The organism is Epibacterium sp. HA2-3 (genome assembly GCF_055693725.2).
Genome location: NZ_JBVFUL020000002.1, coordinates 649,214 through 704,995 on the forward strand (window position 1 = coordinate 649,214; position 55,782 = coordinate 704,995).

At 58.7% G+C, this 55,782-nt stretch carries 51 protein-coding genes (2 of these 51 only partly in view); 26 read left to right on the plus strand and 25 right to left on the minus strand.

The genetic code is table 11. The features are described 5' to 3' along the window. On the minus strand, nt 1–927 hold the 5' portion of the coding sequence (locus tag ACZ1HH_RS17565) for a sarcosine oxidase subunit beta family protein (RefSeq protein WP_472635522.1). It extends 324 nt beyond the left edge of the window; 927 of the gene's 1,251 nt are visible here — the first part of the coding sequence; it begins with the start codon at nt 925–927; its stop codon lies off the left edge, out of view. A gap of 450 nt (nt 928–1,377) precedes the next feature. On the opposite strand from ACZ1HH_RS17565, the gene ACZ1HH_RS17570 reads away from it, so the two are divergent. Then, nucleotides 1,378–2,853 (plus strand): calcium-binding protein, encoded by a 1,476-nt coding sequence (locus ACZ1HH_RS17570; RefSeq protein ID WP_472635523.1) that lies wholly within the window; start codon nt 1,378–1,380, stop codon nt 2,851–2,853. Nucleotides 2,854–2,956: 103 nt separating this feature from the next. On the opposite strand, the gene ACZ1HH_RS17575 is transcribed toward ACZ1HH_RS17570, so the two are convergent. Further along, the gene (locus ACZ1HH_RS17575) at nt 2,957–3,673 is read right to left on the minus strand and encodes a response regulator (RefSeq protein ID WP_416369785.1); all 717 of its coding nucleotides are present in this window, start codon (nt 3,671–3,673) and stop codon (nt 2,957–2,959) included. Continuing rightward, nucleotides 3,670–6,678, minus strand: coding sequence for a PAS-domain containing protein (locus ACZ1HH_RS17580; protein WP_472635524.1), 3,009 nt, complete (start codon nt 6,676–6,678; stop codon nt 3,670–3,672). Before ACZ1HH_RS17580 ends, ACZ1HH_RS17575 begins: the two co-directional genes overlap by 4 nt. A 248-nt stretch (nt 6,679–6,926) precedes the next feature. Here ACZ1HH_RS17580 and ACZ1HH_RS17585 point away from each other — a divergent pair, with 248 nt between their 5' ends. Together ACZ1HH_RS17585 and ACZ1HH_RS17590 are read left to right on the plus strand one after the other, a co-directional pair. Beyond that, a complete protein-coding gene (locus tag ACZ1HH_RS17585) occupies nt 6,927–8,159 on the plus strand; it encodes an FAD-binding domain-containing protein (RefSeq protein ID WP_487320463.1) in 1,233 nt (410 codons plus the stop codon). Further along, entirely contained in the window at nt 8,156–9,529 is a 1,374-nt protein-coding gene (locus tag ACZ1HH_RS17590; protein WP_487320464.1) for an ABC1 kinase family protein, read from the plus strand. The genes ACZ1HH_RS17585 and ACZ1HH_RS17590 overlap by 4 nt, the downstream gene beginning before the upstream one ends. 86 nt (nt 9,530–9,615) lie before the next feature. Here the strand turns inward: ACZ1HH_RS17590 and ACZ1HH_RS17595 are convergent, their stop codons facing one another. Continuing rightward, on the minus strand, nt 9,616–10,827 hold the full coding sequence (locus tag ACZ1HH_RS17595) for a fumarylacetoacetate hydrolase family protein (protein ID WP_472635527.1): 1,212 nt from the start codon (nt 10,825–10,827) through the stop codon (nt 9,616–9,618). Nucleotides 10,828–10,837: 10 nt separating this feature from the next. Continuing rightward, nucleotides 10,838–11,614: a MipA/OmpV family protein gene (locus tag ACZ1HH_RS17600; RefSeq protein WP_472635528.1), complete on the minus strand. Its 777-nt coding sequence runs from the start codon at nt 11,612–11,614 to the stop codon at nt 10,838–10,840. A 245-nt stretch (nt 11,615–11,859) separates the two neighbouring features. Here ACZ1HH_RS17600 and ACZ1HH_RS17605 point away from each other — a divergent pair, with 245 nt between their 5' ends. Together ACZ1HH_RS17605 and ACZ1HH_RS17610 are read left to right on the plus strand one after the other, a co-directional pair. Then, nucleotides 11,860–12,705 carry a LytTR family DNA-binding domain-containing protein gene (locus ACZ1HH_RS17605; RefSeq protein WP_472635529.1) on the plus strand — a complete coding sequence of 282 codons (846 nt, stop codon included), beginning with the start codon at nt 11,860–11,862 and terminating at the stop codon, nt 12,703–12,705. Between the two features lie 190 nt (nt 12,706–12,895). Next, a complete protein-coding gene (locus ACZ1HH_RS17610; RefSeq protein ID WP_472635530.1) occupies nt 12,896–13,600 on the plus strand; it encodes a VIT1/CCC1 transporter family protein in 705 nt (234 codons plus the stop codon). A gap of 101 nt (nt 13,601–13,701) precedes the next feature. Here the strand turns inward: ACZ1HH_RS17610 and ACZ1HH_RS17615 are convergent, their stop codons facing one another. Next, nucleotides 13,702–14,808: a Gfo/Idh/MocA family protein gene (locus tag ACZ1HH_RS17615; protein ID WP_472635531.1), complete on the minus strand. Its 1,107-nt coding sequence runs from the start codon at nt 14,806–14,808 to the stop codon at nt 13,702–13,704. An 8-nt stretch (nt 14,809–14,816) separates the two neighbouring features. Continuing rightward, nucleotides 14,817–15,527 (minus strand): GntR family transcriptional regulator, encoded by a 711-nt coding sequence (locus tag ACZ1HH_RS17620; RefSeq protein ID WP_472635532.1) that lies wholly within the window; start codon nt 15,525–15,527, stop codon nt 14,817–14,819. 102 nt (nt 15,528–15,629) lie between these two features. Here ACZ1HH_RS17620 and ACZ1HH_RS17625 point away from each other — a divergent pair, with 102 nt between their 5' ends. The 7 genes from ACZ1HH_RS17625 (at nt 15,630) to ACZ1HH_RS17655 (ending at nt 21,813) form a co-directional block, all read left to right on the plus strand. Next, nucleotides 15,630–16,784, plus strand: a complete 1,155-nt coding sequence (locus ACZ1HH_RS17625; RefSeq protein WP_472635533.1) for an LLM class flavin-dependent oxidoreductase — start codon at nt 15,630–15,632, stop codon at nt 16,782–16,784. Further along, nucleotides 16,784–17,674, plus strand: coding sequence for an aldo/keto reductase (locus ACZ1HH_RS17630; protein ID WP_472635534.1), 891 nt, complete (start codon nt 16,784–16,786; stop codon nt 17,672–17,674). The genes ACZ1HH_RS17625 and ACZ1HH_RS17630 overlap by 1 nt, the downstream gene beginning before the upstream one ends. Beyond that, nucleotides 17,674–18,192, plus strand: coding sequence for a flavin reductase family protein (locus tag ACZ1HH_RS17635; protein WP_011536975.1), 519 nt, complete (start codon nt 17,674–17,676; stop codon nt 18,190–18,192). The genes ACZ1HH_RS17630 and ACZ1HH_RS17635 overlap by 1 nt, the downstream gene beginning before the upstream one ends. Nucleotides 18,193–18,249: 57 nt before the next feature. Continuing rightward, a complete protein-coding gene (locus ACZ1HH_RS17640; RefSeq protein WP_472635535.1) occupies nt 18,250–18,840 on the plus strand; it encodes a TRAP transporter small permease in 591 nt (196 codons plus the stop codon). Further along, nucleotides 18,840–20,315 (plus strand): TRAP transporter large permease, encoded by a 1,476-nt coding sequence (locus ACZ1HH_RS17645; protein ID WP_011536973.1) that lies wholly within the window; start codon nt 18,840–18,842, stop codon nt 20,313–20,315. The genes ACZ1HH_RS17640 and ACZ1HH_RS17645 overlap by 1 nt, the downstream gene beginning before the upstream one ends. A 36-nt stretch (nt 20,316–20,351) precedes the next feature. Beyond that, entirely contained in the window at nt 20,352–21,410 is a 1,059-nt protein-coding gene (locus tag ACZ1HH_RS17650; RefSeq protein ID WP_011536972.1) for a TRAP transporter substrate-binding protein, read from the plus strand. An 88-nt stretch (nt 21,411–21,498) separates the two neighbouring features. Beyond that, a complete protein-coding gene (locus ACZ1HH_RS17655) occupies nt 21,499–21,813 on the plus strand; it encodes a Dabb family protein (protein WP_472635536.1) in 315 nt (104 codons plus the stop codon). Nucleotides 21,814–21,880: 67 nt separating this feature from the next. Here ACZ1HH_RS17655 and ACZ1HH_RS17660 read toward each other — a convergent pair whose 3' ends face one another. Next, the gene (locus ACZ1HH_RS17660) at nt 21,881–22,324 is read right to left on the minus strand and encodes a tetratricopeptide repeat protein (protein ID WP_487320525.1); all 444 of its coding nucleotides are present in this window, start codon (nt 22,322–22,324) and stop codon (nt 21,881–21,883) included. Between the two features lie 147 nt (nt 22,325–22,471). On the opposite strand from ACZ1HH_RS17660, the gene ACZ1HH_RS17665 reads away from it, so the two are divergent. Further along, nucleotides 22,472–23,701 (plus strand): cytochrome-c peroxidase, encoded by a 1,230-nt coding sequence (locus ACZ1HH_RS17665; protein WP_487320465.1) that lies wholly within the window; start codon nt 22,472–22,474, stop codon nt 23,699–23,701. A 6-nt stretch (nt 23,702–23,707) separates the two neighbouring features. Next, entirely contained in the window at nt 23,708–24,733 is a 1,026-nt protein-coding gene (locus ACZ1HH_RS17670; protein ID WP_487320466.1) for a YeiH family protein, read from the plus strand. Nucleotides 24,734–24,876: 143 nt separating this feature from the next. On the opposite strand, the gene iolG is transcribed toward ACZ1HH_RS17670, so the two are convergent. The 5 genes from iolG to iolD form a co-directional block, all read right to left on the minus strand. Then, nucleotides 24,877–25,866: an inositol 2-dehydrogenase gene (iolG, locus tag ACZ1HH_RS17675; protein ID WP_472635541.1), complete on the minus strand. Its 990-nt coding sequence runs from the start codon at nt 25,864–25,866 to the stop codon at nt 24,877–24,879. A 1-nt stretch (nt 25,867) separates the two neighbouring features. Next, entirely contained in the window at nt 25,868–26,698 is an 831-nt protein-coding gene (locus ACZ1HH_RS17680) for a class II fructose-bisphosphate aldolase (RefSeq protein ID WP_472635542.1), read from the minus strand. Continuing rightward, on the minus strand, nt 26,695–27,537 hold the full coding sequence (locus ACZ1HH_RS17685) for a 5-deoxy-glucuronate isomerase (protein WP_011536965.1): 843 nt from the start codon (nt 27,535–27,537) through the stop codon (nt 26,695–26,697). Before ACZ1HH_RS17685 ends, ACZ1HH_RS17680 begins: the two co-directional genes overlap by 4 nt. A gap of 12 nt (nt 27,538–27,549) precedes the next feature. Next, on the minus strand, nt 27,550–28,524 hold the full coding sequence (gene iolC / locus ACZ1HH_RS17690; protein ID WP_472635543.1) for a 5-dehydro-2-deoxygluconokinase: 975 nt from the start codon (nt 28,522–28,524) through the stop codon (nt 27,550–27,552). A 100-nt stretch (nt 28,525–28,624) separates the two neighbouring features. Further along, nucleotides 28,625–30,493 (minus strand): 3D-(3,5/4)-trihydroxycyclohexane-1,2-dione acylhydrolase (decyclizing), encoded by a 1,869-nt coding sequence (gene iolD, locus ACZ1HH_RS17695; protein WP_472635544.1) that lies wholly within the window; start codon nt 30,491–30,493, stop codon nt 28,625–28,627. A 123-nt stretch (nt 30,494–30,616) separates the two neighbouring features. On the opposite strand from iolD, the gene ACZ1HH_RS17700 reads away from it, so the two are divergent. Genes ACZ1HH_RS17700 through ACZ1HH_RS17710 form a run of 3 tightly spaced genes read left to right on the plus strand, consistent with a single transcriptional unit; the run spans nt 30,617 to nt 33,779 of the window. Continuing rightward, entirely contained in the window at nt 30,617–31,720 is a 1,104-nt protein-coding gene (locus ACZ1HH_RS17700) for a Gfo/Idh/MocA family protein (RefSeq protein WP_472635545.1), read from the plus strand. Nucleotides 31,721–31,739: 19 nt separating this feature from the next. After that, nucleotides 31,740–32,633 (plus strand): TIM barrel protein, encoded by an 894-nt coding sequence (locus ACZ1HH_RS17705; RefSeq protein ID WP_011536961.1) that lies wholly within the window; start codon nt 31,740–31,742, stop codon nt 32,631–32,633. A gap of 12 nt (nt 32,634–32,645) precedes the next feature. After that, nucleotides 32,646–33,779 (plus strand): Gfo/Idh/MocA family protein, encoded by a 1,134-nt coding sequence (locus ACZ1HH_RS17710; protein WP_011536960.1) that lies wholly within the window; start codon nt 32,646–32,648, stop codon nt 33,777–33,779. On the opposite strand, the gene ACZ1HH_RS17715 is transcribed toward ACZ1HH_RS17710, so the two are convergent. Further along, complete coding sequence (locus tag ACZ1HH_RS17715; protein ID WP_011536959.1) at nt 33,776–34,780, minus strand: LacI family DNA-binding transcriptional regulator; 1,005 nt, start codon at nt 34,778–34,780, stop codon at nt 33,776–33,778. The genes ACZ1HH_RS17710 and ACZ1HH_RS17715 overlap by 4 nt on opposite strands. Nucleotides 34,781–34,966: 186 nt before the next feature. Between ACZ1HH_RS17715 and ACZ1HH_RS17720 the strand changes: the two genes are divergently transcribed. The 3 genes from ACZ1HH_RS17720 (at nt 34,967) to ACZ1HH_RS17730 (ending at nt 37,902) form a co-directional block, all read left to right on the plus strand. Beyond that, on the plus strand, nt 34,967–35,917 hold the full coding sequence (locus ACZ1HH_RS17720; RefSeq protein WP_472635546.1) for a sugar ABC transporter substrate-binding protein: 951 nt from the start codon (nt 34,967–34,969) through the stop codon (nt 35,915–35,917). Between the two features lie 73 nt (nt 35,918–35,990). Beyond that, the gene (locus tag ACZ1HH_RS17725; RefSeq protein WP_011536957.1) at nt 35,991–37,112 is read left to right on the plus strand and encodes an ABC transporter permease; all 1,122 of its coding nucleotides are present in this window, start codon (nt 35,991–35,993) and stop codon (nt 37,110–37,112) included. Between the two features lies 1 nt (nt 37,113). After that, entirely contained in the window at nt 37,114–37,902 is a 789-nt protein-coding gene (locus ACZ1HH_RS17730) for an ATP-binding cassette domain-containing protein (protein ID WP_011536956.1), read from the plus strand. Nucleotides 37,903–38,054: 152 nt separating this feature from the next. Here ACZ1HH_RS17730 and ACZ1HH_RS17735 read toward each other — a convergent pair whose 3' ends face one another. Beyond that, on the minus strand, nt 38,055–38,897 hold the full coding sequence (locus ACZ1HH_RS17735) for an HTD2 family dehydratase (protein WP_472635547.1): 843 nt from the start codon (nt 38,895–38,897) through the stop codon (nt 38,055–38,057). 107 nt (nt 38,898–39,004) lie between these two features. Here ACZ1HH_RS17735 and ACZ1HH_RS17740 point away from each other — a divergent pair, with 107 nt between their 5' ends. Continuing rightward, on the plus strand, nt 39,005–39,901 hold the full coding sequence (locus tag ACZ1HH_RS17740) for a LysR substrate-binding domain-containing protein (RefSeq protein ID WP_472635548.1): 897 nt from the start codon (nt 39,005–39,007) through the stop codon (nt 39,899–39,901). Between the two features lie 74 nt (nt 39,902–39,975). On the opposite strand, the gene ACZ1HH_RS17745 is transcribed toward ACZ1HH_RS17740, so the two are convergent. Continuing rightward, a complete protein-coding gene (locus ACZ1HH_RS17745) occupies nt 39,976–40,875 on the minus strand; it encodes a LysR family transcriptional regulator (RefSeq protein WP_472635549.1) in 900 nt (299 codons plus the stop codon). A 120-nt stretch (nt 40,876–40,995) separates the two neighbouring features. On the opposite strand from ACZ1HH_RS17745, the gene ACZ1HH_RS17750 reads away from it, so the two are divergent. Continuing rightward, nucleotides 40,996–42,096 carry an alkene reductase gene (locus ACZ1HH_RS17750; protein ID WP_472635550.1) on the plus strand — a complete coding sequence of 367 codons (1,101 nt, stop codon included), beginning with the start codon at nt 40,996–40,998 and terminating at the stop codon, nt 42,094–42,096. On the opposite strand, the gene ACZ1HH_RS17755 is transcribed toward ACZ1HH_RS17750, so the two are convergent. From ACZ1HH_RS17755 to ACZ1HH_RS17765, 3 genes are read right to left on the minus strand one after another with little or no spacing between them, the layout of a single operon-like run. Next, complete coding sequence (locus tag ACZ1HH_RS17755) at nt 42,078–43,652, minus strand: sensor histidine kinase (protein ID WP_472635551.1); 1,575 nt, start codon at nt 43,650–43,652, stop codon at nt 42,078–42,080. The genes ACZ1HH_RS17750 and ACZ1HH_RS17755 overlap by 19 nt on opposite strands. Then, nucleotides 43,637–44,329 carry a response regulator transcription factor gene (locus ACZ1HH_RS17760; protein WP_011536950.1) on the minus strand — a complete coding sequence of 231 codons (693 nt, stop codon included), beginning with the start codon at nt 44,327–44,329 and terminating at the stop codon, nt 43,637–43,639. The genes ACZ1HH_RS17755 and ACZ1HH_RS17760 overlap by 16 nt, the downstream gene beginning before the upstream one ends. A gap of 14 nt (nt 44,330–44,343) precedes the next feature. Next, a complete protein-coding gene (locus ACZ1HH_RS17765; protein ID WP_472635552.1) occupies nt 44,344–45,870 on the minus strand; it encodes a DUF4153 domain-containing protein in 1,527 nt (508 codons plus the stop codon). Nucleotides 45,871–46,212: 342 nt separating this feature from the next. Here ACZ1HH_RS17765 and cysP point away from each other — a divergent pair, with 342 nt between their 5' ends. The 4 genes from cysP to ACZ1HH_RS17785 are packed head-to-tail and all read left to right on the plus strand — an operon-like array spanning nt 46,213 to nt 49,688. Next, nucleotides 46,213–47,250 carry a thiosulfate ABC transporter substrate-binding protein CysP gene (gene cysP, locus ACZ1HH_RS17770; RefSeq protein ID WP_472635553.1) on the plus strand — a complete coding sequence of 346 codons (1,038 nt, stop codon included), beginning with the start codon at nt 46,213–46,215 and terminating at the stop codon, nt 47,248–47,250. A gap of 18 nt (nt 47,251–47,268) precedes the next feature. Further along, on the plus strand, nt 47,269–48,159 hold the full coding sequence (gene cysT, locus ACZ1HH_RS17775; RefSeq protein ID WP_487320467.1) for a sulfate ABC transporter permease subunit CysT: 891 nt from the start codon (nt 47,269–47,271) through the stop codon (nt 48,157–48,159). A gap of 3 nt (nt 48,160–48,162) precedes the next feature. Then, nucleotides 48,163–48,966 (plus strand): sulfate ABC transporter permease subunit CysW, encoded by an 804-nt coding sequence (gene cysW / locus ACZ1HH_RS17780; protein ID WP_472635555.1) that lies wholly within the window; start codon nt 48,163–48,165, stop codon nt 48,964–48,966. Next, the gene (locus ACZ1HH_RS17785) at nt 48,963–49,688 is read left to right on the plus strand and encodes an ABC transporter ATP-binding protein (RefSeq protein ID WP_472635556.1); all 726 of its coding nucleotides are present in this window, start codon (nt 48,963–48,965) and stop codon (nt 49,686–49,688) included. Before cysW ends, ACZ1HH_RS17785 begins: the two co-directional genes overlap by 4 nt. 28 nt (nt 49,689–49,716) lie before the next feature. Here ACZ1HH_RS17785 and ACZ1HH_RS17790 read toward each other — a convergent pair whose 3' ends face one another. The 6 genes from ACZ1HH_RS17790 to ACZ1HH_RS17815 form a co-directional block, all read right to left on the minus strand. Beyond that, nucleotides 49,717–50,274: a PqiC family protein gene (locus ACZ1HH_RS17790; protein WP_472635557.1), complete on the minus strand. Its 558-nt coding sequence runs from the start codon at nt 50,272–50,274 to the stop codon at nt 49,717–49,719. Nucleotide 50,275: 1 nt separating this feature from the next. Then, complete coding sequence (locus ACZ1HH_RS17795) at nt 50,276–52,360, minus strand: MlaD family protein (RefSeq protein WP_487320468.1); 2,085 nt, start codon at nt 52,358–52,360, stop codon at nt 50,276–50,278. Further along, complete coding sequence (locus ACZ1HH_RS17800) at nt 52,357–52,992, minus strand: paraquat-inducible protein A (protein ID WP_472635558.1); 636 nt, start codon at nt 52,990–52,992, stop codon at nt 52,357–52,359. Before ACZ1HH_RS17800 ends, ACZ1HH_RS17795 begins: the two co-directional genes overlap by 4 nt. Further along, a complete protein-coding gene (locus ACZ1HH_RS17805; protein ID WP_472635559.1) occupies nt 52,959–53,576 on the minus strand; it encodes a paraquat-inducible protein A in 618 nt (205 codons plus the stop codon). Before ACZ1HH_RS17805 ends, ACZ1HH_RS17800 begins: the two co-directional genes overlap by 34 nt. A 220-nt stretch (nt 53,577–53,796) precedes the next feature. Further along, nucleotides 53,797–54,111, minus strand: a complete 315-nt coding sequence (locus ACZ1HH_RS17810) for a polysaccharide transporter (RefSeq protein ID WP_472635560.1) — start codon at nt 54,109–54,111, stop codon at nt 53,797–53,799. 170 nt (nt 54,112–54,281) lie between these two features. Next, nucleotides 54,282–55,782: the 3' portion of an aldehyde dehydrogenase (NADP(+)) gene (locus tag ACZ1HH_RS17815; RefSeq protein WP_472635561.1), read on the minus strand. The gene runs 20 nt beyond the window's last position; 1,501 of the gene's 1,521 nt are visible here — the last part of the coding sequence; its start codon lies off the right edge, out of view; it ends in the stop codon at nt 54,282–54,284.

The following is a 55,782-nucleotide window of genomic DNA, read 5'->3' on the forward strand; positions in this document are numbered from 1 at the left end:
CGGAAGGTTGCCGCGTTGTGCATATGAATTGTAGCCGTCTATATCGCCGCCAAACACCAGCCCGCCCTTGTCGGATTGGCTGCAATAGAAATGTCCCGCGCCATAAGTGATGACCCCCCGAATGAAGGGTTTGAGTCCCTCGGACACAAAGGCCTGCAGCACGTGGCTTTCGATTGGCAAGCGCATTCCGGCCATCGCCATCACGCGGCTCGAGCTGCCCGCGACGGATACGCCGACTTTTGCAGCGCCAATCAGTCCGCGTGATGTTTCAACGCCTGTTACGCGGCCGTTTTCCACCCTGAAGCCGTTGACTTCGCAGTTCTGGATGATGTCCACGCCCAGCTGATCTGCGCCGCGGGCGTAGCCCCAGGCAACAGCGTCATGCCGCACGGTCCCACCGCGCCGGTGCAGGAGGCCACCCTTGATCGGGAAGCGGGCATTTTCGAAATTCAGGAACGGATAGAGCGCGCGGACGCCATCAGTGTCGAGGAGTTCCGCATCCGATCCGTTCAGGATCATCGCATTCCCGCGCCGCCGCGCGGCATCGCGCTGGGCATCGGTGTGCACAAGGTTGAGAATGCCACGCTGGCTTACCATGGCATTATAGTTCAGGTCCTGCTCCAACCCTTCCCAAAGCTTCAGCGAGAACTCGTAGAACGGCTCGTTGCCGTCCAGAAGGTAGTTGGAGCGAATGATCGTCGTGTTGCGCCCAACGTTGCCACCGCCAATCCAGCCCTTTTCCAGAACCGCAATCCGGCGGCCCTGAAACTCTTTTGCCAGATAGTAAGCGGTGGCCAATCCGTGTCCCCCGCCCCCGATGATGACGTAATCATAGGACGCTTGTGGGTCAGGGTCGCGCCATTGAGGCCCCCAGCCCCTGTGTCCGGTCAGGCTTTCCTTGATCAGTCTCAAAGCAGAGTAACGCATGCGGGCTCCTGTGTGCATGCTCGCATTAACAGGAGATCTGGTCTCAAATACCCGTTCGGTTTTGGACAAGATTGATTTCAGATTCGACATCTGGCGCGCTCAGCAGCGTTATGGCCGCTCAGCGTAGCGGGCGCCACGAGGCAGGCGAGGGCCGATCAAGCGCGCACCGAGCTCTCGAACGCTCCGTCACGGTACAGGCGATTCACGCCTGAGCAGGCCATGGCAGATCAGCGATCACGTCCTTCTGTTCCACGCGCGATTTGGAACATGTCAATTGTATCAGAACGCCGTCTCTTGGCGGGATTGCTGACACAACACTTACAAATCTCTGCGCTGGTGAACGTCTGCCGATACACAAAAACAGCAGAATGCCGGTCATGTCCGGTGGCACATCTTGTCGAAAAGTCGCTGTCTCCGCCGGGTCCGTATTTGGGTGAAAGGACGAACCAGATGACGATTAAACTGTTGAAACCATTTTCGAATGTATTGGGGTGGAATGCTAAGAAGGGCCTCGTGGAGCCGAGCGACTCCAGCGACCCCTCGCGCGGGGACGCCGAAACGCAGCGCGATCCGGTTGAAGAGACCGATCCTATTTCGCGTGGTGACACCCAGCCCGACACCGAGACAAATGATGGGCGTGACACAGGCGGGTCTGACACGCCGGATCGCGGGGACGACCGGGACCCAGGTCGTGGCGGCAATGATGGGCCTCCGTCGATGTCGGTCAGCGCCAATATTTTTACGCGCTTTGATGCCAACCTGGCTGAGCCCGGCTTTCTAACGCCCGGTCTGGCCAATGGCTTGAACATAACGCCCGGCAACATCTGGATCGATTGGAATGGCGAGAACGCATTCGAAGGCACGCATGGAGTCGACAAGGCCTGGGGCCTTTGGGGTGACGATGACATCTACCTCTACGATGGCAACGATGTCGCCTATGGAGGTGCGGGGAATGACCTGCTTCATGGTGGCCGCGGCAATGATGCGCTCTACGGCGGGATTGGCAATGACTTCATCATCGGCGATGTCGGCAGTGACACGATCGACGGTGGCAGTGGCAATGACAGGCTTCAAGGTGGCCGTGGCAATGACATGATCAACGGCGGCGACGGCAATGACCGGATCCTCGGAGAAGAAGGTCGCGACGTCGTGCGTGCCGGAGACGGTGACGATTTCATCGAGGGCGGTGACGACAATGACCTTATGTGGGGCGATGAGGGCCGCGACACCATGTTGGGCGGCGATGGGGATGACCAAGTTTTTGGCGGCATAGGCAATGATCTGCTGCAAGGTGGGCTTGGCAACGATCATATGGAAGGCGGTGGTGGAGCCGATGTGCTGGTTGGTGATCAGGGGAACGACCTCATCAACGGCGGCAGCGGCAACGACATGATGACTGGCGACCTTGGCAATGACGAGCTGAATGGCGGGACCGGCAATGACACTATGGAGGGTGGCGCCGGCAACGACATCATGCGCGGTGGCGAAGGCAGCGATTTCATCTACGGTGACGGTGGCAACGACTACATTCAGGGCGGTGGTGGCAATGACCATATTTATGGTGGGACCAACTCTGCCGGTGACATCGGCGACTATCTGTTCGGCGGCGAGGGGTATGACCTGTTCTACTTCGACTTCGGGGACAGTGGTGCCAACGGTGGTCCTCGCGATGTAATTCAGGACTTTTCGGCTGGTGGCGGGGATCTCATGGTCTTTCAAGGGTTTGGCGCGACGACCTGGCGTGGAGACGATGGTTTCTCGGGTGGAGTTGGAGCCGAAGCCTACTTCGAGCAGACGGTGAGCGACGAGTTCGGCGCGGTCACGCATGTTTACCTGCGTGACGACATCGGACATGAAGCAGATCTTTCACTGACCTTGCTGGGTCACATTGATCTCACCGAGAGCGACGTCTTTGTGATCGCCTAAACGATCACTCGAAAGATGGGGCGGTTCTTTGGGCCGCCCCTGGCATCAAAAAAAACGGCGTGCAGGATCCTTCTGCGCGCCGCCGCTTTTCGAACTGACCGTGTCAGTCAAAGATATAGCCGATCCCGCGCACGGTTCGGATGGTTTCGGGCTTCGTGGGGTTTTGCTCGATCTTGCGCCTCAGGCGTGAGATCCGCAGATCGATTGAGCGGTCAAAATGTTCCCACCCGCGGTCATGCGCCTGTTCAAGCAATTGATCCCTATTCAGCACACGTCCCCGGTTCTGAGCAAAAACACGAAGCAGGCTGAACTCCATGGATGTTATGGCGATCTCTTCGCCGCTCTCTCCAAAAAGCTTGGCGCCGTCGAGGTCTAGACGACACATGCCAAAGGGAACGGTGCCCGTCATTCGATCCCTTTGCGCGCTTTCCTCCCCGGCAAAACCCTGGCGCCGCAACGCCGCCTTGATGCGCGCCTCAAGCTCGCGCAGGTCAACCGGCTTTGCCAGATAATCATCCGCGCCCATTTCCAACCCGACGATCCGATCAACCACCTCTCCTGCGGCGGAGAGCATGATCACCGGGATCGTCGAGTTGACCCTCAACGTACGCAGCGCCGTCAGCCCATCCGTTCCGGGCATATTGATGTCCAGAACCACCACATCGGGGGTGTCGTCGTTGAAGACAGCAAGCATGGCATCGGCGTTTTCCGCTTCCATCACCTCGTAACCTCTTTCGCAGAGGTACTCCGACAACATCTCTCGCAGGTGATGTTCATCGTCACAGACCAGAATTCTCTTTGCTTTGGCTGCGTGCGTCATCCGTTCACTCCTTTGCACGTCAGGCGCTCAAGGAGCTCAGAGAGGTCATCGCGCAGGATTGGCTTTTCGATATGGGGTCGTCCGACTTTGGACAGAAAGCGAAAGATGTCCTCGCTGAGTGCATCGCCGGTCACGAATCCGACCCTGTCCGCATACTGTGGATGCCGGTTGAGAAGGGCATCGTAGAACTCGGCACCATTCATGCCTGGCATCTTGAAATCACTCACGATCATATCAAACCCGTCCCTCTCCAACACCCCGAGTGCGGCACGGGCGTCGGTCGCGAGCGTAGGCACACATCGCAGGTCTTCGAGCATTTCGCAGATCAGCTCTCCGACGGTTTCTTCGTCATCGACAACCAGTACGCGTCTGAGCGCTTCTGGGGTTGTGTCGTCTTCGGGATCATTTTTCAGCGGTCTGCCTGTGTCATGAACACCAAGGCGCACAAAGAAGCGCGTGCCTTCCCCCTCGGTCGTCTCAAGATCCAGCTGGCCGCCATGGGCATCGACGATCCGGTGGCTGAAGGCGAGGCCGATCCCGGTGCCTTTTCCGACATCCTTGGTTGTGAAGAAGGGCTCGAATATCCGCGCCCTGATCGCGGCGGGTATGCCGGGGCCATTGTCACGAATTTCCACGACCGATTGGTTCTGCGCCGGGTCAAAGGACGACCGGATCGTCAGGCGGCCGGCCTGTCCAAGGGGCGCCAGCGCTTGTTCAGCGTTGATGATGAGGTTGGAGAACACCTGCACAAGCTGGTCGGCGTCCCCCGAAACCAAGGGCAGGTCGTCATCAAGTTCAGAAAGGATCTCGGTCCCGCTGCTGCGCATTCCGTATCCAGCAACATCGAGTGCGGCGAGTACGATGTCGTTGAGCGAGCACGGTTCGATCTTGGTTGGGCGTTGCCGCGCCATGGCAAGGAACGCGCGCACGATCCGCGCACTGCGGTCCGCCGCTTCGGCGATCCGGTCCACGCGTTTGGAGAGCACCTTGTCCTGAAGGCGGCCCTCTAGCATTTGTGCATATCCCACAATAATGGACAGTGGATTGTTCAGCTCATGGGCAACCCCAGCGAGCAGCTCCCCCAGCGCTGATAGCTTTTCGGCTTGATGCGCGGCATCACGCTGTTGCTGCAGCTCTTCCTGCATCGCAAGCAGATCAGAGATGTCCCGCGTAGAGGAGACGATCACTTGCTCGCCCTTGTATTCGGTGACCCGCGCAGCCGTGATGCCCTGCATGATCGAGCCATCGGCGCGGCGAAACTGGACGCGGTAATCATCAAGCGCGCCAGTGGGCAACAAAGCATCAAGATATGTCTGGCGGTCTTCTGCGTTCAGGAAAAAGCTGAGGGTCGAGGTGATATTGCCAAAGCGTTCGCGCGACGGCGGAGGGCAATAGATGATCTTGCCATCGTCGACCCGCGAGACAAGAAAGTTGGCAGGGCATGCATCGACGATCTTGCGCAGCAATAGGTCCGCTTCGCGCTGCTCCGCTTCGGCGCGTCTTTGTTCGGTGACATCCACGAAGGTGAGCAAAAAGCCCTGCTGCTCGGTCCTATGTGCTGAAACAAGAAGAGTTTTCCCGTCGCGCAGAAACAGAGTTTCGTTCTGCCCCAGTGATTGAGTGAACTGGTCGAGTTGCTGGGCGTAGGCCTCGGGTGTGGTGCCTGCGGGTGTGCAGATCACACCGGCGGATACCAGGCGTTGCCAGAGCATCGAGACCCGCTCGCCGGGGGCGGGCTCGGAAGTATCGCCAAAGAACAGATCCCGCCAGCGCCGGTTGCCGAGCAAGAACCCCGCATCGCTGTCAAAGACGACAAGCCCCTCCTCCAAGGACTGGATCGTATCGGTCAGGGTCTCGAGACTCCGTCGTTCTGCTTCTTTCAATGCCGTGGTTTCCGTGACTACGACCACGCGACCGTCGCCCTCGGTTATCGCGCGCTCCACGAGGAAATGGCGCCCGTTTTTAAAACAGACCTCCATCGGCTGCAGGGTGTCTCTCTGCTTTTGAATCGCGGAGCCAAAGATCTCGACTCCGCGCGTGCCAACATCCTGTCCCGCGATGGATTGGATCATAGGCGCAAGGGACAAGAAACGCTCGGTATCGCTGAGTTTCATCAAGTCTTCTGCGGAATGTCCGAAAGGTTCGGCAAAGGCGTTGTTGCAGTGGGACAGCTTCCCCGATGCTTCCTCAATGGCGACGCCAACCGGCAGCCGCCCAACCGCATCCGTGTAAAGCCGTTCGGCCCGCAACTGATCGGTCACATCTTCCAACGTCAGCAGCTTACCTCCGAGGTCAGTCTCGTAGATGTTGCCGACGATCTCGCGTCCGGTAGAACTGGTGAGTGAAAATCCCTTCGCCGCACTTCCAATCAGGTCTTGCAGCTCTGACAGGATCTCAGCCGCAGTGCTACCTTCGGGCAGTTGGAAAACGCCGGTCTCGATGGCCTGTGAATAGGCCTCGACGATGTGCCTACCAGGTTCAAGGAGGGCGCCATCGGGATCTGCGACTTCGCGATACTTCTGGTTGGCAAAGACAAGCCTGTCGTTTTCGTCGGTGAGTGCGATCCCAAAATCAACCGCGTCGATCGCCTTGTTCAGAAGCGTGCGTGCGCGCGCCTCTGCCGTGCGCTGCTCGGTCACGTCTTTGACCTTGGCGACAAGGTGGCCATCGTCCAGACGGGTCAGGTTGATCTCGCGCTGGGTGCCGTCTTTGACCGAAATCTCGATCGTGGCGCTATCTAGTGTTTCGAGCGCGGCGATGAATGCTGGCATGCCCTGTTCTGCGCCGCGCAGGATCCTGATATGGCCACTTGCGACTGCCTGACTGATGATTTCCTGCATGGCGCGGCCTGGTTCCAGAAGATGTGCATGCGGGCCGAGCATCGCGGCGTAGCTCTTGTTGGCAAACACCAGCTTGCGGTCGCGATCAAAGAGCACAAAGCCTTCATCGAGGATGTCGAGGGCGTTGTATAAAACGGGGCCCGGTCTCTCCCGGGTGACACTCACGTCTGGGGTTTCCTTGCTCGTCCTGTGGGCGTGCATGGCAGTATCCTCGGCATAAGGCGTTTTTGTCGGACTTCTCCTACTCTTAACGACTTTGGTTTTCAGATCATCCCCATGTTCTGTATCAATTGTGTCAGGCACCGCTGGCGGAGCGCACGAAATCAAGACCACCTGATGCCGCGACCGCTGCGCCCGCATGTCAAAATGTGACGCGCCATTGACTGCGCCGCTGCGCAGAACATTTCTCGGATATGGCAACACAAGAACCGCAAATAGGCCCTGCGACACGCGCCGAAGCTCTGCTGCGAATGGAGGCATTCACGCCGCGCATGGGGCTCAACTACGCGACATTTCGCAACCATGACTATGGGCCTCAACGTCAAAGCGCCGTGTCGATGTTATCGCCCTATCTTCGCCGTCGCCTCCTGACCGAGCCGGAAGTGATTGCGGCAGCCTTGGCGGCACACGGACCTCAGGAGGCAGGCAAATTCATCCAAGAAGTTCTGTGGCGCAGCTATTTCAAGGGATGGCTGGAGCGGCGACCGGAGGTCTGGGCAAACTATATCACCGGGCGTGATGCGGACCTCGTCGCCCTTGGAGAGGATCCGGGTTTGGCAGCTCGCGTGAATGCTGCAGAAACGGGTGAGACCGGTCTTGCCTGTTTCGATACCTGGGCCAAGGAACTGGTGTGCACAGGGTATCTGCACAATCATGCGCGGATGTGGTTTGCGTCGATTTGGATCTTCACGCTCAAGCTGCCGTGGCGGTTGGGAGCAGATTTCTTCCTTCGACACTTGCTGGACGGCGACCCGGCGTCGAACACCTGTTCATGGCGCTGGGTGGCAGGGCTTCATACGCGGGGCAAGCCCTACGTGGCGCAAGCCTCGAATATCGCGCGGTTCAGTGGTGGGCGATTTGCGCCCCAGGAGAGAGAACTCGCAACAGAAGTGACTGGCCTGATGGACGAAGAACCAGATGGGCTTCCGCACGTGAAGCCCTTGCGATCTGTCCTCTCCCCTGAAGCCGCAAAACCCTCAGCGGTTCTTTTGACCGAAGAAGACTGTATGCCTGCGTCAGCGGATCTTGCGTCACTGGATATTCGGGGGGCGGCACGCCTATATTGCAGTCACCTGCGATCGCCACGCAGGGTGGCCGCCGCCGTGTCAACATTCGAGGAGGATGCTCTGGCAGATACCGTTGCACGCATAGGTCTGGATGCACAGCCCTGGGCGGCGTCGGAGCCAGAGGCGCTGGCTGATTGGGTGCAGTGGATTGGGGCGCAGCAGATCGTCATGCCCTATACAACGGTCGGCCCGCTGGGAGACTGGATTGCGCGGGCGCTGCCTTTGTTGCGGGCTCGGGGGGTCGCGGTAGCGGAATGGCAACGGGATTGGGACGGGCTGGTGTGGCCACACGCAACGGCCGGGTTTTTCAAGGTCAAAAAACGCTTGCCTGACATCCTGACCAAGGCCGGGTTGACATGAGCCGCCGCGATGAAGGGAACATAGACGCAGACGCCGGGGCCATGATCCCGAACGGCGACATGGCGTCCACAGACGCCATCAAGGTGCCTGCTGGCCGAGTCAACCGATTTATGCGGCTCGGCGGACTGGCGGCCGGGATCGCAGGGGGCGCTACGCTTCAGGCCATTGCCGGCATCGCGCGTGGCACCAGACCTGACGCACGCAGCCTTTTGGCCTCACCTGCGAATGTCCGGCGCGTTGCGGATGAACTGGCTCGCTTGCGCGGGGCGGCGATGAAAATCGGCCAGCTTCTGTCGATGGATGCCGGGGAGGTCCTGCCTCCGGAGCTTGCACAAATTCTGGCTCGGTTGCGGGATCGGGCACATATTATGCCCCCCTCCCAGCTTGGCCAAGTGTTGGAACGCGAATGGGGGGCAGGGTGGCGCCGCCAGTTCAAACGGTTCGACGTCCGCCCGATTGCGGCGGCAAGCATCGGACAGGTCCACCGCGCACGGACGCGGGACGGTCGAGATCTGGCGATCAAAGTTCAATATCCCGGAGTCGCACGCAGCATCGACAGCGATGTGAGCAACGTCGGGGCCTTATTGCGTCTTTCGGGCATGCTTCCAAAGGGGTTTGATATATCGCCCTACCTTGCTGAGGCGCGCCGACAGCTGCATGAGGAGACGGATTACGCGCGCGAGGGCGCGCAGCTCAAACGTTTCGCAGAGTGGCTCACGGACTCCGACACGTTTGTCGTGCCACAGTATCATGCGGATCTGAGCACGGCGCAGATCCTTGCCATGTCATATGTCGCCGGTCAGCCGATTGAAACCTTGGCTGACGCGGATGCGGCAACGCGCAACCGTGTAATGACTACACTTATTGATCTCAGCCTGCGCGAAGTCTTTCACTTCGGTGCCATGCAGAGCGATCCCAACTTTGCCAATTATCGCTACGTGCCGCAGAGTGGACGTATCGTGTTGCTCGACTTTGGGGCCGCGCGTAATCTCCACCCGCTGGTGACAAAATCCTATGCTGACATGCTCCGATCTGGCCTTGTCGGTGACGATCACGGGATCCGGGATGCGGCGCGTGCCTTGGGTCTCATTTCCGATGGGCCAGACATTGGCTCGTCCGAAGCGCGCCTACTTGCATTGATAGCGGGTGTGTTTGAGGTGCTGAGAGCGCAAGAGTTCGATTTTGCCGACCAGACCTTGATCCGGGCGCTGAACGAAGAGGGCATGGCCTTGGCTCAAAGCGGCTACCTTCCGCCCTCTTTGCCGATGGATGTTCTCTATCTGCAGCGCAAATTTGGCGGCCTTTTTCTGCTTGGCAATCGGCTTCGTACCAAGCTTTGCCTGCGGGATATTATTGATCCTTACCTCTAGCCCTGTGAGCGCGCGCAAGACCACAGAAGGTCTCGCGCGTGCTCTCTTCAGTTTGAGTCTGTTGCGGACGAAAAGCGCAAGCCCTGTCAGCGTTCGCCTTCGACGACCTGCGTAGAAATCAGTCCCATATGGGAGGACAAATGGGTCACCCGGTCATCTGGCTGGAGATAGCGCCCGGAGGCGAGCTCTTCTTCGATAAATGATGCCACCACCGATGTGTAGGGAGAGGTCCCTTTGAACACATCGCCTTCGGTCACATATTTCAGAGCACCGCGCAGAATTTGTCGCAGCGTGGGCGGCATAAAGATAACGCCCTCTGCAGTGCCAGACATCAGTACTTGGCCCCGTCCGATCGTGCCATCGTTGACCAGGTGCCAGTAGCGATTGCGATAGAGGAACCTTTGCTGCTGCGTATCCGCCAACACGTTTTCGATCAAATCGCGAAAGGACAAGATCATATCGCCTGCGCGGGTATCCTGCCTTAGCTCCTCGTTGACCCAAGTTACCAGGCGTTCTTCTGCGACAAAGTCCTGCCAGGTGTTTGGCACGACAAAAAACCCACCGGATGGAAACTGACCTGGTCCGCTCTTGGCGTCGCTAAAGCCCGTTCCTGAGTCCAGGTTATCGGGATCCACCAGACGCGAGAGGACTGCCCGATCGGTAAAGTCGCCACAGAGGAAAAAGCCTTTGCGTGCGGCGTCAAAATCCTCAACGGTTTTGATGTCGCGGTCGAACCGCGCGCAGATTTCAACTTCGTAGTCCAAAAGTGTCTGGGGGCTTGTTTCAACTGAGGTCACGGGAGGTGTCGCTGCGCCAAACTTGGGGAAATTGAATACTCCTTGCGCATTGGTTTCTTCTTGGTGCTCGGGGAAATTTGTCCCGCTGGCGACGTGACGTGTCGCAGAGCCAGCGGCCGGAAGCAGACGGTCATACTCAAATCTCTCGGTTGACAGCTCACCTCTGTTTGCACGCAGCGCTATCTTGGCAAGGTTCCCAGCGCCGATTTCGTCGAGAACCTCAAAGAAGTCTATTGCGCCGGTCCAGTTTCCCGCCGTCAAGTCTATCGCAGTAATGCCCTCTCTGTTTGCCTCGGTTATGAGGAGCATGTGAGGCGTGTCCCCTGAGGCGGTCCGGGTCAGCGCCAGCGTGATGCCATCCTCCGGAGCGAGCACGCCCATCTTGAGGGTCGTGCTTTCGGCGTTGAAGTGGTTCCGGCGTTTGGGATCCTCGTCAAGCGTGAGCCAGATCGTGGCCGCCAATGACAGGCCTGCACAGAGAAGCAGAACGGAATATCGCATCAGATCCCCCTCAAAACCGGAACATTACGCCGGCAGACAGGCTTGCTGCGTTGTCGTCAAAGCTGACACTACTGTCTGCGGCGTCTCCCAAGAGGGTGGCGTAGTCCAAGCTTGCAAAAACGATCACCTGCTCGCGCAGTGCGTAGCTTGCAGTGAGATTCAAACCGGCCTGAGACATCCCCGCGTTGGCGTCATAGGCCGCCAACCCCGAAGTAACCGACTGCGCGTTGGAAACCGAGAAGAAGGAATCCATCCAGTTGTCATCGGCCCAGATCAGGTAGGGCGACACCGAGAGCCCCGCGCGTTCGCTGAGCTGAATGTCATATCCGCCAGAGAGTTTGGCGCGGGTTCCTTCGTGACCATCGCTATTCAATCCGCGCATCACTTCGAGTCCGTAGCTGAATGGCCCAGTCTGATACTCGAGGAACAGTGACGCCATTGCCCCCGCGTCCACGTCCGACAGCCCCGCGAGTCGCGGATCATCTTCGACGCTGCGAGAGGTGAAGTCATATCCCACCCCAAGGCCATAGCTGAGTTCACCGCGCCCCAGTGAGCGGCTGTGCTCGAGCCCCAGCCCGCGCTGGTTCACCACGACATACTGGCCGATCTTGAGATCAACGACGGGGAAGAGGCCGCTGTCATTCTCGTCCGCTCCGGGAAACGTCGGTCCAGTGCCAAACCCCAGGCCAACAGCGCCACTGACTAGCTTATTCTCGGCATGGGCCGGGGTAGACAGGAGAACACAGAGGGCTGCTCCGAGTGCTGCCAGGTTCGATTTGCTTTGCATTTTTTGAGACCTTTCAAAGCCAAAATTCCCACCGCGGCGAACACATCGGCGCGGTGGGCAAAAACTTGTCCGAGACGTTGGGGCAGGACAGCGAAAGCACTTGAAACAACGAGGATTTTTCGCGGGCGGTTCAGGTCAGTACGCGAACGGTCGATATCGACCACTGGCGTAAAACCGGTGTCCATGGACCGAGCACCGGTCTAGAGTGGCGGCGATTTGATCGCGGATTTGGACAGGCGCATTCGATGAAGACAGAACTCACCACCCGACAGGTTTTCTCCTATGTATTCAGAGATGCCACACCAAGAAAAACGCTAGTGATCTGCCTGGGTGGTACTCTGGCTTGTGCAGTTCTGTTGGCGCTTTTTGAGCCTCGTGCGAGTCGGGATCTGCCGTTTTTATGGGCCCTGTTTCACTGGGCCGCACATCTTGCCGGAGGGCTGGGGGTCCTGATCGCAGTCTACCTAACCGCTCAGCGTGCGGGGTTATCGGATCGCTGGCGGGTCACGTTGGCGGTTGCAGCTCTACCTTTTGGGGTGGCATTTCTTTCAGTAGGGATCGAGACACTCATTGCCGCTGCAATCGGGGAGCCGCAGTTTCGAGCGGATGGCTATTGGGAAGAGCTGCAACATGTTGCCTTGCCCGCTATAAGTTTGACCTCTGTCGCGCTTCTTGCGGTTTTCAAGGCGGTGGAGATGGCCTTTGCGCGCCAATCGGAGATCCTGTCGCGTTTTGCAAAGAAGCCTTCGCTCAGGACTATGTTTCCAGAACTTCCCGCCGCGCTGGGCGAGGATCTGGTCAGCGCAAGCGCGAATGATCACTACGTCCATCTGCGAACGACTGAGGGCAGCGCCATGCTCAGTCGGCGATTTTCGGATTGTGTCGAGCAATTGTCCGCGTTTGACGGGGTGCAGGTGCACCGTTCACATTGGGTCCACCTCGCGCATGTGTCGCATGTGCGCACCAACGGGAGCAGCTATCTCTGCTCCATGCTGGACGGAACGGAGATCCCTGTAAGTCGCCGCAAATACGCGGACCTAAAGCTAAGCCTCCAACACTTCACAAAAATAGCGCGCCGCGACACGATCTGAAACGCTGGGGGCAGTTGTTGCGTCTCCATCTAAGCAAGGGGGAACCAATGCGGTGTCGAAGAGCGGGTCTGCAAGGATAGGCGACGGGCCAATGGGTCTTTATTCTAGATCAAAGATCTGAAGGCGGCTGCGGACTATATATCTGACGAGCAGCAGCTTCGGCCCGCCACATTTACCTCGGAGGATCCACATGAACGACGCCAGCGCGCATCCAGACGACCCGCATTATGTAAACAGGAGCGGTTGGCTCCGCGCGGCGGTTCTTGGGGCCAACGATGGGATCGTCTCTGTCTCTTCGCTGGTTGTCGGCGTTGCGGCGGCAGATCCCGGCCCGCGTCCGGTCTTGATCGCAGGTATCGCCGGTCTGGTGGCGGGCGCGATGTCGATGGCGGCGGGTGAATACGTTTCGGTGTCGTCGCAGTCGGATGTGGAACAGGCTGACATCGAACGCGAGCGTCGCGCGCTGAGTGAGACGCCCGAGGCTGAGCTGGAAGAGCTCATCGAGATCTATGAGGGGCGCGGGCTGAGCAGACCCACCGCCGAGGCGGTTGCAAAGGAGTTGACCGAAAGGGATGCCCTTGAGGCTCATATTCGGGATGAGTTGGGCTTGTCTGAAGTCCACACCGCAAATCCTCTGCAGGCTGCTTTGGCGTCGGGGGCGACCTTTAGCGTTGCAGCAGCCATTCCGGTGCTGGCTGCGATCTTGGCACCTGGGTCGGCCATCATTCCCGTGGTGCTGATCGTGACCATTTTTGCGTTGGCCATTCTCGGAGCGCTTGGCGCAATAGCTGGAGCGGCCCCTATCGCGCCTGCGGTCATCCGCGTTGTGGGATGGGGTGTCTTCGCGATGGTCGTCACAGCCGTCATCGGCTGGTTGTTTGGTGTGAGCGTATAGGCTCGGATTGGCGCGAGCAGCGGGGTGCAACAGGCGGAGGCGTCCGTTGCGTAAGCGCGCGGGGCAGGGCGCGTCGATTCACGCGCCCCTTGCATGCGCGCCTACAGCAATTCGGACATCTCCACGGTGCGGTTCTCGGCAATCGACATCTGTGCGGCCAGTCCCATCAAGACGGCCATTTTGCCGTCATTCAGGCTGACTTCGGGGGTGCTACGCTCCCCGCGCACCAGTTCGAGAAATTTCTGGTGCTGGTAGAAGGTCGATCCATTGTGATCCCCTGCATCAAGGATCGTGGGATCGACGGGAATATCGCGCTCTTCTGGCCCTTTGGGATTGCGCGGCGAAAGCACAAGCTTGGGCACAGGGGCGTCACCCAGATGGGACGGCCAGAAGCGGCCGGGACCGGGCACAAAAGCCTCGACCTTTCCGTTGGGGCCGACGGCAGAGACGTCTTCCTGGTATTTCGATCCTTCTGCGAACATACACAACTCCAGCATGGCGCGCGCGCCAGACTCGAATTCGACGATCACATAGCCATTGTCGAGAATATCCGGGACGGCCCCATCGTAACGCTCGTCGAGATGATTCACGTCCTGTCTGCCCGAGGCCATGATGCGCACGGGCTCGGATTTGAGCGCCAGACGCATCAGGTCAAAGAAGTGGCAGCATTTTTCCACGAAGGTGCCACCCGATTGGGCGTTGAAGCGGTTCCAATCGTCGACCTTGCTAAGGAAAGGGAACCGATGTTCTCGCACCGTCAACATCTTGATGCCGCCCGTCGCGGTATCGGCCTCGTTCAGGAATGCTGTGATCGGCGGCATGTAGCGATATTCCATCGCAACCCAGACCGGAGCGGGGTAATGCGCAGCGAACTCCTCAATCCGGTTGAGATCGTCGAGGGTTGTGAACAATGGCTTTTCAACGAGAACCGGCAGCGGGTTCTGCGCGGCCAATGTTTCGAGCTGTTCAACGTGCCTGAAGTTGGGACTGGCAATCATAATGCAGTCCAGCTCTGCAATGGCCAAAAGCGCTTCGACACTGTCGACGAATTGCGCGTCGGGAGCGAATTTTGCCGCCTCTGCCTGCATCAGAGCGTTTGGCTCAAAGATTGCGGCGACCCTGGCGTCGGAAAGCAGAGCGATATTGCGAAGGTGTTCCTGACCCATCATGCCGCAGCCGATGATACCATATTGCGTGGGTTTTGACATCTTTCCTCCTACGTCAGACGCTGCACATAAAGTGCCTTGTCCGTGTCAAACCATGTTCGGGAAAACTCGACCGCATCGGGCGTCTGTGCCCAAGAAAAGCGTTCAATATATCCGACTACTTCGCCCGCAGGCTTGGTGAAACTCTCCGGTGTCCACTCTGGAACCCGCGCGATTGAGACGCGATCTTCGGCGCGGGTGATCCAGAACCCGAGGTTCAGCCGGTAGTAGCGATAGAGAGAATCAGACATTTGCGTGGGGTCGACGCGACCCGAGTCTCCGTCCAGCCAGATTTCCTCGATCGCGATTTTGACGCCATCCAGATACCGAAGCCGGCGCATTCGATTGCCGTGGGCAGAGGTGCCAAACGCCGGCAGATCATCCGGTTTTTTGACATAGTCCACGCTGAGAATATCCGCGTGTGGTAGGCCGCCGCCTTGGTGTAGCTCAAGGCGAAACATCGAGTAGATACTCTGTGCGCTCTGGCTTGATCTGACGTAATTTCCGGACCCTTGAACGCGCTCGAGAAGGCTCTGTTTTTCCAGTTCTAACAAGGCTTTGCGTAGCGTCCGCACCGTTGTGCCATACTGGGTGGCCAGCTGCCGCTCTGGCGGCAGGCGCTCTCCGTTTACAAGCCGTCCCGCTGCAATTTCCCGGATCAGGGACTCGCTGATTTGGAGGTAGAGCGGGATCGACGTGGCGGAAATAGGCGCATCTGTCATGGGAAGGAGCTTGCCTTGCAGAAAAAATTGATACACCATTGATGTACATTAACGCGCAGGCTATGCAAGTCAAAATTGAGATCGAAGACTTGGGAGAAATCGATGACCGTTGTCCCCGTGACATCCGCCGATCTGGACGCCGTGGAAGTGTCCTGGTTCGCCGCGCTTTGCTCAGACGATTACCAGTTTCTGGGCGTGCCTGACGGCAATCTGCGTTCGTCCTGGGCACATTGTTCAAACATTGTGAAAGAGGCGGAAAAACAGGGGTTTCGGAACATCCTTTGCCCTTCTTCCTATCAGGTCGGGCAGGACACGCTTAGCTTTGTTGCGGGCTGTGCGCCGATCACCGACAAGATCAATCTTCTGGCCGCTGTCCGCTGTGGAGAAATGCAGCCGATCATGTTGGCGCGCACGATTGCAACGCTCGATCACATGCTCGAGGGGCGCTTGACGGTCAATATCATCTCTTCCGACTTCCCGGGCGAAAAAGCGGATAGCGATTATCGCTACCAGCGCTCACGCGAGGTCGTTGAAATCCTGAAGCAGGCCTGGACCCGCGATGAGATCAACTATCAGGGTGAGGTTTACAATTTCAGCGGTCTCACCACGGATCCGGCCCGGCCGTATCAGACCGGTGGCCCTCTCCTGTACTTTGGCGGGTACTCTCCAGCGGCATTGGAACTCTGCGGTCAGCATTGCGATGTTTACCTCATGTGGCCGGAGAAGATGGAAGAGCTCCAAGGGCGTATGCAGGCTGTCAACGCTGTGGCGGAAAAATACAATCGCACATTGGATTATGGGCTGCGTGTTCATACCATCGTGCGCGACACCGAGGCTGAAGCCCGTGAATATGCGGACTATATCGTCTCCAAGCTGGAAGACGAGCGGGGCAGCGCCATCCGCGAGCGTGCCCTGGACGCCAAATCACTCGGCGTGAGCCATCAGGCGAAGAACCGAGAAATTGCAGATAGCCATGGCTTTATCGAACCGAACCTCTGGACTGGTGTCGGGCGCGCCCGCTCCGGCTGTGGCGCCGCGCTGGTCGGCTCGACCGATCAGGTCATGAGCAAGCTCGAAGACTACCAGAAGATGGGCATTCGCGCGTTTATCTTCTCGGGCTACCCGCACCTCGAAGAAGCCAAGCATTTTGGTGCGCGGATCATGCCGCATTTGAAAACCTGTTCGTTGCCCGAGGCGCATGGCCGTGTTCCGTCCACAGCCCCGGCGACACCTCTTGCCGTAGGAGAACGCCGCTAATGGATCGCGTAAACCTGACATCTGATCTGTCGTTCAGCCGCCTTGTTTATGGGATGTGGCGCATCGGAGATGTAAAAGACACCTCCCCCGCCCACGTCGAAGCCAAGATCGCAGCCTGTCTCGAGCAAGGCATCACCACCTTTGATCAGGCCGACATCTATGGGGATTATGGCGCGGAGGCTATCTTGGGTGGAGCCTTGAAGGCGAACCCTTCTCTGCGCGACCAGATGGAGATCGTGACCAAGTGCGACATCGTCGCCCCGATTGGTCGATACGCCGACAAATCGGTGAAATACTACGACACATCGCGCGCGCACATCATGCACTCGGTTGAAACCTCACTGTCCGAGATGGGCATCGAGCAGATCGACCTTTTGCTGATCCACCGTCCCGACCCGCTGATGGATCACAATGAGACCGGCGCGGCGCTCGATGAACTGGTGACCTCCGGCAAGGTGCGCGCCGTCGGCGTGTCCAACTTCCGTCCATGGGATTGGTCGCTGTTGCAGTCGGCGATGAAGACACCACTTTCGACCAACCAGATCGAAATCTCTTTGGGAGAGGTTTCCCCCTTCACAAATGGCGATCTGGCTTTCCATCAGCAGCACAATCTCCCCGTTATGGCCTGGTCGCCGCTGGGCGGTGGCGGGCTGATGACCGCTACAAGTGAGCTTACCAAACGGATGGATGCAATTGCGGCTGCGCAGGACGTGGATCGCGCTGCTGTCGCGGTTGCCTTTCTGCTACGCCACCCGGCGCAGATCCTGCCAGTTTTGGGGACCAATAACCTCGACCGTATCAAAACGATCTCAGACGCAACCAAAGTCGAGCTGGATCGTGAAACCTGGTTCAAACTCTATGAGGCCGCATTGGGCAAAGAGGTGCCATGATGTCGATTGATGGACCTACTCTGACGCAGAGCTTCGAGCCGGATCCGTCCAATACCCGCCTGTTGCGGGATGCCTTCGGCCGGTTCGCAACTGGCGTGACTATCGTGACTGCTGCCACCGAAGAAGGCCCGGTCGCTATCACGGCAAACAGTTTTTCCTCAGTGTCGCTGACGCCCCCCTTGGTGCTCTGGTCGCCCGATCGCAACTCGCGCCGGTTCCCCTATTTCGAGAGAGCCGAACACTACGCCATTCACGTCCTCGCCGCAGAACAAGGCGACCTGTGTTGGCATGTGGCAAAAGATGCATTTGGCCTGAAGGAAATGGACCTTGCCGTAAATGACGAAGGGGTGCCGGTGCTGGAGGGATGCCTGGCCCGCTTTGAGTGCCGTCGCACGGCGATCTACGATGGAGGAGATCATGCGATTGTGCTCGGCGAGGTGCGCCGCGCCACTATGCGGGAGGATGGCGAGGCACTGACGTTCTTCAAAGGGCAGATGGGGCAGTTCGCAGCACGTTGAGGCACGGTATCGTTCTGGCCCCATGGGCCAGGGCGGTCTAAGGGAGGATGACAACAAATGAAGCCAATCCTGGCTCTACTGGCTGTATTACGCCCGCTCAACAGCGGGCTTTTGGCGGTTGGACGCTGGATCGGGGTGTGCGCCGTTGCCGCAATGGTGATTGCGATCCTGATTCAGGTTTTCTTTCGCTATGTGCTTGGAAATGCGCTGCCTTGGCCGGACGAGGCAGCGCGTTTCTGCATGCTGTGGATGACTGGCCTGATGGCGCCGACCGCGTTTCGGCGCGGTGGGTTTGTCGCCATTGATGTCTTCGAAGTCCTCTTGCGCGGGGTGGCAGTTCACCTGTTGCAACTGGTGCTTCTGGGCATCGCCATGAGCGTGCTGATCCTCGCCTTTCAGATCGGATACAAAGAAGTTGGCGGGATTGGCGGCCGCTTCGCCACCGCGTCTCTCTATGTCCCGACATCCTTTGCGTTTGATGAGTGGTACCGCGTCCCGCGCAGCTGGATGATGATGTCGCTTTTGGTCGGGGTCGGACTTTTGATCCTCGTGTGCATCGAGCTCATGCTCGAGCGCGTTGTGCATATCTTCGGGCAGGGCGACCTGTTGCCCGCACGCGACAAGTTCACCATGGGAGGTGCGGAGTAATGCTGATTTGGTTCCTCCCGGTATTTCTGGTCCTTTTGATGATCGGCCTACCGGTGTTCTTCAGCCTACTGGCGGCCCCCGGTGCGTTGCTGATTTTGAACGGTCAAGAACGCGACCTGACACTTCTTTATCGTAACCTTTACAATGGTATGGACAGCTTCCCGCTGATGGCGATCCCCTTCTTCATGTTGGCAGGGGAGTTGATGAACCGTGGCGGCATCACGCAGCGACTGGTGGAGTTCTCTCAGGCCTTGATGGGGCATCTGCGCGGGGGCTTGGCACAGGTGAACATCCTGTCTTCGATCCTCTTTGCTGGCCTGTCTGGCTCTGCGGTCGCAGACACTTCGGCCCTTGGGTCCATGCTGATCCCAGCGATGGAAAAAGAAGGCTATTCGCGTCGGTTCGCCGCTGCCATCACTGCCGCAAGTTCGGTCATCGGCCCGATTATCCCCCCTTCGGGCATCATGATCATCTACGCCTATGTTATGGGGGAAAGCGTCGCGGCGCTCTTCCTTGCCGGGATCGTTCCGGGTGTTCTGGTGGGGGTTGGGCTGATGGTCGCAGTGCGTCTGATGGCCAATCGGTACCAGTTGCCAGAAGCAAAACGCGTTGTTTTTGAAAAGGTTGAAATTGGCCGGATGGAATCCGTGGTGTCCTTTCTTCTGGTGCGCCTCAACCTCGGCCTGATCCTGTCGCAGTTCGTACCCAGCGGGGCAGACGCCACTGCGACAACTCATTGGTTGATCTTCCTCGCGAGTCTCCTTGCGGCGCATGGGCTGATGCTTGGCCTGAGACGCCAGGTCAGCCATGAGTTTCGCTTGATCTGCAAACGGGCTGTTGTCCCATTGCAGACCCCTGTGCTGATCCTTGGCGGTATCCTAGCCGGTGTGTTCACCCCGACAGAGGCCGCAGCCGTAGCGGTTGCTTATGCGATTTTCATCGGGTTTGGCGTGCTGCGGACCATGACGCTGGCAGATCTGCCGGATGTGCTGACTCGTGCGGGCATCACCTCTTCGGTTGTGCTCTTGCTGGTGGGGGCGGCGATGTCGTTCAAAACCGTTGTCAGCCTCAGCCATGCGCCGGAGCAGCTTGCCTCTTTCATTCTGACCCTGTCCGAGAACCCGCTGATCCTGTTGTTCCTGATCAACCTCTTGCTCTTCATCGTAGGGATGTTCCTCGATGCGGGGCCGGCGATCATCATTCTCGGTCCCATTCTCGGCCCCGTCTTTGCGGATCTCGGGGTGGAGTCGGTGCATTTTGCAATCATCATGTGCGTCAACCTGACGGTTGGCCTGGCGACGCCACCGATGGGGCTCGTGTTGTTTGTCGCGGCAGCGGTGTCTCACGAGAGGGTGACCACGATCGCGCGGGCGATCCTGCCTTTCCTGGCGATCGAGATCGCAGTGATCTTTCTGATCACTTTCGTACCCGCGATTTCCCTTACAGTTCCAAGGCTTACTGGGTTCTTGAACTAGTAGACAAAAAGAAGAGCATAACAGGAGGAGATATAAATGCTCAAAACTTTGGTTAAGACAGCTGCGCTGTCGGTGCTTTTGGCAGGCACCGCCCTGACAGCAAGTGCTGCCGATTACACACTGCGTGCAACGGCAAACTCAAACGAAAACGACGAAGACTACGATGGCCTCGTGGTTTTCAAAAACTACGTCGAAGCCGCATCCAATGGCGCCATCGAAGTGGAGCTGTTCATCGGTACACAGCTGTGCTCGAACGGGGCGGAATGCCTTCAGGGCGTCGCGGATGGTTCGATTGACATCTATATCTCGACCTCGGGCGGTGCCTCCGGCCTGTTCCCCTATGTGCAGGTTCTGGACCTCCCCTATCTGATGGCGGACGACCGGATTGCGGAGCATGTCCTGTCCGGTGATTTCACCCGCACCATGCGGGACATGGCTCTGGAAGATTCCGGCGACACCATTCGTCTAATGACCATCGGCAACACCGGCGGCTGGCGCAACTTTGCCAACACCAAACGCCGCATCGCAGAGCCTGCGGACATGGAAGGTTTGAAGATCCGCACCGTGGTTGCGGACCTGCCGCAAGAACTGGTCAAAGCCCTGGGTGCATCCCCGACCCCGATCCCGTGGCCGGAACTGTTCACCTCCTTTCAGACCGGAGTTGTTGAAGGGTCGAAGAACGGTATCACCGACATCATGGGCATGAAGTTCCCCGATGCTGGTTTGCAGTATGTCACCCTGGATGGCCACGCCTACATGGGGGCCTTGTGGTGGATGTCGAACCAAAGCTTCCAGGCGATGCCGGAAGACATGCGCCGCGTGGTTGTGGACGGCTTCTACGCGCTGCAGCAGGCGACCTTCGCATCTCCGAAGCGTAAATCCATCGCGGCTTACGAAGAATTCGTAGCAGGTGGTGGCGACCTCTACGTACCGACCCCGGACCAGAAAGCCGCCTTCAAAGAAGCCGCTTCCCCGGTCTACGACTGGTTCAAGTCCAACGTGACCCGTGGTGACGAAATCTTCACCGCGCTGACCGACGCCGTGGCAGCTGCCGAGGCCGAGATCGACGCGGATCGCGCCAAAGACCTGAAATAAGGCTGTAAACAAAGGGGCCGTCTCATTGCGCGGCGGCCCTTATCCGATACGCTCAGGGAAAGAACGTTTGGGAAGGGAAGGGGCACGCATGATCCTGCATTGTGTATTCTGCAATTTTTCCGACGAAGCTCGCGCAGTCGAGCAGCATGCTGTGTTGTCAGAATTGCGCGATTTTGCCCTGTCGATCCGCCGCTGCATGAGCGCGGAATTCGGGCCCAATCGGGATTTCGAACAGAAGACACAAGACTACAGTCATGGGTTTGTGTTGCAGTTTAAGGACAAAGACGCCTTGGATGAATACGCCAAACACCCGATCCATCTGGCTCTGGCCGCGCGGCTGGTCAATCTTTGCGTCGGTGGGGCGGATGGTATTCTGGTCTATGATCTCGAGGTTGAAGACTGACGCGCGCGCCAGGCCGTGCGCCAGTTCTCATCTGTGAATGTCCCGGGACGTCTTTTTAGTGGCCCCGTTAATGGAACGGGTACATCCAGACCTTGTAATCGGAGACAAGGATATGCGCTTTTTCAATCTGCGCTGGGGTCATCTTTTTGACCACCTCCTCAAGACTGATCGCAGCGTCGGGGTCTCCACCGATGGCCGACAGGGTGTACCACATGTAGGCGCGCACAAGGTCCGGGGCGGGCATGCCGCGCCCAACCTCATAGTACCAGCCAATGCCGGACTGCGCGCCGGGATGTCCTTTCATGGCGCTGCGCAGGTACCATTCAAAGGCGCGGGTGTCGTCGCGTTCAACGCCCAGACCCATGGCATACATGACGCCGATCAATTCCTCGGCATCAGCGTTGCCGGATCGCGCAGCTGGCCAAAGTTCCTGCTTGGCGTCCTCAAAGTCGCCCGCCTCCATCAGGTCCCGCGCCTTTTCGATTTCAGCAAAACCGGTGGTTGCGATCATCCCAGCCAGCGTGGCTGCAATGATCCTGTGCGTTGCAAACTTCATCATCTTGTTTCACTCCTGTTGACGGTATTTATCGCCGTCAGCGCTCCTCATTGGGCCGCAGCTGCACCTGATGTCCCACCGGCTTTGACACCCGATGATTTCATGGCGACCGATCCCGCCAAAGCCGAACTCGGTCGCCTGCTATTTTATGACAAAATACTGTCAGGGAACAGAAATATCAGCTGCGGCACCTGTCATCATCCGCGTCACGGAACCTCTGATGGGCTCTCTTTGGGACTGGGCGAGGGGGGGCATGGATTGGGGCCGGAACGCCAAAGCGATACGGGACAAAACCGGGTGCAAAAACGTGTGCCCCGGAACGCGCCAGCGCTTTGGAACCTCGGGGCGCAGGCGCTTGAGCATGTGATGCATGACGGCCGCGTGAGCCGGGATCCGATCTATGGAAATGGGTTTAATACGCCCGCAGAGGAGTGGTTGCCACAGGGTCTTCAATCCTTGCTTGCCGCCCAAGCGCTGTTCCCAATGACCTCGAGCATCGAGATGGCGGGCAACGTAGGCGAAAACGAGGTCATCGGCGCCGCCCGCGATCGGATCGATGCGGCCTGGCCCATTCTGGCCAAACGGGTGCGGGTCATCCCGGAATACAGCGAGCGTTTTATTAGCGCGTTTGAGGACATCCGTACTGCACCGGACGTCAATATCACACATATTGCCGAGGCTTTGGCGCATTTCATGGTGCAGGATTTCACCTCTTATGACAGCCCGTTCGATGCCTATCTTGCCGGCGACGATACCGCCTTGTCCGCAAGTCAGAAGCGTGGCGCAGATCTGTTTTTCGGGACCGCTGGCTGCAGCGGTTGCCACGCCGGATCCTTGCTGACGGATCAGGGGTTTCATGCACTGGGGCTCCCAGCCTTTGGGCCGGGGCGCACACGGAAGTTTGATCCCTATGCACGCGATGTGGGGCGCGCGGGCGAGAGCGATGCTCTTGAAGATTTCTACCGCTTTCGGACGCCGATGTTGCGCAATGTCGCGCTGACGGCCCCTTACGGGCATAACGGTGCCTTTCCGACGCTGGAGTTGATGGTCCGGCATCATCTGGATCCCGTCAGATCGCGTGAGGCTTGGTCGCCTGAGCTTCTGGTGTTGCCTGATGTGACGTGGCTGCGCGAGATCGATTTTGTGATCCGACAAGATAGACTCGAAATGGTGCGACAGGCCGCAGCGCGCGATATAGATATCCCACCGCGCACCGATGCGGAAGTCGCTGATCTGGTTGCATTTTTGCACAGTTTGACCGGTGCGCGGGCCGAGGCACAGACATCTGAAATTCCCAAGACCGTTCCAAGCGGCCTTCCAGTAGACAGGTAAGGATCAATGGAAACACAATCCATCGCGCCACGCGGGCGCTTCGTCGCGCGTGCGTTTCTGCTAAAGGCGCGCGACATCGGCCCGGGGCTTGCTCTTGCCGCCATGATCGCAATGGCCGCGCAGTTCATCTCGGACCACTATGGCGCGCCAGTGATGCTGATGGCGATCCTTCTGGGCATCCCTTTCCAGTTCCTGTCGCAAGAGCCTCGCACCGGTCCTGGCATTCAATTTGCGGCGCGCGTTGTGTTGCGCATCGGGGTCGCCTTGTTGGGGCTGCGCGTGAGTGTCGAGATGATCCATGGGCTTGGGATGGAGTTCATCCTTGTGGTCTTTGCCGGGGTGTTTTTGACCATCATATGCTCCATCGTATTGGCACCAATGCTCGGCAAAGACCGGCTCTTTGGGTTTTTGACCGGGGGTGCTGTTGCGATCTGCGGGGCTTCCGCCGCCCTTGCAATCTCATCAGTTCTGCCAAAGACCCAAGATAGTGAGCGCAACCTGAGCTTTACGGTAATCGCGGTGACGTTGATGTCGACGGTTGCCATGATCTTCTACCCAATCCTGGCCGAGAGCCTGGGATTGGATGCGCGTCATGCGGGTGTCTTTCTTGGAGGCACGATCCATGATGTCGCGCAGGTTGTTGGCGCGGGGTATTCGATCGACACCGAGACAGGCGACTTTTCTACCGTTGTCAAACTGTTCCGGGTCACATTACTGGCGCCGATCGTATTCCTCGGCGCGCTGGTCCTGCGCAATCAAGTCCCTGCTGGCGCCAAGCGTCCGCCGTTGATCCCCGGTTTTGTTTTGGCCTTCCTGATTTTCGCGGCGCTGAACTCGATGCATTTGATCCCAGAGGTGCTGGTGCAGCCAAGCGATACGCTGTCGCGCGCTGCGCTTGTGACGGCGGTCGCTGCAGTGGGAATGAAGACTTCCATCGGCGAGTTGCGCTCGCTAGGGGGGAGCTCCGTTGCAATGATCGTTGCGCAGACAATTGGACTTGCGGTGTTCGTGCTGGCCTTTGTCGTGATGTGACACGCCATTTCCACCAAACCTGCGCGGGCAGCGTGTCTTGGTCTCGTCCAATGGGTTCGCCCTTGAATGTACCAGGCCCCTTATATCAGGGGCTTGGTACACTCGTTTCATGTGTTATCCCGCTGCATGCAGGGGCGCCGCGTTCAGGTCAGGTCGACCGGTCCGCCCTCGACCCATGATCGCGTTGCGGCATCCGCCAGAAGCTGGGCTTGCAAGCCATCAAACAGGCTGGGGGTCGGCGCACTGCCTGTTTCGATTGCCGCGACGAAATGAGACATCTCCGCATGATAGGCGGCCTTATAGCGCTCCAGAAAGAAGTGCTGAACCGGGGCTCTGGTGAACCCGGACTGCGTTGCGATTTCCACGGTTGTCTCATGCACGTTTTCCGCGCGCAGCATACCGCCAGAGCCGTGGACTTCGATCCTCTGGTCATATCCATAGCTTGCCCGCCGCGAGTTGGTGATCTGACAGATCTTGCCGCTTGCGGTGGTGAGCGTGACGGCGGCTGTGTCGACATCGCCAGCCCTGCCAATCTCGGGGTCGATCAGCGCCGAGCCAACCGCGTAGACCCGTACCATTTCTTCGCCCAGCAAGAACCGCGCCATATCGAGATCGTGGATCATCATGTCACGAAACAGCCCGCCCGAGCTCTGGATGTAGTTGACGGGTGGCGGAGAGGGATCTCGTGACTGGATCGTCACGATCTCGACCTCGCCGATCTGCTTCTGGCGGAGCCGCATTTGCAGGTCGGCAAAGTTCGGGTCAAACCGTCGATTGAACGCTGTCAGAAAGGGGACGCCCGCGCGTTCCACTGCAGCTATACAATCGCGAATGCGGTCAGACGACAGATCCACTGGTTTTTCACAAAAGATCGCTTTGCCAGCGCGGGCTGCCGCGTGGATGAGATCATAATGCGTGTCTGTTGGGGTGCCGATCACGACGGCATCCACCTCTGTGCTTTCGATCAGCGCCAAAGGGTCCAGAACTTGCGCGCCGGTACTTTCGGCCAAGGCCTGTGCGGGCTCTGCAAAGGCATCTGCAACTGCCGTCACGGTGGCACCTTCAATCTGGCTGATCGAGCGCGCGTGAACTTGACCAATCCGGCCGCAGCCGAGAAGTCCGATCCTTGCCATTTCAGGCTCCCTTAAATGCTTGTAACACCCGGCGTGTCGCTGTGACGACGGGATCATGTGTTTCCTTGAGAATTTGCACCCGGTCAAAGCGCGCATCATCCGCGTTGACCGCAGCGCGGAGCGCCTGCCCAAACGCCATGCGCAATTCTGTCCCGATGTTGAACTTGCAGATCTTGGAGCCGCGCGCGAGCGCTTGGCGTTGTGCCACTGGCACGCCAGAGCCGCCATGGATGACCAGCGGCACGTCGGTCAACGCTTCGATCGCGCGGATCCGCAACTCATCCAAACCGCCTTCCTTGTCTTGCTGGAGGTGGACATTCCCCACAGAGATGGCCACTGCATCAACGCCGCTCTCACGCGCAAATCGGGCGGCCTCTTCCGGATCTGTCCCCGCAGAGCCTTCGCCCCCCGAGTACCCGACAAAGCCGATCTCGCCTTCGCAGGATGCGCCCGCGCTATGCGCCATTTCCGCGATTGCAGCGGTTTCGTCGATGTTTTGTTGAAGCGCTTTGCGCGATCCGTCGTACATAACCGACGTAAAACCGCTTTCAAGCGCGATCCGGCAGTCTTCGGCCGTGTAGCCGTGATCCAAATGCGCCACGACCGGTATGCTTGCCGCTTCGGCCAGATGGCGAAACATCTTGCCCAACACCGGCAAAGGCGTGTGCTCCCTACACGACGGACCAGCTTGCAGGATTATTGGCACGTGTTCGGCCTCTGCTGCTGCCACATAGGCGCGCATGTCTTCCCACCCCAGCGTGACAAGGCCTGCCACAGCGTAGCCGTCCCTCAATGCAGGTTGAAGGACGTCTCTTAGTGTCGCCAGACTCATTTGAACTTTGCCACCATGTCCATGATGCCGGGAATCGTGTGCAGCTGCTCGGCATGGGTGGGTTGGAAATACTGTTTGAGGCTTCGCTGGCTGAGGCCACCCAGAATGGTAAAGTAATACATCTGGTATCCCGGCAGAACCGCGCAAGGGTGATAGCCCTTGTCGATCAGGACCGTCGATCCGTCCATGATGTGATAGGCGTCGCCAGGTTGATTGTCTTCGCGCTGAAGCATCTGCACGCCGGAACCATAGTTCGGCTTGAAACGGAAATTGTAGGTCTCGTCGTGGCGGGTCTCATCAGGCAGGCGGTCGGTGTCGTGCTTGTGCGACGGGAACCCGGACCATCCGCCCTCCCCAACTGTGTAGAGCTCGCTCACCAAGAGACGACCTACTTTGTCATGGTGGTTCGCGCCCAGGATATGTTTGATCTTTCGATGTGTCTTCGTGTCGTCAGACCCATACTGTACAACATCCAGCGCATCCGCGCGCACGTCGAAAGGCTCCAGCACCTTGTCGTATTTTGCACCGGCGATAAAGGTCTCGGTAACGTCGGTTTTGCAGGTGATGCGCACCTTGGCTCCAACGGGCACATAAACACCCTCCGGCTCGCCATCCCACACATCTTCGGTGCGATTGCCAAGGTCGGGATAGATCGCGCCCTCGACGTCGATATCGACGGTGCCCGTGGCGGGCACAACGCAGGTTTCATAGCCGGGTACGGCGTATTCAAACACCTCTCCTCGCCTGAGCTTTACGATGTTGAAGTAGTTCAGCGGCACCAAATCATGCTCTGCGTCTACGATAGGTTTGTTTTGGTTGTCATGGGGCGCAATATGCATTGGGCGTTCCTTTCAGACGGTTGGGCCGGGGTGCGAAGCCAGAAAGGCCTCAAGCTCGGCAGTTGTAGGCATGGCGTTTGCGCAGCCAGGCTGGGAGACAACGATGGATGCACAGGCTGACCCACGCAGTACGGCGTCACTGAGCGCATGGCCCTGCGCGATTGACGCTAGAAGCCCGGCCATAAAACTATCGCCTGCGCCATTGGGTTTGACTGCGGTGACAGGGTAGATGCCGGTACGGATTTCCTGTCCCTCGGCAAAGGTGATCGCGCCCGCCTCGCCCATCTTGTAGATCACCATGCGACCTTGTGCGGCGAGGGCGCGCGCCTTCTCGAGCCCCTTGTCGATGTGACCTGCCATAAAGCCGAATTCTTCATCATTGCCCACGATCAGGTCGCTGGCCTCACCTGCGCGGGTCAGGACCTCCGAGGCCACTTCGGGCGAGGGCCAGCTATAGGGGCGGTAATCAATGTCAAAGATTACTGGCAGTCCCGCCGTCCGTGCGTGCTCGAACGCGCGAAAGGTCGCGGAGCGAGACGGCTCGGCGGCAAAGACGGTGCCTGCCGTGATCAGAGCCGAGAACGCGCTATAGTCGACTGCATCCATATCGGCTTCGGTCGCCTGAAAATCGGCAGCGCCATTGCGATAGATCACGTTCTGGAAATCATCGATCCGGCTCTCATAGACGGCAAGCGATGTGCGTGCTTCGCCTCCGACCGCGCGGACATATCGTGTCTCGACTCCATAGTCTCGCAGACGGTTCACACAAAATCGTCCGACCGCGTCATCCGAGACCGAGGTGACGAGTGCCGCTTCTGCCCCGAGTTTTACAAGACCGGCGCAGATATTGGCCGAAGATCCCCCCAGATCAGCGCGAAATGTCGTGGCGTCCTCGCTTTTGGTTCCGATGGGGTCGGCAAACATATCCATGCCAGCGCGTCCAAAGACTGCAAAGCGATTGCCTTTGATGCCGTCTATCAGGTTCACTGTTGTCCCTCCGTGTTGTCCGCGTTCAACGGTGCCTGACGGGAACGTATCTCGAAGGCGGGCGACACAAGATTGGATGTGAGTGCAAGAAAGCGCTTCATCAGATGCCCTTTCGCTGTTTGCTGCGCGAGGACTCCCAGTCCAGATGCGCAGTCCTGACGGCTTCATCCTCGGTGATATGGGGCGTTCCGACTTCCCACCATGCATGCCCTTGGGTGGTCCATCCCTCGTAGGGGTCCACATCCATTACGATCACATAGGTCTTGTCGGCGGCCTTCGCGCGTTTGAATGCCTCACCAAGTTCTGCAGGGTTGGCGACTTTTTCGGCCATCGCCCCCATCGAGGCGGCATGGGCGACAAAATCCACGCCGAAGGGTTCTGCAATGGTCGGGCAATCCGCAAGAAGGTTGTTAAAGCTTTGATTTCCTGTGTTGTTTTGCAGTTTGTTGATGACCGCAAAACCTCCGTTGTCGAGCACGAGAATAATCATCTTTTTGCCTGAGAGGACACTGGAATAAATGTCCGAGTTCAGCATCATATAAGAGCCATCCCCGCAGAAAGTGATGACATCCTGATCGGGTTCCATCTGCGACTGAGCAATGCGCGCGCCCCAGGCGCCAGCAATCTCGTAGCCCATGCATGAAAAGCCAAACTCCACATCCACCGTGCCGATATCAAGCGTGCGCCAGTTTGCTGTGACCTCGGCCGGCAATCCACCCGCAGCAGCCACGACGCGGTCGCGCGGATCGCAGAGGTCGTTCACGACGCCGATCGCCTGGGCATAGGAATTGGGGCGATTGCCGTGGGCGGTGTTCTCGACCACATATCGGTCCCACTTACTGCGCTGATCCCGCGCATAAGCGACCCAATCTAGGGGTGCATTGTAGTCTGTTGCGGCCTCGATTGCGGCGAGGCTCAACTTGGCATCGCCCACAACCGGCAAGGACATATGCTTGCCTGCATCATGGCGCGCGGCGTTGATCGAGATAAACTGAGCGTCCTTTGAAAAGGCTGTCCAGGATCCGGTGGTGAAGTCTTGCAACCGGGTGCCAACGGCGACGATCACATCGGCCTTTTCCGCGATTGCATTTGCGCTGTCTGACCCTGTCACCCCAATCGGGCCGATGTTCAGGGGGTGTGTCGCCCGCATATTGGCGCGGCCCGCGATGGTTTCGACCACCGGGATCTGGTGGGTCTCGGCAAATTCACGGAGTGTTTCTGCGGCGCGAGAGTATTGGATGCCACCACCTGCAATCAGGATGGGGCGCTCCGCCGCGGCTAGCGCGGCGACCGCATCTGCGATTTCATCTGCATCTGGTGCCTGACGGCGAATGCGATGTACCTTTTTGTCAAAGAATTTAGTTGGATAATCATAGGTCCAGCCCTGCACGTCTTGAGGCAGGCCGATAAAGGCCGGGCCGCAATCCGCCGGATCAAGCATGGTTGCAATCGCAGCCGGGAGCGATTGAATCACCTGTGCTGGATGGCAGATTCGATCCCAAAAGCGGCTGACCGGTTTGAACGCGTCGTTCACGCCAAAGGTCGGATCGTTGAAGTTTTCCATTTGTTGCAGAACTGGGTCCGGCAAGCGGGTGAGGAAGGTATCTCCGCAGAGCATCAGCATCGGCAAGCGATTGGCATGAGCCAGCCCTGCCGCCGTCACGAGATTGGCGGTGCCCGGCCCCGCACTTGCGGTGCAGAACATGAACCGCTGCCGTAACCAGGTCTTGGCATATCCTGCAGCTGCAAATCCCATGCTTTGTTCATTCTGTCCGCGATAGAGCGGAAGCGCATCGCGGACGGTGTTCAACGCCTCGCCCAGACAGGTCACATTGCCATGTCCAAAGATGCCGAAGCCACCGCCACACAGGCGCATCTCTTCGCCATCGATTTCAATGTACTGGTTGCACAGCCAGCGGATGATGGCCTGTGCTGTGGTCAGGCGGATGGTGTCGTCTTGCGCAGACATGTCAGCGTATCTCCCATGGGAAAAAGCGGCGCATTGCCAAATGTGGCTTGCTAGATCTCGATTCACACGATACGAATTTTGCAACCGGTTGCAAACAGTTTTCACAGGGGAGGGGAAAATCGCATGTCGGAAATCGGTATCGGTATCCTTGGGGGTGGCTACATGGGCAAGGCGCATGCGGTGGCCATGGCCGCGGTGGGGGCGGTGTTCAATACGGCTCTTCGCCCTCGTTTGGAAATGGTCTGCGCTTCTTCGCCAGATAGTGCCGAGCGCTATCGGCAGGCCTATGGTTTTGCCCGTGCGACCGCGGATTGGAGAGAGCTTGTTCACGATCCACGCGTGGAAGCGGTAGTCATTGCTACGCCACAAGAGGTTCATCGTCAGATCGCAGAGGCATGCTTTGCGTTGGGTAAACCGGTGCTGTGTGAAAAACCCATGGGTGCATCGCTCGCGGACAGTGCAGCCATGGTCGCGGCCGCCGAAGCCTCCGGAGTCGCGAATATGGTGGGTTTCAACTACATCCGCACCCCTGCGAGCCAATTTGCCCGCGCCTTGGTTGCTGCCGGTGACATTGGTGAGATCACCTGGTTCCGCGGCGAACACACCGAGGATTTTTATGCTAACCCCGAGACCCCGGCGAGCTGGCGAACCAGTGGCATGGCAAATGGAACCATGGGGGACTTGGCGCCACATATGGTCAATGCGGCGCTGGCGCTGATCGGACCGATCGCGCGCGTCATGGCTGAGGTTGAAACCGTTCACAAAGAACGACCGGGCGGCCAGGTCACAAATGACGATCACGCTCAGATGATCTGCCGCTTTGAGAACGGGGCCATGGGGCAGATGTATTTCAGCCGCATCGCGACAGGACGCAAGATGGGCTATGCCTATGAGATCACAGGAACAAAAGGTGCGATCCGCTTTGATCAAGAAGATCAGAACGCGCTGTGGCTCTATCGTATGGAAGGTCCAGAAGCAGAGCGAGGATTCCGCAAGATCCTCACTGGTCCCGCCCACCCGGATTACGAACCTTTCTGTCAGGGGCCGGGGCACGGCACGGGCTATCAGGACCAGATCATCATTGAGGCGCGGGATTTCCTGCGCGCGATCGAGACCGGTGAAGCGCAGTGGCCCACGTTTCGCGACGGGCATGACGTAAACCGGGTAATTGCTGCGGGGCTGGCCGCATCCGAGAGCAAAACCTGGAAAGATATCAAAGATTTCTAAGTAGCGGAGACGCAAGACGATGAGCATCAGAATTGGCAACGCCCCCTGTTCGTGGGGTGTCGAATTTGCGGATGATCCGCGCAATCCGACATGGCGGTCAGTCCTGAAGGACTGTGCTGAGGCAGGGTACAAGGGGATAGAACTGGGGCCCGTGGGTTTCATGCCCGAGGATCCTGTGGAGCTTGGGGAGGCTTTGGCCGAGCATGATCTCGACCTGATCGGTGGCGTGGTTTTTCGCGCGTACCATGATCCAGCGGCGTGGGAGGATGTCGTGGATGCCACCCATCGTACTGCGCGCGCATTGAGAGCGCATGGTGCGCAGCATCTTGTCCTGATCGATTCGATCTCGCCACGTCGCGCGCCAACCGCGGGTCGCGCGGCAGAGGCTGAGCAGATGGACAAAGCCGAATGGACCGCCTACCGAAACCGCATCGCAGAGAGTGCTCGGATCGGGGCTGAAGAATACGGTCTGACTGTGGGCATCCATGCGCATGCTGCTGGGTTTATGGACTTTGAACCCGAGCTGGAGCGCCTTCTGAGTGAGGTGGATGAATCGCTTTTGAAGATCTGTTTCGACACCGGTCATCACTCCTATGCAGGGTTTGACCCGGTTGCGTTTATGAAGCGCCATGTTGGTCGGATTTCCTACATGCATTTCAAAGATATAGACCCGAAGGTAAAGGCGGAGGTTATCGCCAATCGCACCGGTTTTTACGAGGCATGCGGGCAGGGCATCTTTTGCAATCTGGGCCTTGGGGATGTCGATTTTCCGGCGGTGCGTCAGGTGCTTTTGGAGGCAGGATTTGCGGGATGGTGTACGGTTGAGCAGGACTGCGACCCGACCCTTGATCCGGATCCGGTTGGAGACGCACTGAAGAACCGCGAATATCTCGAAACGATCGGCTTCAACTGAGGAGATGCAGCCATGACGAAACTGAAATGGGGCATGATCGGCGGCGGTGAAGGCAGCCAGATTGGCCCGGCGCATCGTTTGGGAGCATTGGCAGATGGGCGTTTTGAATTCGCGGCCGGGGCCTTGGATCATCGCGCCGATGTCGGTCGGGCCTATGCGCAGAGTCTCGGCATTGCCGCAGATCGCGCCTACGGAGATTGGAGCGAAATGCTCGATGGTGAGCGTGGTCGTGAGGACCGTGTTGATCTGGTGACTGTCGCGACGCCAAATGCTACGCACTTTGAGATCACCAAGAACTTCCTCGAGGCCGGTTTCAACGTGCTCTGCGAAAAACCGATGACCATGACGGTGGAAGAAGGCGAGGAGATTGTCAAAATTGCGCAGAAATCCGGTAAGATCTGTGCCGTGAACTACTGCTATTCAGCCTATCCGATGGTGCGGCAAGCCCGCGCAATGGTGCGTGCTGGAGAAATTGGCAAGATCCGCCTCGTTGTCACCAACTTTAGCCACGGTCATCACGGGGATGCCACAGATGCGGATAATCCTCGGGTGAGGTGGCGCTATGACCCTGAAATGGCTGGGGTGTCCGGACAGTTCGCGGATTGCGGCATTCATGCTCTGCACATGGCCAGCTTTATCTGCTGTGATGAGGTGGAGCGGCTCTCGGCGGACTTTGCCTCTACGATTTCTTCGCGGGTGCTAGAGGATGACGCGATGGTCAACTTCCGCCTCGAAGGCGGCACCGTAGGCCGGCTCTGGACGTCGTCCGTGGCCATCGGGCGCCAGCATGGTTTCGACATTCAGGTGTTTGGGGAAACAGGGGGGCTGCGTTGGGCGTCTGAACAACCAAACCAGTTGATCTATACGCCCGTCGGAGGGCGCACACAGGTCATCGAGAAGGGCGAAGCAGGTCTGCATGAGGAGGCGCAACGTCTCAGCCGCGTTGCGATTGCCCACCCTGAGGGCTTTCCACTGGCGGTGGCCAATATCTATTGCGATCTGGCCGACGCAATTTCCGGGGCGGCCAGAGATGGCTTGCCCAATGCGGCGGACGGAGTGCGTTCCATGGCTGCGGTTCACACTGCGGTGTCTTCGGCCAAGGCTGGCGGTGAATGGATGGACGCGCGCCCACCGATGTTTCGCTAGGTTTTGGGGGCGGGGCGCAATGTGCCCCGCTCGACAATCGAACAGGGAAAGATGCGGGCCTCGGGATAGCGGTCCGGCTCATCGAGCATCGCCACCATCAATTCAATGGATGAAGAGACGATTTGTCGGATCGGCTGATGAACCGTTGTCAGGTCGATGCTCTCCCAGCCAGCCATTTCCATATCATTCAATCCGATGATGCCGATGTCCTTCGGTACGCTGAGGCCGCTGTCTGAGATGGCCGAGAGCGCACCAATCGAGAGGACGTCGTCGCCACAGAAATACGCCTCGGCAGGCCCAGCCTGTAGAAGCCTCATCATCTCGGAGCGTCCCGCCTGAAAGGAATAGGCCTCGGCGAAGGAGTATGTCGCCCGGATGTTGGGGTGTTTGGACATTTCCGACATGAAGCCTGCATGGCGATCCTGCGTGGAGGTCGCAGTTTCCGGACCGCCCATAAAGGCCACATGCGTATAGTTCCGCGCGATGAGCGCGCGTGCCGCCATGCGCCCCGATTCAACGTTGTCGATCCCAACAACATGCACCTGCGGCGCCGAGGATGATCTGCCAAAACTATGAACGACGGGCACACCTGCGTCGCGAAAGGCTTTGGCAAACCCCGGGGGCAACGTGGACGAGGCCACAACCACCCCATCGACGGAATACTGACGCAGCATGTTCACGGAATGCTCGGGGTCTGTTTCATCCGTCAGGTTTACAAGCAATGGGCGCAGGCCCCGATCCTGAAGGCCGCGCGTGAAGAGATCAAAGACCTCGAGAAAGATGGGGTTGTGAAAGTTGTTCGAGACAAGCCCGATCAGCTTGGTGCGCCCTGTTGTCAGCGAGGAGGCCAGCGCATTTGGGCTGTAGCCCAGTTCGCGGGCGGCCTTTTCAACCTTGCGCCGCATCTTGTCGGACACAGAGGCCCCGTCGGTAAAGGTGCGCGATACAGCAGAACGGGAAACCCCCGCACGTTCTGCAACCTCTTTCAACGTAACGGCCATCCCGTTTGCCTTCTTAGCTAACCTGTCTGTTCCTTGTAGCGGGTTTACAAGGTTCCCGCAGTATCAAATGCTCCACAAAATTTTGCAACCGGTTGCAAAGTAGATTGGGATGTGGTTAATCTTGAGTCGGAGAGGCGGGGAGGACCGCTCTCGCACCAGAAGCAAGGTGAATTTGGGGAGGAAATCATGACTTCATTGACAAAGAAATTTGCGCTGGCGGCGGTTGTTGCCGCAGCGCCCCTGATGGTGGCCACGACGGTCTCAGCCGAAGGGGAGAAATACATCCTGGTCAGCCACGCGCCTGACAGCGACAGCTGGTGGAATACGATCAAGAACGGCATCACACTGGCCGGCGAGCAGATGGACGTCGAAGTGGAATACCGCAACCCACCTACGGGCGATTTAGCCGATATGGCGCGGATCATCGAGCAGGCGGCCGCATCAGGCCCGAATGGGATTATCACCACGCTGGCAGATTATGACGTGTTGTCCGGTCCCATCAAAACGGCGGTCGACAGTGGCGTGGACGTGATCATCATGAACACGGGCACCCCGGATCAGGCACGCTCTGTCGGGGCTTTGATGTATGTGGGGCAGCCGGAGTACGACGCGGGCTACGCTGCGGGTCTGCGCGCCAAAGGCGACGGTGTCGAGAGCTTCCTATGTGTGAACCACTATATTGTACAACCTTCCTCGCAGGATCGTTGCCAGGGGTTCGCGGATGGTCTCGGGGTGGAGCTCGGTACGCAAATGATTGACGCGGGTCAGGACCCGGCTGAAATCAAGAACCGTGTGCTGGCCTATCTTTCGGCCAATCCCGACACCGACGCTGTTTTGACCCTGGGGCCGACCAGTGCCGACCCAACGCTCCTGGCGCTTGAAGAAAACGGCATGGCGGGTGACATCTACTTCGGCACCTTCGATCTGGGCGGCGAAATCGTCAAAGGCATCCAATCCGGTGTAATCCAGTGGGGCATTGACCAGCAGCCTTTCCTCCAGGCTTACCTGCCGGTTGTGGTCATGACGAATTACCACCGCTATGGCGTCCTGCCCGGCAACAACATCAACTCTGGTCCCGGCTTTGTAACCGCCGATGGTCTCGAGAAGATCGAGCAGTTTGCAGGCGAGTATCGCTGATTTCCTTCCCAAGGGCGGCCGGAGCGATTTGGCCGCCCTTTCTCTATCCTGACAACGGAGCTTAGAGGCACCCATGTCCAACGCATCCACCGATACCGCGGTCGACGAGAGGATCAAATCCCGATCCCGCCTCCGCGAAGCCTTGATCCGCCCGGAGCTTGGCGGCATGGTCGGCACCGTCGCCGTGTTCACGTTCTTCCTTTTGTTCGCCTTCGACAGCGGCATGTTCAATAGCCAGGGCATGATGAACTGGGCGACGGTCTCGGCACAGTTCATGATTATCGCCGTTGGCGCGTGCCTGCTGATGATCGCAGGCGAGTTTGACCTATCGGTCGGCTCGATGATCGGCTTTGCCGGTATGTTGATCGCGATCTTTAGCGTGACGCTTGGCTGGCCGGTCTGGATGGCGATCATGCTCACATTTGTGCTGTGCGTCGCAATCGGCGCGCTAAACGGCTTCATCGTGATCCGTACAGGCTTGCCCAGCTTTATTGTGACTCTGGCCTTCCTGTTCATCCTGCGCGGTTTTGCGATTTTTCTGCCGCAAGTGATTGAGCGCAAAACGATTATTGGTGGGATCAAGGATGCGGCAGAGGGCGACTGGCTTGCTCCCATTTTTGGGGGCAAAGTCCTGACAGGTCTGTTTCAGTGGATGGGGGAAGCGGGCCTCATCGCCACATTTGAACGTGGCACCCGGCAGGGCCAGCCCGTTGTGGATGGCGTTCCGATGTTGATCATCTGGGCGATTGTGCTGATCCTCTTTGGCCATATTCTGCTGACCAAGACCAAGTTCGGGAACTGGATCTTTGCCGCCGGTGGAGATGCGGAGGCTGCCCGCAACTCGGGTGTGCCAGTGAACAAGGTCAAGATCCTCATGTTCATGTTCACCGCCTTCTGCGCCACCGTATTTGCGGTCTGTCAGGTGATGGAGTTCGGCTCTGCGGGCGCAGACCGTGGTCTGTTGAAAGAATTCGAGGCCATCATCGCCGTGGTCATCGGGGGCGCGTTGCTGACGGGGGGCTATGGCTCTGTTCTGGGCGCGGCTCTTGGGGCGCTGATCTTTGGCGTGGTCCAGCAGGGTCTGTTTTTCGCAGGCGTTGAAAGCAGTCTCTTCCGCGTTTTCCTCGGAGTGATCCTTTTGGGCGCCGTGATCCTGAACACCTATATCCGTCGCATCATCACGGGGGAGCGCTAAAATGGCATCCGAACACGCACCCATCATCGAGATGAAGAATATCGAGAAGCATTTCGGCAGCGTTATCGCTTTGGCTGGCGTTTCTCTCGAGGTCTTCCCCGGTGAATGTCATTGTCTGTTGGGCGACAACGGGGCGGGCAAATCGACCTTCATCAAAACCATGTCCGGCGTCCACAAGCCGACCCATGGCGAGATCTACTTTGAAGGAAAGCCCATGAGTTTCGGCGACCCTCGCGATGCGATCTCGGCTGGCATTGCAACGGTGCACCAGCATCTGGCAATGATCCCCTTGATGTCCGTCAGCCGGAACTTCTTTATGGGCAACGAGCCAACAAAGAAGATCGGGCCGCTGAACTTCTTTGACCATGATTACGCCAATCAAGTGACTATGGATGAGATGCGCAAGATGGGGATCAACCTGCGCGGCCCGGATCAGGCCGTGGGCACCCTGTCGGGTGGGGAGCGTCAGACGGTCGCCATCGCGCGCGCGGTACATTTCGGAGCCAAGGTGCTGATCCTCGACGAGCCGACCTCGGCGCTGGGTGTGCGCCAGACTGCAAATGTGCTCGCCACCATCGACAAGGTTCGCAAGCAAGGTATCGCAGTGGTTTTCATCACCCATAATGTGCGCCATGCGCTTGCAGTAGGGGACCGTTTCACTGTGCTAAACCGAGGTCAGACATTGGGGACCGCGCAGCGCGGGCAGATTACCCCCGAAGAACTGCAAGATCTGATGGCGGGCGGACAGGAGCTCGTCGCGCTCGAAGGCAGTCTTGGCGGAACCGTCTAATCAGAGGTTTTGCAGGCGGGTGAACGCTCGCCACGAAAATCTCTCTGGATAAGCCAAAGAAAAGGCGGGACATCAACGTCCCGCCTTTTCCATGTGTCCTACTTATCTGTTGATCACGATATGTAGGGGAAAGACCAGATTTAGTGTTCAGGTCATATCACGCGCGCCTCGGCCTTCATTGCCAACGCGCCATCCGCGCGCCGCACCCAAAGGCTGTAGGTCTTCGCATCCTCGCCAATGGCGCCGTGTACCGAAAACGGATCATTGTCAAAAACCGGAGAGAGCGCACGAAATTCAAACCCCGTGACCGTTGCACTGGGACGTTCTCGGCGCAACAAATCCAGAAGGAGCGTAGCAAGCAATGGGCCGTGCACGACGAGGCCACTATATCCTTCGGAGACGGTGCAAAAGGGCCGGTCGTAGTGGATCCGGTGCCCGTTGAATGTCAGCGCTGAATAGCGAAACAGGAGAACCGGATCAGGAGTGATTTCGCGTGAAAAGTCAGAGGTTTCTGGCGCGGGCAATGGTTTTTGCACCGGTGCGTCGGGCGAGGGTTCTTGGCGGTAAACGATGTCGTGTTCTTCATCAATGCCAAGGGTGTCCTGATCAAATATCTGGTGCCTGACCGTGATAAAGACCAAGGGGCCACTGCGGCCTTCCTTGGCAATCACCGATTGAACCGTCGATTTCTTGGTGAGCACATGCCCGATCCGCAGTGGGGCATGGAACTGCAATCTGCTGCCCGCCCACATCCGGCGTGGCAAAGGCACTGGCGGAAGAAACCCACCCAGAGCAGCATGCCCGTCATACCCGGCTTCTGACAGCTTGTAGATTGGCAGAAAATGCATCCAATGCCAGAGCGGAGGCAGTTCGGAGTCCTCTCCATATTCCGTGCCGGAGCAATCAAGCGTTGCCGCCAGTGCGTTGGCAGGAAAAGGCGCAATCCACTCGGTGCGGGTTTCTGTTCGGCCGATCCAATCTGCCAGACGGTCCATCTGCCTCTGCCCTCTATTGTGTCAGGTATCCGCGTGATCCTTGCACAGGTCTTGAATTCAGAAAATTCGCAGTTCATGAATGCTGTGTTCTTCAAAGGTGAATGCAAATGAACATCGAACTTGCGGACCTGAGGCTTTTTGTGATGATCGCCGAGTGCGGCAACCTGACCCACGGTGCTGCGCGTGCCTTCCTGTCGCCGCCCGCTGCCAGCGCCCGCATCAAAGCCATGGAGCAAGAGATTGGCCAGCAACTCCTTGTGCGCAAGAACAAAGGGGTAGAGCTGACACCGTCGGGTGACGCCTTGTTGCGGCATGCACGCCTTGTCCTACGACAGTTTGATTTCCTCACGGATGACATGACGAATGCTCAGATGGGACACTTGCGTATCTATGCCAACACGACAGGAGTGACGGAATTCCTGCCCGCGATCCTCGCGCGTTTTTTGGCGGACCATCCGGGCGTTCGGGTCGATCTTCAGGAGCGACTGACCCAAGAGATCATCCGTGCTGTGGCCGATGGGACTGCGGATATCGGGATCATTTCTGGCACCGAAGGGCGTGATGGATTGGAGCGACTGCGTTTTGCGACGGACCGGCTGATGCTGGCGGTTCCTTCCGGGCATCCTTTGGCCCATCATGATCAGGTTTCCCTGGAGCAAACCCTGGCATTTGAGCATATCGCGCTTCACGATGGCAGCACTTTGCTCGATTTCCTGCGTCGGCAGTTGCGTCGTTCAGCGTTTGATCGCCAACTCAGAATTCAGGTGCGCAGTTTTGAAGCCATGTGTCGCCTGATCGAGGCAGGCGTTGGGATCGGGGTCGTGCCGGAGTCTGCCGCGCTGCGCCACCTGCAGACCATGGACATCACGTTGCTGGCTTTGGCGGACGACTGGGCCGTAAGAGATCGCTCTATCCTAGTGCGTCGCTGGGCCGATCTGCCCCAATCCGCGCAAAGGCTCATTGATCTGCTGGTAGAGAAAGAAGCAGGCGGTGCCGAAGTCTGAAGAAGCTTGAGTGCCGTACGGGCGCTATGCAGAGCAAAGCAGGTGCATTTCTAGCGTTGAAATGCGCGTTCCAATCAACTGTCCGAGCGAGAGGGCTGAAACTCTGCCACGATGGTATCAAGCAAGGCGCGCACCCGGCGCGGCTGAGGTCTTCCCGCCGACATTACCACCTGCAAGTGGATCGGCTCGATCTCAAAGTTCCGCAGAAGTGGCACAAGCCGCCCCTCTGCGAGGTCCTGCTGCACATCCCATTGCGACTTGCGCATGATCCCGCGCCCCTCCAGAGCCCATTGGCGGATCAGATCACCATCATTGGCGATGCGGTTTCCACGCACCACAACGCGTTTCCTGCGCCCATCCATGTCAAAGGGCCAGGCGCGATCCACATCCGATCCAAACCGCATCAACAGGCAGTTGTGATGCGCCAGATCCAAAGGATCGCCTGGGGTGCCGTTGGCCTCCAGATAGCTTGGTGCAGCGCAGACAATCCTCGCGTTGTCTGCGAGCCGACGCATGATGAGGCTGCTGTCCGCCAACTCACCATAGCGGATCGCCATATCCAGCCCCATGGTTGCCATATCCACAAAACCATCACTCAAATGGAGGTCGATCGAAACCTCTGGGTTCTGCTCGAGGAACCTGTCTAGGATCGGGGCAAGCCGGTTGCGCCCCAAATCCGAAGGCGCGCTGACGCGGATCGGCCCGGCAATCTGTTGAGTCCCAAGGCGGATCCGCGACTCGAGTTCCTCTGTTTCCGCAAGCAGCCGCTGGGCGCCATGGACGAGTTCGCGGCCCTCTTCTGTCAGGCTGATGGACCTCGTTGTGCGGTTGAGCAATCGCGCGCCGAAGTGGGCTTCAAGCGCAGCGAGGCGTTCTGAGACGGTCGCCGGTGACAGTCCCTGTTCTCGCCCGCCAGCTGCGAGCCCGCCTTTCTCCACTATGCGGAGAAACAGAGAGAGATTATCTAACAGCATTATTCGCCTTGTCCGAATTATAATTTCGAATTTTAGACAATTATCTTACGGATCCGCAATCTGCATCTTGGTTTCATCAAGGAAACGGCCAAAACGATCAGGCATCGAAGGACCAGACATATGACCACCCTTTTTGACCCCATAAAAGTGGGCGCGCTTTCGCTTCCGTCCCGGATTGCCATGGCTCCAATGACGCGCAGCCGGACGGACCAGCCCGGAAACCTCCCCAACGACATGATGGCGGCGTATTATGCTCAACGGGCCAGTGCCGGGCTTATCATCACAGAAGCCACCCAGATCAGCCGCCAAGGACAAGGCTATTCCTTCACGCCGGGCATTCATTCCGATGATCAGGTCGCAGGATGGCGCGTGGTCACGCAGGCGGTTCATGAGGCAGGCGGACGCATTGTGAACCAGCTCTGGCATGTTGGCCGGATGGGCCACGGAATGTTCCATGCCGATGGGCTGCCTGTCGCCCCTTCGGCGATAGCACCAGATGCAAGCGTGTGGGTCGTCGATCCCAAAACCAACAGGGCCGGCATGGTGGAATGCCCGGTGCCACGTGCGCTGAAGACGACCGAGATCGCGGAGGTTGTTGCGGACTATGCTGCGGCTGCGCGCAATGCAAAGGTGGCCGGGTTTGATGGCGTCGAGATCCACGCAGCCAATGGGTATCTGATTGATGCGTTCTTACGTTCCAGTTCGAACAAACGGCAGGACCGCTACGGTGGCAGCGCGCAGAACCACATCCGGTTTGCCATCGAGGTGGTCGAGGCCGTCGCAGCGGAAATCGGTGCGGATCGCGTCGGGCTGCGGATCTCGCCTTTTATCACCCAGCGTGGAATGGACGATCCTAGCGCGCCCGAGACGATTCTTGAGATGGCCAAAGCGCTGGCGCGTATCGGGATCGCCTATATCCATATCGCCGAGGCCGATTGGGATGATGCTCCTGAAACACCGCGCGCCTTTCGCAGCGCTCTGCGTGAGGTGTTTTCCGGCAGCATCATTGTCGCCGGAGGCTACGACAAAGAAAGGGCTAAGGTGATCTTGGACGCTGGTCTGGCGGATGTGGTGGCCTTTGGTCGTGCGTTTATCGCCAACCCCGATCTGCCGCATCGCTTTGCCCAGGATTTGCCGCTGTCCGCATTTGACAGCGAGACGCTTTTTGGCGGCGATCATCAGGGCTATACAACCTATGGGCCCTATGCGCCGGGAGCTTGAGTTCGATCCAGTGACGGGGTGGCATTGGGCCACTCCAGCTCGAACCCTGCGCCCGTGTCTTGCGGTAGAATGTACAAGTGTCCGCCAAGGGCCTCCACCGTCGATTTTACGATATTGAGTCCCATCCCTGTTCCGCCACTGTCGCGTCGGGTGGTGAAGAAAGGCTGCAAGATCTTGTCGGCATTGCCCGCACTGATCCCCGCGCCGTCATCCGAGATCCGCAGGGTGATTGATCCGTTTGTGTGCGCTGTGCGTAGTTTGACGGTTTTTGCGCCATGTTGCTGTGCGTTTTGCAAAAGATGCGTCAACAGGATGGAGAGTGTGGTGGCCTCTGATGGTAGACCAAGAGAGCCATTCTCGATCATGATACTAAGAGCTGGAAACGCCCGCGTGATCTGATCTTGGATCTGCTCAAGACTACAGCGCCCGGACATCGCCTGTTGGTCCGCAAGGCTGAAGGCACGCATATGGGCCAGCAGATCTTCTATGCGTGTGCCGCCCTTCTCGATCGTGTCGAGCAACCGATGTCGCTGGCTCTGGCTCAGATCATCGTCACGCAAGAGCTCTGCTGCGCCCTTCAGTGCAGTGAGGGGTGATTTCAATTCGTGGGTGACATGGGCCGTATACGTCTTGAGCGCATCGCGATTGTTCTGTAGCCGCTCGGTCAGCGATTTGAAGCTGAGGCTTAGGTCTTCGATCTCGCGCGTGCCAAGATGATCTGGTGCCTCAAAGGCGTGATTGCCTTGGGTGGCCAGTTGGCTACGCTCTTTTAGCAGTCGGATGGGGCGGGTGATGAAGCGCCAGAACACATATCCGATCAGCGTGGTAGACAGTGCAACAAAGGCAGCGGCCTTTAGCAAATTGAAGCGCTCCCCATAGAGGAAACGAAAAATATGGCTGGGTGTACGGCTGACATAGACCGCCCCGATCAAAGCCTCGTTCACATGTACAGGCATTGCCACAAAGACGCGCACCCTAGCACCACGGCTGAGCGTATAAAGCGCAGGCGGGCTGCTGTCTCGCACCCTCGTGCGCGCAACAGAAACGACATGACCATCAAGGGCGGCGCGGACTTCGCTGACATGGCCAAGACCGCGGCCAATTTCGGCGGTCCCAGCAATCACATTGCCTTGCGTGTCAAGGAAGCGATAGCCCGCAAGTGTCTGCGCTTGCGCTGAACTTGCGATCCGAGAGAGTTGCGGTGCGAGGCGCTGGTAAGTTGCAGTCACTGATGTTGACGGGTTGGCCGCGTCGGGACGAGGTGGCAAGACGGTGGCGCTGTTGATTGACAGCGACGGAAAGATGGCGTCTTGCGCCGACACGGGCTTTGGCTTTGGCGGGGCGAGCCCCGCAGCCTCGCTGTAAAGGTCTGCATAGGTGGCCGCCATCACCGCAGCCTGCGCCAGCACGCTTTCTTCGGTCTGTTGCACCAACTGATTGTCATAGAACCGAAACAGGATCAGCCCGGCAATCGGAAGGCACAGCACAATTGCCAGCACCAGGAGGACAACAGTCCAGAGGCGCGGGCGCCACTTGCGGATCATGTCTGCTGGCATGCGCCCATCCGGAGGCCTACGCCATGTACGGTGACCACTGCTTCGGTGCAGCCGACCTCTGACATCTTTGCGCGGATGTTGCGAATGTGGCTGTCGATGGTGCGGTCCGACACATGGATATTAAACCCATAGAGCGCCTCCACAAGCTGTGCTCTGGTCAGAACAAGGTCTGGGCGCGTCATCAGGACTTTCAGCAAACGAAACTCGGAGCCGGTCAAAGATACGGGCACGCCGGCAAAGGCGCATTGGTGGCGCTCGGCATCCAACTCCAATGCGCCATGTGTCAATGCCGTGGGGAGTTGGGTGATGCTGGGTGTGCTGCGCTTCAGTATGGCCTTGATGCGGGCGACCAGTTCTCGCGGTGAAAAGGGCTTGGTCAAATAATCATCTGCGCCAAGCTCCAGCCCTACGATCCGGTCGATCTCTTCATCCCGCGCCGTCAGAAACAGGATCGGCACATCTGAGGATTTTCGGATGTCCCGGCAGACTTCGAGTCCGTCCTTTTCCGGCAGCCCGATATCCAGCACCACGAGATCGGGTGCGTCTCGCCGCTGCGCGGCAATGGCCGCAAGCCCATCGCTGGCAAAGCAGGTTTCAAACCCGGCCTTTTCAATGGCGAACCGCGTCACCTCGAGAATGTCGGGATCGTCATCGACAACAAGAATGCGTGCGGACATAAAAATCGGGCCTCTCAATTCTGCGCCCGATCATAGGCCTCAAGCCGCCACATCCGATAGCCCCATTCGCGCCAGTTCCGGATTGAAATGCGCTCGAGGTCGCGTTCAATCATGCGTGTGCAAATATCATGTCCGGTGCTTGCTTCATGATCCAGTATCGTGCGGTAGGCCCCCGGACCGAGACTGCAGATATAGTAGGTGTCAGGCCCCCGAAGCGCGCTGCCATGGGTGAGATTATATCTGGCGACTATGTCGGCAAAATTTGTGAGGCTGGAGAGGTAGAGCGTGATGGCGAGCGCAGCCAAGCACCGTCGCAATAGCCATGATGTCCCAAACCCGCGATGGATTTGCCAGATCGTCAACAGCAGCCCTGTCAGAACCAGAGCCATCCAGATAAATGCCGCGACACGCAGGTAGGTAAGGGCGTAGGCCTCAACATAGTGCTGCAATCGGATCGCGGCTGTTGCAACAAGTATCATGTTCTGCGCCAGCCACAGATAGACCAGAGACCGCAGAACCTTGTCTTGGCCAATCATGTTTCGGGTGAGCAGTGTAAAGAGTCCGGCGAGCAGCGCCGTTGCCACAAGGGGATATGCGCCGCGATGTGCATATGAGGCATAGTTCATGCCCTCGGGCAGCGACACTCCGCCGGTTAATATGCTGAGGTCCATCAGGGTCTGGATGCCGAACATCAAATTGAACAGCCAAAGCGAATTGCGCACGGAAAGCGGATTGATCAAGAAGCTGCTACGGTGCGGACCCGCCTTTGTTGCGCGCGCTGGGCGGGTTTGTGCCCCAATCCATGACTCGCTCAGATTGAGTAGCGGCCAGAGGAGTGACGCCACGCACCCCCAGAACAGAAAGCGCGTCCAAAATTCAGCCCTGAGCAGGTGGCGCAGATCGATGCTGTCCAGCGCCGCCTGTAGGACTGGGTTGGCATTTGCGAGAAGGCCCATAAACACGGCCCCCATCAGAAGCGGCAATAGCAGCGTGGCCGCCATGTGCCGGAGCCGTGACGAGTATGTTGCGGGCGGTAGCGCATCGGCGGTATCTTTCACCAAATGTACTAGCCCAAAGGCAGGGAGGCGAAGTGCCATCCTCAGTATGAGCCCCGTCGTCAAGCTGGACCCCGCCAACGCCCAAGCCGCAAGCGTGATGAGACCTCCGAGGCTAAACAGGAGTGACAGAAATTGAAGCTCGATCACCACTGGCAGATTGCAAAGCAACGCAAACCCCATGGCGAGGCCCCAGCTCCGTAAGCTTGGTCGCTCAGGTTTCACCGCCAGAATCGCTGCGGAGACAACGACGGCAAAAATGGCGAGTGAGAGACCGACCGGCTGATGCCAGAACAGCCAATCCGCAAGTGCCACAAGCGCGCCAAGCAGGGGGATCACCTGCCGCATGCGCAATGACGCCATCAACGAGCCATTTGCCCTCATAGGCTGCGCGATGTCCGGCTCTGGTGTTTCTGTCGTCTCGAGCCACCACCCGTCCAACCTGATGCGATCTGGAACGCCGTGAAGGATTAGATCCTGTGCCATGAACTGCCTCCATTGGTTTGTTTCATTGGAGGCAGTCTGGACGCCTGCCTTGCAGCTTTGTGGGGGCAGTCGCGCAGGTTTCGCGGGGCTTTTGTGCAGGAATTGTGCAGGCTCTCGCCGATGATTTGCATCTCAACCCGGTGTTGATGTCTTCAAGGCTGATCAGTTCCGGCTAATTTGGACGCATAGAAAGCAGCGTTTTGCATCTCACGCAGTTTTTAGAACAGTTGTTTCTCACTTTGCGAGAGATATGGAATGAGAGACTTCAATCCTGTCCAACCCATTGCAATCAGGAGAAAATCCAACAGATATGCAGGGATGCATTCAGTAACGGAGCCTCAAATGCCCCTCTCCTCCACACCGTTTCTCCGGTCCTCTCGGGTTCTGGTTCGCAGCCTCGGTGCTGCCGCGATTGCGCTTGCTGGTTTTGCGAGTTCGGCCGAAGCCGAAGAGCAGGAAATCCTCAATGTTTCCTACGATATTGCCCGTGAACTCTACGCGGCGCTGAACCCTGTTTTTGCCGAAAACTGGCAGGCAGAGACGGGCGAGACACTGACCATCAAACAAAGCCATGCTGGCTCTTCCAAACAGGCTCGCGCGATCCTGCAAGGTCTGCAGGCGGATCTCGTGACCTTCAATCAGGTGCTGGATGTGCAGATCCTCGCAGACAAGGGTTTTGTGGCGCAGGACTGGCAGCAAAAGCTGCCCAATAACGCATCGCCTTACTACTCGCTCCCGGCTTTCCTGGTGCGGGGTGGCAACCCCAAGGGTATTGAAGACTGGGACGATCTGACCCGTGATGACGTGGAACTCGTGTTCCCGAACCCAAAAACCAGCGGCAATGCGCGCTACACCTATCTCGCGGCCTACGCCTATGCGCTTGACAAGTTTGGAGGCGATGAGGCCGCGGCGCAGGAATTTGTCGGTAAGATCCTCTCCAATGTCGTGGTGTTCGACACCGGTGGGCGTGGTGCGACAACGAGCTTTGTCGAGCGTGAGCTTGGCGATGTGCTGATTACCTTCGAGGCCGAGGTCGAGAACATCCGCGCCAGTGAGGATGAAGGTGCCTTTGATCGTGTGGTGCCTGCAATCTCCCTCTTGGCAGAGTTCCCTGTGGCGCTGGTTGACAAGGTGGCAGATGCACGGGGCAGCCGAGCCGTTGGCGAGGCCTATCTCGACTTTCTCTACTCCAAGGACGCGCAGGAAGTCATTGCCGGTTTCAACAACCGTGTGCATCACCCCGAGGTGGTGGCTGCAACAGCCGACAAGTTCCCTGATGTGCGTCTGATCACGGTCGAAGAAGTCTTTGGCAGCTGGGCCGAAGCGCAGGAGACCCACTTTGGCGAGGGTGGTACGCTCGACCGGGTCTTCACCAACTAACCCAGATCGTTTGTGACGATGTTCGGCCCCGAGGGGGCCGGACGAAACCCATACCGGAGTATCACCGTGGTGTCCCTGACCCGAACCGCCCCGCGCGTGCTGCCGGGGTTTTCCCTTTCTCTTGGCGTGACACTATTGTTCGTGACGCTGATCATCCTATTGCCCCTAAGCGGGTTGATGTGGCAACTCGCTCAACTGAGCCCGGCTGACTATATCAAGGTGATGACATCTCGCCGCGTGCTTGTTGCGCTCAAGGTGACACTGTCTGCGGCGGCTCTTGCAACGCTGATCAATGCCGTCTTTGGTCTGCTTCTGGCTTGGGTCCTGGTGCGCTATCGCTTTTGGGGGCGCGGAACCCTGGACGCGCTTGTCGACATTCCCTTTGCGCTGCCGACTGCTGTGGCGGGGATCGCATTGGTGGCGCTCTACGACAAATCCGGCTGGATCGGCGGGATGCTCGCGGAGTTTGACATCAAGATCGCCTATACTTGGTGGGGCATTGTAATCGCGATGGTGTTCACCTCGGTGCCCTTTGCGGTGCGCGCGATACAGCCCGCGATCGAGGAACTGGACCACGATGAGGAAGCCGCGGCGCTCACGCTTGGGGCCAGTGGTCTGCAACGGTTTGTGCGGGTGATCCTGCGTCCATTGCTGCCTGCAATCCTGACCGGAGTTGCGCTTTCGTTTGTGCGCTCGCTCGGAGAGTTCGGCGCGGTCATCTTCATCGCCGGGAACCTCCCCTTCAAGACCGAGATCGCCTCGCTCTTGATCTTGATCCGACTTGATGAGTTCGACTATCCGGCGGCGGCGGCGATTGCCGGTAGCCTTCTGGGGCTTTCGCTCTTGTTGTTGATCGTGGTCAACCTGGTGCAAACCCGGCTCTATCGCTATCTGCGGACGGAAGGGTAGATCATGACGCGTTTTATATTGATTGCTCTGTCGTTTCTCTTTGTCACCGTGGTGATCGCTGTGCCCGTGGCGGCGGTGTTCCACCGCGCTTTCAGCGAGGGCTGGGGGACCTATATCGCCAACATACTGGACCAGGAGACTCTGCTAGCGATCCGCCTCACGGTGGTGACGGCGCTGATTGTATTGCCGCTGAATGTGATGTTCGGCGTCGCGGCGGCGTGGTTGATTGCGCGCTACAGGTTCTTTGGTCGGCGCGCGCTGTTAATCCTGATCGAGGCCCCTTTTGCGATCTCTCCTATCGTGGCGGGTCTGTGTTTCTTGTTGGTCTATGGGGCCTATGGTCCTGTTGGCGGCGTGCTTGCGCCGCAGGGCATACAGTTGATGTTCAACCTCACCGGGATTGTTCTGGTCTCGCTCTTTGTGACCTGCCCTTTCGTGGTGCGCGAGCTTCTTCCGGTGCTGATGGTGTCGGGCGAGGACGAGGAGAAAGCCGCCATAACACTGGGCGCAAATGGCTGGCATCTCTTCCGTTTTGTGGTGCTGCCCAATATTTCCTGGGCGCTTGTCTATGGCGTGGTGCTGACAGCGGCGCGCGCGATGGGCGAATTCGGCGCGGTAAGCGTGGTGGCTGGCTCCATTCGGGGCGAGACCATGACCCTGCCGCTGCAGATCGAGCTTTTGTACAATGACTATAACGCCACCGGAGCCTTTGCCGCTGCAACTGTGCTCACGGCTCTGGCGCTGCTGACGCTGGTGTTGCGCGGGCTCCTGAACCGCTTTGGGCCAGAGAAAGGACATGCGAGATGACGTTCGAAGCCAGTAATATTCACAAGAGTTTCAATGGCACCGAGGTGCTAAAGGGCGTCTCGCTTGCGATGAAAAAGGGCGAGTTCATAGCGCTCCTCGGCGCTTCCGGCTCGGGAAAGACCACTCTGTTGAATATCATAGCGGGTCTGCAGCAGGCGGATCGGGGGCAATTGCATCTTGATGGTCGCGACATTACCGGGCTGGCGGCGGGCAAGCGCCGCTTTGGCATGGTGTTTCAAAACTACGCGTTGTTTCGCCACATGACGGTGGCCGACAACATCGCCTTCGGTCTGCGGGTTTTGCCGCGTCGCGCGCGCCCTGGTCGTGCAGCGCGTGACGCCAAGGTCTCGGAGCTTCTGGAGATGATCGGCCTTCAGGATCTTGGCGACCGTTTTCCGCAGCAACTCTCTGGCGGGCAGCGCCAGCGCGTGGCGATGGCGCGGGCCCTGGCGATCAATCCGCAGCTTCTGTTGATGGATGAGCCCTTTAGTGCACTGGATGCGCAGGTGCGCCGGTCTCTGCGCAGCTCTGTGCGCACATTGCAGCAAAAGGTTGGGGTGGGCGCGATCATGGTGACGCATGATCAGGCCGAAGCCTGGGATCTTGCGGACCGCGTGGCCGTGATGGATCAGGGGCAGATCGTGCAGTTCGACACCCCGGATGCGCTGCGTGACCGGCCGGCGACTGGGGCCGTAAGAGAGCTACTGAAAGGCGCGGCCTGATCCCGGCGCGCCGACCTGCACGGGATCTTCACATCGACACGGCCACTTGTCGGGACAGTTTCGCCAATGCAGCCGAAAGCGCGCGCGCGGCGGCTGCTGGGCCGCGCTCAGTGACCGGGGTTTCAATGTGGAACCGTTTGACAAATTCCCGTACGCGCCCGTCTGGGGATGAAACGGCATATTGCCCGGAGAGCTCAAACAGCCCATCCGCGCGTGCGTAGCTCTGGTCAATGCGTACATCGAGCCGTGCATCGGCCGGCGTATTGAGTGGCCATGGCTCCACCGCGACAGCTGCACCCGTGCGATCGCTGAGCCCCCGCGCGATTGCAACCGACATGCCGCGCGCCGGATCATCCGCCCATTGTGCCCGTTCCTGAGAGTAGAGCGCGCCGCCATCTCCTTCGGAGACGATGTCCGACGCAGAGGCGTAGGAAGGCAGGGACACCAGCTGTACCTCGACCGTGCGCGCACTGAGATTTTTCACCCGCTCTGCGGGGGTGGCCGCGATCAGGTAGCGAGGGTCATTGGCGCTTGAACAGGCTGCAAGAGCGCCAGCAACACACAGAGATAAAACCAGTTTTTTCATATCATCTACCAAATACCAGTGAGTTCGGATCCCGTTCGATCTTGCGGGCAAGCTGCGAGACCGCGCGCGCCGCGGATTTGATTTCGCGGAGCATATCGAGCGTTTCCATATTGAAATTGGAGCGATCCCCATAGGCCGCCACCAGCGATTCCGACCGGGTCATGAGGCGCTCCAGCCGCGCGGAGAGCGCGGGCAGGCCTTCTGCGGCTTGCGCAACCGATTGCGCGGCATCACGGGCCGAGACCATGGTGGCATTTGCGTTGTCCACCAATCCGCCCTCGCGCAGTGTCGCGAGAGTGGTGCGGATTTCCTCGAGCGCCGCCGACAATGAGCTCGGAAGCGCACGAGCCGCCTCTGTGCCAATCAGCGCATCGGCACTGGTCATCAGCGTGTTGACCGATTGGATCAGCTCTTCCGCTTCAAGGTTGTTGGCTTTGGCGGCGAGGTCGCGCAGATCGTCCACCAACGCGGGCAGATTCTCTGAGGCTGTCGCGATCTCATCTGCGGCACGCGCCCCATCTTGAAGCGCGGCGGTCAGGTTCGCAACCGCGCGTCCCTGTTGCAACTCCTGCAGGATTGCGCGCAGATCTGAGACGGTGGAGCGCAGCTCTCCGGGCAGGGCGCGCGTGCTTGGATCGTTCAGCAGGGCGCGGGTCTCTTCCAAGAGGGCGACAGCGGCTGCCGGGGCCTGCCGGGTGCTTTCGGCGGCGGCCAGAGCCTCGATGCTGGCCAAGGTATTGATCGCCTGCGCCATCAATTCCTCCACCGGAAGCTGGCTGATCCGTTCCATGGCGCCTTCTGCTGTTGCAGAGAAATCAGGCAGATCCGATGGCGCGCTTGGCATTTCCGGGAAGGGCTCTGCTGTGCGATCAAATCTGGCGGGAGGGGCATCATCGAGGCGCACCAGCTCTACCATCAGCTCTGAACTCAGGAGTCCGGCAGAAGCGAGACGCGCCCGCATTCCACCCTCAACAGCGGTCTCAAGAAAGTCCAAAACGTCCTCTTCGTTCGCACCTGGCGCAAGACCCAGCAACCCTGGTTGCAGCAGGAGTTTGGCCATCAGCTTGACGTCTGCCGTGTCGGTCTCATTCTGGATCGCGGCGGTGAGGCTGCCGACTTCGCCTACCTTGATACCGCCGAGCTCTACGGGTGCACCACTGCTCAGACCCGCAACAGAATCGTCAAACGCGACAGAGATCGCAACGCCTCCGGCCATGGAGCGCGCAAAAGCAGTGCGCCTTGCGGTGGCCTCATCCGGATAGATGTCAAAGACCGCGCCGGGGCTCGCCGGGCTGCCGCCATCAAAGACAGAGTCAAATTCGATCCCGCCGGAAACAAGGGATGCAAGGCTGTCGACATCCAAAGACAGCCCTTCCGCTCCGAAGGAGACGGTAAAGCCGGAGTTATCCCAAAAGCGCGTGGCCGAGTTGATCCGGCGATCGTGCGGTGCCTCGATAAAGGCATCCACCACGATGCTGTTGCCGCTTACGGTCAGGCGGGGGTGTTCAAGGCGGCCCACTTCGATGCCGCGAAACAGGACAGGCGCGCCCTCGGTGATCATCCTGCCATCTTCGGTCCGCAAGGTAATCCGGCGCCCGGCGCGTCCGGGCTGCACCAGAGGGGGGCGATCCCGCCCCACAAATTCGGTCTGCGCGGATCCGGCGGTCTCGTCCCAGGCGCCTTCGATATAGACGCCGGACAGCACCGTGCTCAGCCCCGAGATCCCGCGCGAACTCACCTCCGGGCGCACCACCCAGAAGGTCGCATCTTCATCCAGAAAGGGAGCGATGTCCGTGTCGACGCGAACGGCAACTGAAACACGGCTCAGGTCCTCGGAGAAGCCGACCTGCTCCACCCGACCAATCACCACATCGCGATAGCGCAGCGTGGTTTCATTGGCGACCACCCCAGAGCCATTGTCAAAAGCGATGTGGATTAACTCTCCGCGCTCTGAATAGCTCTTCCAGGCGATGCCAAGCGACACGATCAGGGCAACCGGGGGCACTAGCCAGACCAGTGAGAGGTTGCGCCACATTGAAGGGCGTTGGTCCGAAATCTTTAGCTGTGCAGGCTCTTTGGGGCTCATGATGTCTTCTCATTGTCCGCCAGCCACATCAGGCGCGGATCAAAACTCTGGGCTGCCAGCATAGTGAAGGCCACCGACAAGGCAAAACTCACAGCTGCAATACCGGGACTGATCGCGGCGGCATAGTCCAGTTGTACCAATGCGGTCAAAATCGCCACAACAAAGACGTCGATCATCGACCATCTGCCGATGAATTCGACCACCTCGAACAGGACCAGTCGCCTGTGATGATCGAGTGTCACTTGCTTACGGACTGAAATTGCAAGAAATCCTATTGCGAGGAACTTTGCGATCGGGATCAGGATGCTGGCGAAAAACACGATGAAGGCCACACCGTAAGAGCCGTGATGAAACAGCTCAATGATACCGCCCATCAATGTGTTCTCGGAGGTCTGGCCAAAGGTCTTGGTGCGCAGCATCGGATAGATATTGGCCGGCACATAGGCGATCAGCCCCGCCGTCAGCCACGCCCATACCCGTTGCAGGGATGCGGTTTCCGAAAACTCCAGCCGACTGCGACAGTGCGGGCAAACCTGACTGCCGGAGGGCGCAACGCTGCCACAGGTGCGGCAGCCCGACAGCCCGGCCTCAGTGGCCGTCAAATAGTGCTGCGTGTTTTGAGAGTCTTCCAAACGGTTAACCTGCAAATTGAACTATCGGTAAGGATTGTCACGACCAGTAGTGCGGCAAAAGCCCAAAACGCGGGCCCAAGCTCCACCCGTGCGAGGCCGGAGACTTTGACCAACGCAACAGCCACTCCGATGATAAAGATCTCTGCCATGGCCCAGGGCCTGAGGCGTTCGGCCCAGATATAGACCGTCGCTGCATGCGGGGCCGGCCGATAGCCGATGGCCATTGGGGTGAGCGTGTAGATCAATGCGCAGTAACGGGCCGCGGGCACAAGCAGGATCAAGAACCCCGTGGCCAATGAGAGCGGCAGCATCGGACCCGTCGCAAAGGCAAGGATCGTATCAAGAACAGAAGCTTGGTGGGAAAAGCCCTGTACTCTGAGCGAGAGAAACGGAAAGCTTGCCGCTGCCATCAGCAGGATCAGCGCCGTTATCGAAAGCATCGCGATCCGTGTCATTGCTCCTGACTTTGGCGCGGCCAACACGGTCCCGCAGCGGGCGCATTGTGCAACGGATTGTTTTTGCACCTCCTGATCGAGATGCAGGGCGTCACACATCGGACATGCAATTATCTGATCAAGGTTCATGACAGCCCAAATCCAAGATGCGTCTGACACAAGGCCCGAAGGCAAAGCGGCGAAGGCGAACAATTAGGTAAGCAGCAACAAAGCAGGACGCGCTCGCCGGAAAGGTAACCATGACGCGCGGGTGAAGATCAATCAAGACGGGATGGGCGTTGCAGCTAAGGCGTGCTTTTGCCGCTAGGCGCAAATGGAAGGTGCGAACATGCGATGGCCGCGCGGTGAATCAGTCTCGGATGTGACCCTCGCTGGAGTGTGTTATCTGAGCGTGATACCCGCCCCAAACAAAGACACAGAGAGATCCCAGAAGGATCAATGCGCTCACATATGCGCACATCTGTGCCGCCGGGATCTGTCGCAATTGCAGACCGATGCAGAGCGCCACCAGTGCGCAGACCGTCATCGCCAACCGCATATCCCGTAGTGTGTCGGTATTTGGGGATGGGCCTCTATCGATCAGCAAGACCAACCCAATGATTGCGGCCATGCCGGTAAGTGCCACCACACCCCCAATGAGGGCCGCTGATCTAAAGCTCTTCATCAAAAGAAATCCAAAAATATCACAAACGCGTCTCGTGATACCGATTTCTTTGGCGCGAGTATACCCAAACGCCAGACCTTGGCCGCCAATCGATCTTGACGTGCCTTGCTCCAACTGCCGCGGTCCGGACATCCCCGACCCGGTGTAGTGCTCCGGGTCGGGGGGGAGGTTTACCCTGCGTCGCGCAAATCTGCAGGCAGCAGGGCTTCGGGGATGTTCTGGTAACAGACCGGACGCAGGAAGCGGCGGATCGACAAGGTGCCAACCGAGGTGGCGCCAAAGTTCGTCGAAGCCGGGTAGGGGCCGCCGTGTACCATTGTATCAGCGACTTCAACTCCAGTCGGGAAGCCATTGGCCAACACCCGTCCGGCCTTGCGCTCGAGGATCGGTACAAAGGTCGCGGCTGTATCGCTATCGCCGTCGTCCAGATGCAGGGTGCAGGTCAACTGTCCCTGCAGCGAACGTGCAACCGCGCGCATCTCGTCCATGTCCTTAACGGTGACAACAAGGCCAAGCGGGCCAAAGACCTCTTCGGAGAGTGTCTCGTTTTGCAGCCAGTTTTGCGCGTCCGTCATGTAGAGAAATGGGGTCGCGTTGCGCGCGTCGCTTTCGGTGGCGAGCACCTCGCGGACGCCTTCGACACCTGCCATACGACGCTGACCATCGCGGTAGGCATGAGCAATACCGTCGGTCAGCATGGTTTGCGCAGCGGTTTGTGCAAGCGCTGCTGCGGCTGCATCGACAAAGCGATCTGCATCTGCGCCAGCGCGAAGAACCGCGATGCCGGGATTGGTGCAGAACTGTCCCGCGCCCATCGTCAGCGATCCGGCCCAGCCTTCGGCCAATGCTTCGCCGCGCGCGTTCAGCGCGGCATCAAAGATAAACATCGGGTTGACGGAGCCCAGTTCCCCGAAGAAGGGAATAGGCTCAAGGCGTTGCGCGCAAAGATCGAACAGGGCTCGACCGCCGCCAAGAGACCCGGTGAAGCCGACGGCTTTGATCAGCGGGTGCTGGACAAGCGCCGCGCCGACTTGGCGGTTGCCGCCTTGGATCAAACTGAAAACGCCAGCAGGCATCTTGCAGCGCAGGATCGCGGCCAGAACGGCTTCTGCGATGATCTCGCCGGTGCCGGGGTGGGCGCTGTGGCCTTTCACAACCACCGGACAACCCGCCGCAAGCGCGGCGGCTGTGTCGCCGCCAGCGGTGGAGAAGGCGAGGGGGAAGTTAGATGCGCCAAAGACAGCCACCGGGCCGATCGGGCGTTGCACCATGCGCAGGTCGGGGCGCGGCAGGGGGGCACGGTCCGGAAGCGCTTCGTCGTGGCGGCGATCGAGATAGTCACCCGCAAGAATATGGTCGGCAAAGAGGCGCAATTGGCCCGTGGTGCGTCCACGCTCGCCTTGGAGGCGCGCTTCGGGCAAGCCAGTTTCCTGCGTGCCGATTGCGGTGATGTCATCCGCGCGCGCCTCGATCTCGTCGGCGATGGCATTGAGAAACGCCGCCCGTTCGGCACGCGAGGTTGCGCTATAGGCCGCAAACGCCTCTTCTGCGGCTTCGACGGCGGCGTCCACGTCAGATACGCGGCCGACGGAGAAGGCGTAGCTTTCGCCATGTGCGGGGCTTGAGGCAAAGTGGTCGCTTCCTGTGACCCATTGCCCGGCGATCAGGTGG

What these genes read in the sequence shown, in the direction of transcription:
- ACZ1HH_RS17570 (WP_472635523.1), top strand. Translation starts at nt 1,378, where the DNA reads ATGACGATTAAACTGTTGAAACCATTTTCGAATGTATTGGGGTGGAAT.
- ACZ1HH_RS17575 (WP_416369785.1), bottom strand. Translation starts at nt 3,673, where the DNA reads ATGACGCACGCAGCCAAAGCAAAGAGAATTCTGGTCTGTGACGATGAA.
- ACZ1HH_RS17585 (WP_487320463.1), top strand. Translation starts at nt 6,927, where the DNA reads ATGGCAACACAAGAACCGCAAATAGGCCCTGCGACACGCGCCGAAGCT.
- ACZ1HH_RS17590 (WP_487320464.1), top strand. Translation starts at nt 8,156, where the DNA reads ATGAGCCGCCGCGATGAAGGGAACATAGACGCAGACGCCGGGGCCATG.
- ACZ1HH_RS17595 (WP_472635527.1), bottom strand. Translation starts at nt 10,827, where the DNA reads ATGCGATATTCCGTTCTGCTTCTCTGTGCAGGCCTGTCATTGGCGGCC.
- ACZ1HH_RS17600 (WP_472635528.1), bottom strand. Translation starts at nt 11,614, where the DNA reads ATGCAAAGCAAATCGAACCTGGCAGCACTCGGAGCAGCCCTCTGTGTT.
- ACZ1HH_RS17605 (WP_472635529.1), top strand. Translation starts at nt 11,860, where the DNA reads ATGAAGACAGAACTCACCACCCGACAGGTTTTCTCCTATGTATTCAGA.
- ACZ1HH_RS17610 (WP_472635530.1), top strand. Translation starts at nt 12,896, where the DNA reads ATGAACGACGCCAGCGCGCATCCAGACGACCCGCATTATGTAAACAGG.
- ACZ1HH_RS17615 (WP_472635531.1), bottom strand. Translation starts at nt 14,808, where the DNA reads ATGTCAAAACCCACGCAATATGGTATCATCGGCTGCGGCATGATGGGT.
- ACZ1HH_RS17620 (WP_472635532.1), bottom strand. Translation starts at nt 15,527, where the DNA reads ATGACAGATGCGCCTATTTCCGCCACGTCGATCCCGCTCTACCTCCAA.
- ACZ1HH_RS17625 (WP_472635533.1), top strand. Translation starts at nt 15,630, where the DNA reads ATGACCGTTGTCCCCGTGACATCCGCCGATCTGGACGCCGTGGAAGTG.
- ACZ1HH_RS17630 (WP_472635534.1), top strand. Translation starts at nt 16,784, where the DNA reads ATGGATCGCGTAAACCTGACATCTGATCTGTCGTTCAGCCGCCTTGTT.
- ACZ1HH_RS17635 (WP_011536975.1), top strand. Translation starts at nt 17,674, where the DNA reads ATGTCGATTGATGGACCTACTCTGACGCAGAGCTTCGAGCCGGATCCG.
- ACZ1HH_RS17640 (WP_472635535.1), top strand. Translation starts at nt 18,250, where the DNA reads ATGAAGCCAATCCTGGCTCTACTGGCTGTATTACGCCCGCTCAACAGC.
- ACZ1HH_RS17645 (WP_011536973.1), top strand. Translation starts at nt 18,840, where the DNA reads ATGCTGATTTGGTTCCTCCCGGTATTTCTGGTCCTTTTGATGATCGGC.
- ACZ1HH_RS17650 (WP_011536972.1), top strand. Translation starts at nt 20,352, where the DNA reads ATGCTCAAAACTTTGGTTAAGACAGCTGCGCTGTCGGTGCTTTTGGCA.
- ACZ1HH_RS17655 (WP_472635536.1), top strand. Translation starts at nt 21,499, where the DNA reads ATGATCCTGCATTGTGTATTCTGCAATTTTTCCGACGAAGCTCGCGCA.
- ACZ1HH_RS17660 (WP_487320525.1), bottom strand. Translation starts at nt 22,324, where the DNA reads ATGATCGCAACCACCGGTTTTGCTGAAATCGAAAAGGCGCGGGACCTG.
- ACZ1HH_RS17665 (WP_487320465.1), top strand. Translation starts at nt 22,472, where the DNA reads ATGGCGACCGATCCCGCCAAAGCCGAACTCGGTCGCCTGCTATTTTAT.
- ACZ1HH_RS17670 (WP_487320466.1), top strand. Translation starts at nt 23,708, where the DNA reads ATGGAAACACAATCCATCGCGCCACGCGGGCGCTTCGTCGCGCGTGCG.
- iolG (WP_472635541.1), bottom strand. Translation starts at nt 25,866, where the DNA reads ATGGCAAGGATCGGACTTCTCGGCTGCGGCCGGATTGGTCAAGTTCAC.
- ACZ1HH_RS17680 (WP_472635542.1), bottom strand. Translation starts at nt 26,698, where the DNA reads ATGAGTCTGGCGACACTAAGAGACGTCCTTCAACCTGCATTGAGGGAC.
- ACZ1HH_RS17685 (WP_011536965.1), bottom strand. Translation starts at nt 27,537, where the DNA reads ATGCATATTGCGCCCCATGACAACCAAAACAAACCTATCGTAGACGCA.
- iolD (WP_472635544.1), bottom strand. Translation starts at nt 30,493, where the DNA reads ATGTCTGCGCAAGACGACACCATCCGCCTGACCACAGCACAGGCCATC.
- ACZ1HH_RS17700 (WP_472635545.1), top strand. Translation starts at nt 30,617, where the DNA reads ATGTCGGAAATCGGTATCGGTATCCTTGGGGGTGGCTACATGGGCAAG.
- ACZ1HH_RS17705 (WP_011536961.1), top strand. Translation starts at nt 31,740, where the DNA reads ATGAGCATCAGAATTGGCAACGCCCCCTGTTCGTGGGGTGTCGAATTT.
- ACZ1HH_RS17710 (WP_011536960.1), top strand. Translation starts at nt 32,646, where the DNA reads ATGACGAAACTGAAATGGGGCATGATCGGCGGCGGTGAAGGCAGCCAG.
- ACZ1HH_RS17715 (WP_011536959.1), bottom strand. Translation starts at nt 34,780, where the DNA reads ATGGCCGTTACGTTGAAAGAGGTTGCAGAACGTGCGGGGGTTTCCCGT.
- ACZ1HH_RS17720 (WP_472635546.1), top strand. Translation starts at nt 34,967, where the DNA reads ATGACTTCATTGACAAAGAAATTTGCGCTGGCGGCGGTTGTTGCCGCA.
- ACZ1HH_RS17725 (WP_011536957.1), top strand. Translation starts at nt 35,991, where the DNA reads ATGTCCAACGCATCCACCGATACCGCGGTCGACGAGAGGATCAAATCC.
- ACZ1HH_RS17730 (WP_011536956.1), top strand. Translation starts at nt 37,114, where the DNA reads ATGGCATCCGAACACGCACCCATCATCGAGATGAAGAATATCGAGAAG.
- ACZ1HH_RS17735 (WP_472635547.1), bottom strand. Translation starts at nt 38,897, where the DNA reads ATGGACCGTCTGGCAGATTGGATCGGCCGAACAGAAACCCGCACCGAG.
- ACZ1HH_RS17740 (WP_472635548.1), top strand. Translation starts at nt 39,005, where the DNA reads ATGAACATCGAACTTGCGGACCTGAGGCTTTTTGTGATGATCGCCGAG.
- ACZ1HH_RS17745 (WP_472635549.1), bottom strand. Translation starts at nt 40,875, where the DNA reads ATGCTGTTAGATAATCTCTCTCTGTTTCTCCGCATAGTGGAGAAAGGC.
- ACZ1HH_RS17750 (WP_472635550.1), top strand. Translation starts at nt 40,996, where the DNA reads ATGACCACCCTTTTTGACCCCATAAAAGTGGGCGCGCTTTCGCTTCCG.
- ACZ1HH_RS17755 (WP_472635551.1), bottom strand. Translation starts at nt 43,652, where the DNA reads ATGCCAGCAGACATGATCCGCAAGTGGCGCCCGCGCCTCTGGACTGTT.
- ACZ1HH_RS17760 (WP_011536950.1), bottom strand. Translation starts at nt 44,329, where the DNA reads ATGTCCGCACGCATTCTTGTTGTCGATGACGATCCCGACATTCTCGAG.
- ACZ1HH_RS17765 (WP_472635552.1), bottom strand. Translation starts at nt 45,870, where the DNA reads ATGGCACAGGATCTAATCCTTCACGGCGTTCCAGATCGCATCAGGTTG.
- cysP (WP_472635553.1), top strand. Translation starts at nt 46,213, where the DNA reads ATGCCCCTCTCCTCCACACCGTTTCTCCGGTCCTCTCGGGTTCTGGTT.
- cysT (WP_487320467.1), top strand. Translation starts at nt 47,269, where the DNA reads ATGTTCGGCCCCGAGGGGGCCGGACGAAACCCATACCGGAGTATCACC.
- cysW (WP_472635555.1), top strand. Translation starts at nt 48,163, where the DNA reads ATGACGCGTTTTATATTGATTGCTCTGTCGTTTCTCTTTGTCACCGTG.
- ACZ1HH_RS17785 (WP_472635556.1), top strand. Translation starts at nt 48,963, where the DNA reads ATGACGTTCGAAGCCAGTAATATTCACAAGAGTTTCAATGGCACCGAG.
- ACZ1HH_RS17790 (WP_472635557.1), bottom strand. Translation starts at nt 50,274, where the DNA reads ATGAAAAAACTGGTTTTATCTCTGTGTGTTGCTGGCGCTCTTGCAGCC.
- ACZ1HH_RS17795 (WP_487320468.1), bottom strand. Translation starts at nt 52,360, where the DNA reads ATGAGCCCCAAAGAGCCTGCACAGCTAAAGATTTCGGACCAACGCCCT.
- ACZ1HH_RS17805 (WP_472635559.1), bottom strand. Translation starts at nt 53,576, where the DNA reads ATGAACCTTGATCAGATAATTGCATGTCCGATGTGTGACGCCCTGCAT.
- ACZ1HH_RS17810 (WP_472635560.1), bottom strand. Translation starts at nt 54,111, where the DNA reads ATGAAGAGCTTTAGATCAGCGGCCCTCATTGGGGGTGTGGTGGCACTT.